This window comes from Curtobacterium sp. ME12 (assembly GCF_903970855.1).
Classification (GTDB): domain Bacteria; phylum Actinomycetota; class Actinomycetes; order Actinomycetales; family Microbacteriaceae; genus Curtobacterium; species Curtobacterium poinsettiae_A.
Genome location: NZ_CAJCKD010000022.1, coordinates 1 through 54,698, shown reverse-complemented (window position 1 = coordinate 54,698; position 54,698 = coordinate 1). Strand labels below are relative to the sequence as shown.

General features: G+C 72.1%; 61 protein-coding genes (1 of these 61 running past the window's edge). 27 read left to right on the top strand and 34 right to left on the bottom strand.

Features of this window, described 5'->3' with window-relative positions; translation table 11 throughout:
* Together nadA and H7A73_RS11775 are read right to left on the bottom strand one after the other, a co-directional pair.
* Positions 1–1,245, bottom strand: partial view of a quinolinate synthase NadA gene (nadA, locus tag H7A73_RS11780; protein WP_182066118.1) — the 5' portion only. Its footprint begins 27 nt before the window's first position; only the first 1,245 of its 1,272 coding nucleotides appear in the window; it begins with the start codon at positions 1,243–1,245; its stop codon lies off the left edge, out of view.
* An 8-nt stretch (positions 1,246–1,253) separates the two neighbouring features.
* Positions 1,254–1,961 (bottom strand): NUDIX hydrolase, encoded by a 708-nt coding sequence (locus H7A73_RS11775; RefSeq protein ID WP_182066117.1) that lies wholly within the window; start codon positions 1,959–1,961, stop codon positions 1,254–1,256.
* A gap of 144 nt (positions 1,962–2,105) precedes the next feature.
* Between H7A73_RS11775 and H7A73_RS11770 the strand changes: the two genes are divergently transcribed.
* The 3 genes from H7A73_RS11770 to H7A73_RS11760 all read left to right on the top strand — a co-directional run bounded on the left by H7A73_RS11770 (position 2,106) and on the right by H7A73_RS11760 (position 5,392).
* A complete protein-coding gene (locus tag H7A73_RS11770) occupies positions 2,106–2,387 on the top strand; it encodes an acylphosphatase (protein ID WP_071247546.1) in 282 nt (93 codons plus the stop codon).
* Between the two features lie 167 nt (positions 2,388–2,554).
* Complete coding sequence (locus tag H7A73_RS11765) at positions 2,555–4,036, top strand: MDR family MFS transporter (RefSeq protein ID WP_182066116.1); 1,482 nt, start codon at positions 2,555–2,557, stop codon at positions 4,034–4,036.
* Between the two features lie 108 nt (positions 4,037–4,144).
* Positions 4,145–5,392 (top strand): D-arabinono-1,4-lactone oxidase, encoded by a 1,248-nt coding sequence (locus H7A73_RS11760; RefSeq protein WP_182066115.1) that lies wholly within the window; start codon positions 4,145–4,147, stop codon positions 5,390–5,392.
* 23 nt (positions 5,393–5,415) lie between these two features.
* On the opposite strand, the gene H7A73_RS11755 is transcribed toward H7A73_RS11760, so the two are convergent.
* A complete protein-coding gene (locus H7A73_RS11755; protein ID WP_182066114.1) occupies positions 5,416–5,925 on the bottom strand; it encodes a 2'-5' RNA ligase family protein in 510 nt (169 codons plus the stop codon).
* Positions 5,926–6,093: 168 nt separating this feature from the next.
* On the opposite strand from H7A73_RS11755, the gene H7A73_RS11750 reads away from it, so the two are divergent.
* The 3 genes from H7A73_RS11750 to H7A73_RS11740 are packed head-to-tail and all read left to right on the top strand — an operon-like array spanning position 6,094 to position 8,824.
* Positions 6,094–7,044 (top strand): MetQ/NlpA family ABC transporter substrate-binding protein, encoded by a 951-nt coding sequence (locus tag H7A73_RS11750; protein WP_182066113.1) that lies wholly within the window; start codon positions 6,094–6,096, stop codon positions 7,042–7,044.
* Positions 7,044–8,153 (top strand): methionine ABC transporter ATP-binding protein, encoded by a 1,110-nt coding sequence (locus H7A73_RS11745; RefSeq protein ID WP_182066112.1) that lies wholly within the window; start codon positions 7,044–7,046, stop codon positions 8,151–8,153. The genes H7A73_RS11750 and H7A73_RS11745 overlap by 1 nt, the downstream gene beginning before the upstream one ends.
* Positions 8,150–8,824: a methionine ABC transporter permease gene (locus tag H7A73_RS11740; RefSeq protein ID WP_017888525.1), complete on the top strand. Its 675-nt coding sequence runs from the start codon at positions 8,150–8,152 to the stop codon at positions 8,822–8,824. The genes H7A73_RS11745 and H7A73_RS11740 overlap by 4 nt, the downstream gene beginning before the upstream one ends.
* A gap of 726 nt (positions 8,825–9,550) precedes the next feature.
* Here H7A73_RS11740 and H7A73_RS11735 read toward each other — a convergent pair.
* Positions 9,551–10,327: an endonuclease/exonuclease/phosphatase family protein gene (locus H7A73_RS11735; RefSeq protein ID WP_182066111.1), complete on the bottom strand. Its 777-nt coding sequence runs from the start codon at positions 10,325–10,327 to the stop codon at positions 9,551–9,553.
* Between the two features lie 133 nt (positions 10,328–10,460).
* Entirely contained in the window at positions 10,461–11,870 is a 1,410-nt protein-coding gene (locus tag H7A73_RS11730) for an MFS transporter (RefSeq protein ID WP_182066110.1), read from the bottom strand.
* Positions 11,871–12,109: 239 nt separating this feature from the next.
* Between H7A73_RS11730 and H7A73_RS11725 the strand changes: the two genes are divergently transcribed.
* Positions 12,110–13,357, top strand: coding sequence for a hypothetical protein (locus tag H7A73_RS11725; protein ID WP_182066109.1), 1,248 nt, complete (start codon positions 12,110–12,112; stop codon positions 13,355–13,357).
* Between the two features lie 174 nt (positions 13,358–13,531).
* On the opposite strand, the gene H7A73_RS11720 is transcribed toward H7A73_RS11725, so the two are convergent.
* From H7A73_RS11720 to H7A73_RS11710, 3 genes are all read right to left on the bottom strand, one after another.
* Complete coding sequence (locus H7A73_RS11720; RefSeq protein ID WP_182066108.1) at positions 13,532–14,023, bottom strand: pyridoxamine 5'-phosphate oxidase family protein; 492 nt, start codon at positions 14,021–14,023, stop codon at positions 13,532–13,534.
* 369 nt (positions 14,024–14,392) lie between these two features.
* The gene (locus tag H7A73_RS11715; protein WP_071405092.1) at positions 14,393–15,055 is read right to left on the bottom strand and encodes a hypothetical protein; all 663 of its coding nucleotides are present in this window, start codon (positions 15,053–15,055) and stop codon (positions 14,393–14,395) included.
* 202 nt (positions 15,056–15,257) lie between these two features.
* The gene (locus tag H7A73_RS11710; RefSeq protein WP_259362861.1) at positions 15,258–16,367 is read right to left on the bottom strand and encodes an LLM class flavin-dependent oxidoreductase; all 1,110 of its coding nucleotides are present in this window, start codon (positions 16,365–16,367) and stop codon (positions 15,258–15,260) included.
* A 113-nt stretch (positions 16,368–16,480) separates the two neighbouring features.
* Here H7A73_RS11710 and H7A73_RS11705 point away from each other — a divergent pair, with 113 nt between their 5' ends.
* On the top strand, positions 16,481–17,419 hold the full coding sequence (locus H7A73_RS11705; RefSeq protein WP_182066107.1) for an SDR family oxidoreductase: 939 nt from the start codon (positions 16,481–16,483) through the stop codon (positions 17,417–17,419).
* A 61-nt stretch (positions 17,420–17,480) separates the two neighbouring features.
* Here the strand turns inward: H7A73_RS11705 and H7A73_RS11700 are convergent, their stop codons facing one another.
* The gene (locus H7A73_RS11700) at positions 17,481–18,272 is read right to left on the bottom strand and encodes an NRDE family protein (protein WP_182066106.1); all 792 of its coding nucleotides are present in this window, start codon (positions 18,270–18,272) and stop codon (positions 17,481–17,483) included.
* Between the two features lie 64 nt (positions 18,273–18,336).
* Between H7A73_RS11700 and coaBC the strand changes: the two genes are divergently transcribed.
* The 7 genes from coaBC to H7A73_RS11665 all read left to right on the top strand — a co-directional run bounded on the left by coaBC (position 18,337) and on the right by H7A73_RS11665 (position 23,935).
* Positions 18,337–19,605: a bifunctional phosphopantothenoylcysteine decarboxylase/phosphopantothenate--cysteine ligase CoaBC gene (gene coaBC, locus H7A73_RS11695; RefSeq protein ID WP_182066130.1), complete on the top strand. Its 1,269-nt coding sequence runs from the start codon at positions 18,337–18,339 to the stop codon at positions 19,603–19,605.
* Positions 19,606–19,651: 46 nt separating this feature from the next.
* Positions 19,652–20,050, top strand: coding sequence for a hypothetical protein (locus H7A73_RS11690; RefSeq protein ID WP_182066105.1), 399 nt, complete (start codon positions 19,652–19,654; stop codon positions 20,048–20,050).
* Positions 20,047–20,838, top strand: coding sequence for a YqjF family protein (locus H7A73_RS11685; RefSeq protein WP_182066104.1), 792 nt, complete (start codon positions 20,047–20,049; stop codon positions 20,836–20,838). Before H7A73_RS11690 ends, H7A73_RS11685 begins: the two co-directional genes overlap by 4 nt.
* Complete coding sequence (locus tag H7A73_RS11680) at positions 20,835–21,302, top strand: DUF1810 domain-containing protein (RefSeq protein ID WP_182066103.1); 468 nt, start codon at positions 20,835–20,837, stop codon at positions 21,300–21,302. Before H7A73_RS11685 ends, H7A73_RS11680 begins: the two co-directional genes overlap by 4 nt.
* Positions 21,303–21,479: 177 nt before the next feature.
* Positions 21,480–22,130, top strand: coding sequence for a GntR family transcriptional regulator (locus H7A73_RS11675; RefSeq protein WP_182066102.1), 651 nt, complete (start codon positions 21,480–21,482; stop codon positions 22,128–22,130).
* 176 nt (positions 22,131–22,306) lie between these two features.
* Entirely contained in the window at positions 22,307–22,762 is a 456-nt protein-coding gene (locus H7A73_RS11670; RefSeq protein WP_138803909.1) for a MarR family winged helix-turn-helix transcriptional regulator, read from the top strand.
* Between the two features lie 297 nt (positions 22,763–23,059).
* Positions 23,060–23,935 carry a phospholipase gene (locus H7A73_RS11665; RefSeq protein WP_182066101.1) on the top strand — a complete coding sequence of 292 codons (876 nt, stop codon included), beginning with the start codon at positions 23,060–23,062 and terminating at the stop codon, positions 23,933–23,935.
* Positions 23,936–24,023: 88 nt separating this feature from the next.
* Here the strand turns inward: H7A73_RS11665 and H7A73_RS11660 are convergent, their stop codons facing one another.
* The 4 genes from H7A73_RS11660 to H7A73_RS11645 are packed head-to-tail and all read right to left on the bottom strand — an operon-like array spanning position 24,024 to position 25,689.
* A complete protein-coding gene (locus H7A73_RS11660) occupies positions 24,024–24,332 on the bottom strand; it encodes a hypothetical protein (protein ID WP_182066100.1) in 309 nt (102 codons plus the stop codon).
* A complete protein-coding gene (locus H7A73_RS11655) occupies positions 24,329–24,979 on the bottom strand; it encodes a hypothetical protein (RefSeq protein ID WP_182066099.1) in 651 nt (216 codons plus the stop codon). Before H7A73_RS11655 ends, H7A73_RS11660 begins: the two co-directional genes overlap by 4 nt.
* Positions 24,976–25,530 carry an RNA polymerase sigma factor gene (locus H7A73_RS11650; protein WP_182066098.1) on the bottom strand — a complete coding sequence of 185 codons (555 nt, stop codon included), beginning with the start codon at positions 25,528–25,530 and terminating at the stop codon, positions 24,976–24,978. The genes H7A73_RS11655 and H7A73_RS11650 overlap by 4 nt, the downstream gene beginning before the upstream one ends.
* Positions 25,531–25,539: 9 nt before the next feature.
* Positions 25,540–25,689: a hypothetical protein gene (locus tag H7A73_RS11645; protein ID WP_182066097.1), complete on the bottom strand. Its 150-nt coding sequence runs from the start codon at positions 25,687–25,689 to the stop codon at positions 25,540–25,542.
* Positions 25,690–25,884: 195 nt separating this feature from the next.
* On the opposite strand from H7A73_RS11645, the gene H7A73_RS11640 reads away from it, so the two are divergent.
* Positions 25,885–26,514 (top strand): MOSC domain-containing protein, encoded by a 630-nt coding sequence (locus tag H7A73_RS11640; protein ID WP_182066096.1) that lies wholly within the window; start codon positions 25,885–25,887, stop codon positions 26,512–26,514.
* Positions 26,515–26,538: 24 nt separating this feature from the next.
* Here the strand turns inward: H7A73_RS11640 and H7A73_RS11635 are convergent, their stop codons facing one another.
* Positions 26,539–26,922, bottom strand: coding sequence for an MmcQ/YjbR family DNA-binding protein (locus tag H7A73_RS11635; RefSeq protein WP_182066095.1), 384 nt, complete (start codon positions 26,920–26,922; stop codon positions 26,539–26,541).
* Between the two features lie 141 nt (positions 26,923–27,063).
* Between H7A73_RS11635 and H7A73_RS11630 the strand changes: the two genes are divergently transcribed.
* Entirely contained in the window at positions 27,064–27,363 is a 300-nt protein-coding gene (locus H7A73_RS11630) for an excalibur calcium-binding domain-containing protein (RefSeq protein WP_209049853.1), read from the top strand.
* Positions 27,364–27,519: 156 nt separating this feature from the next.
* On the opposite strand, the gene epsC is transcribed toward H7A73_RS11630, so the two are convergent.
* From epsC to H7A73_RS11615, 3 genes are all read right to left on the bottom strand, one after another.
* Positions 27,520–28,104, bottom strand: coding sequence for a serine O-acetyltransferase EpsC (gene epsC / locus H7A73_RS11625; protein ID WP_259362860.1), 585 nt, complete (start codon positions 28,102–28,104; stop codon positions 27,520–27,522).
* A complete protein-coding gene (gene cysK, locus H7A73_RS11620; RefSeq protein ID WP_111022171.1) occupies positions 28,101–29,039 on the bottom strand; it encodes a cysteine synthase A in 939 nt (312 codons plus the stop codon). The genes epsC and cysK overlap by 4 nt, the downstream gene beginning before the upstream one ends.
* A 259-nt stretch (positions 29,040–29,298) precedes the next feature.
* Positions 29,299–30,336, bottom strand: coding sequence for a dipeptidase (locus tag H7A73_RS11615; protein WP_182066094.1), 1,038 nt, complete (start codon positions 30,334–30,336; stop codon positions 29,299–29,301).
* Between the two features lie 144 nt (positions 30,337–30,480).
* Here H7A73_RS11615 and H7A73_RS11610 point away from each other — a divergent pair, with 144 nt between their 5' ends.
* The gene (locus H7A73_RS11610; RefSeq protein ID WP_182066093.1) at positions 30,481–30,993 is read left to right on the top strand and encodes an SRPBCC family protein; all 513 of its coding nucleotides are present in this window, start codon (positions 30,481–30,483) and stop codon (positions 30,991–30,993) included.
* Here H7A73_RS11610 and H7A73_RS11605 read toward each other — a convergent pair.
* From H7A73_RS11605 to H7A73_RS11580, 6 genes are all read right to left on the bottom strand, one after another.
* Positions 30,960–31,793: a MurR/RpiR family transcriptional regulator gene (locus H7A73_RS11605; protein WP_071405077.1), complete on the bottom strand. Its 834-nt coding sequence runs from the start codon at positions 31,791–31,793 to the stop codon at positions 30,960–30,962. The two genes, H7A73_RS11610 and H7A73_RS11605, sit on opposite strands and share 34 nt — an antisense overlap.
* Positions 31,790–33,049: an allantoate amidohydrolase gene (locus H7A73_RS11600; protein ID WP_182066092.1), complete on the bottom strand. Its 1,260-nt coding sequence runs from the start codon at positions 33,047–33,049 to the stop codon at positions 31,790–31,792. Before H7A73_RS11600 ends, H7A73_RS11605 begins: the two co-directional genes overlap by 4 nt.
* Positions 33,046–34,299 carry a pyridoxal-phosphate-dependent aminotransferase family protein gene (locus tag H7A73_RS11595; protein WP_110863478.1) on the bottom strand — a complete coding sequence of 418 codons (1,254 nt, stop codon included), beginning with the start codon at positions 34,297–34,299 and terminating at the stop codon, positions 33,046–33,048. Before H7A73_RS11595 ends, H7A73_RS11600 begins: the two co-directional genes overlap by 4 nt.
* A 43-nt stretch (positions 34,300–34,342) precedes the next feature.
* Entirely contained in the window at positions 34,343–35,719 is a 1,377-nt protein-coding gene (allB, locus tag H7A73_RS11590) for an allantoinase AllB (RefSeq protein WP_182066091.1), read from the bottom strand.
* Positions 35,716–36,480: an aspartate/glutamate racemase family protein gene (locus H7A73_RS11585; RefSeq protein WP_182066090.1), complete on the bottom strand. Its 765-nt coding sequence runs from the start codon at positions 36,478–36,480 to the stop codon at positions 35,716–35,718. The genes allB and H7A73_RS11585 overlap by 4 nt, the downstream gene beginning before the upstream one ends.
* A 169-nt stretch (positions 36,481–36,649) precedes the next feature.
* Positions 36,650–38,215, bottom strand: coding sequence for an NCS1 family nucleobase:cation symporter-1 (locus tag H7A73_RS11580; RefSeq protein WP_182066089.1), 1,566 nt, complete (start codon positions 38,213–38,215; stop codon positions 36,650–36,652).
* A gap of 285 nt (positions 38,216–38,500) precedes the next feature.
* Here H7A73_RS11580 and H7A73_RS11575 point away from each other — a divergent pair, with 285 nt between their 5' ends.
* Complete coding sequence (locus H7A73_RS11575) at positions 38,501–39,064, top strand: VOC family protein (protein WP_182066088.1); 564 nt, start codon at positions 38,501–38,503, stop codon at positions 39,062–39,064.
* A gap of 4 nt (positions 39,065–39,068) precedes the next feature.
* Here the strand turns inward: H7A73_RS11575 and H7A73_RS11570 are convergent, their stop codons facing one another.
* Positions 39,069–39,800: a FadR/GntR family transcriptional regulator gene (locus H7A73_RS11570; protein WP_182066087.1), complete on the bottom strand. Its 732-nt coding sequence runs from the start codon at positions 39,798–39,800 to the stop codon at positions 39,069–39,071.
* Between the two features lie 86 nt (positions 39,801–39,886).
* Between H7A73_RS11570 and H7A73_RS11565 the strand changes: the two genes are divergently transcribed.
* From H7A73_RS11565 to H7A73_RS11550, 4 genes are all read left to right on the top strand, one after another.
* Positions 39,887–40,792, top strand: coding sequence for a proline iminopeptidase-family hydrolase (locus H7A73_RS11565; protein ID WP_259362859.1), 906 nt, complete (start codon positions 39,887–39,889; stop codon positions 40,790–40,792).
* A gap of 165 nt (positions 40,793–40,957) precedes the next feature.
* Positions 40,958–42,364, top strand: a complete 1,407-nt coding sequence (locus tag H7A73_RS11560) for an APC family permease (protein ID WP_182066085.1) — start codon at positions 40,958–40,960, stop codon at positions 42,362–42,364.
* Positions 42,361–43,290 carry an acetamidase/formamidase family protein gene (locus tag H7A73_RS11555; RefSeq protein ID WP_182066084.1) on the top strand — a complete coding sequence of 310 codons (930 nt, stop codon included), beginning with the start codon at positions 42,361–42,363 and terminating at the stop codon, positions 43,288–43,290. Before H7A73_RS11560 ends, H7A73_RS11555 begins: the two co-directional genes overlap by 4 nt.
* Before the next feature lie 142 nt (positions 43,291–43,432).
* Positions 43,433–44,188, top strand: a complete 756-nt coding sequence (locus H7A73_RS11550; RefSeq protein WP_259362858.1) for an SGNH/GDSL hydrolase family protein — start codon at positions 43,433–43,435, stop codon at positions 44,186–44,188.
* Here the strand turns inward: H7A73_RS11550 and H7A73_RS11545 are convergent.
* From H7A73_RS11545 to H7A73_RS11535, 3 genes are all read right to left on the bottom strand, one after another.
* Positions 44,161–44,664 carry a GNAT family N-acetyltransferase gene (locus H7A73_RS11545; protein ID WP_182066083.1) on the bottom strand — a complete coding sequence of 168 codons (504 nt, stop codon included), beginning with the start codon at positions 44,662–44,664 and terminating at the stop codon, positions 44,161–44,163. The two genes, H7A73_RS11550 and H7A73_RS11545, sit on opposite strands and share 28 nt — an antisense overlap.
* Before the next feature lie 4 nt (positions 44,665–44,668).
* Positions 44,669–46,072 carry an LLM class flavin-dependent oxidoreductase gene (locus H7A73_RS11540; RefSeq protein WP_071405065.1) on the bottom strand — a complete coding sequence of 468 codons (1,404 nt, stop codon included), beginning with the start codon at positions 46,070–46,072 and terminating at the stop codon, positions 44,669–44,671.
* Positions 46,073–46,210: 138 nt separating this feature from the next.
* Positions 46,211–46,579: a VOC family protein gene (locus H7A73_RS11535; protein ID WP_111087383.1), complete on the bottom strand. Its 369-nt coding sequence runs from the start codon at positions 46,577–46,579 to the stop codon at positions 46,211–46,213.
* Between the two features lie 62 nt (positions 46,580–46,641).
* Here H7A73_RS11535 and H7A73_RS11530 point away from each other — a divergent pair, with 62 nt between their 5' ends.
* On the top strand, positions 46,642–47,094 hold the full coding sequence (locus H7A73_RS11530; protein ID WP_182066082.1) for a MarR family winged helix-turn-helix transcriptional regulator: 453 nt from the start codon (positions 46,642–46,644) through the stop codon (positions 47,092–47,094).
* On the opposite strand, the gene H7A73_RS11525 is transcribed toward H7A73_RS11530, so the two are convergent.
* Positions 47,082–47,651 (bottom strand): uridine kinase, encoded by a 570-nt coding sequence (locus H7A73_RS11525; protein ID WP_182066081.1) that lies wholly within the window; start codon positions 47,649–47,651, stop codon positions 47,082–47,084. The two genes, H7A73_RS11530 and H7A73_RS11525, sit on opposite strands and share 13 nt — an antisense overlap.
* Before the next feature lie 53 nt (positions 47,652–47,704).
* On the opposite strand from H7A73_RS11525, the gene H7A73_RS11520 reads away from it, so the two are divergent.
* Positions 47,705–48,160: a GNAT family N-acetyltransferase gene (locus tag H7A73_RS11520; protein WP_182066080.1), complete on the top strand. Its 456-nt coding sequence runs from the start codon at positions 47,705–47,707 to the stop codon at positions 48,158–48,160.
* Here the strand turns inward: H7A73_RS11520 and H7A73_RS11515 are convergent.
* Positions 48,114–48,689, bottom strand: coding sequence for a TetR/AcrR family transcriptional regulator (locus H7A73_RS11515; RefSeq protein ID WP_182066079.1), 576 nt, complete (start codon positions 48,687–48,689; stop codon positions 48,114–48,116). The genes H7A73_RS11520 and H7A73_RS11515 overlap by 47 nt on opposite strands.
* Positions 48,690–48,783: 94 nt before the next feature.
* Between H7A73_RS11515 and H7A73_RS11510 the strand changes: the two genes are divergently transcribed.
* Together H7A73_RS11510 and H7A73_RS11505 are read left to right on the top strand one after the other, a co-directional pair.
* The gene (locus tag H7A73_RS11510) at positions 48,784–49,836 is read left to right on the top strand and encodes a zinc-binding alcohol dehydrogenase family protein (protein WP_182066078.1); all 1,053 of its coding nucleotides are present in this window, start codon (positions 48,784–48,786) and stop codon (positions 49,834–49,836) included.
* A gap of 18 nt (positions 49,837–49,854) precedes the next feature.
* Entirely contained in the window at positions 49,855–50,667 is an 813-nt protein-coding gene (locus tag H7A73_RS11505) for a hypothetical protein (RefSeq protein ID WP_182066077.1), read from the top strand.
* On the opposite strand, the gene H7A73_RS11500 is transcribed toward H7A73_RS11505, so the two are convergent.
* The 5 genes from H7A73_RS11500 to H7A73_RS11480 form a co-directional block, all read right to left on the bottom strand.
* Positions 50,660–51,130 (bottom strand): GNAT family N-acetyltransferase, encoded by a 471-nt coding sequence (locus H7A73_RS11500; RefSeq protein ID WP_182066076.1) that lies wholly within the window; start codon positions 51,128–51,130, stop codon positions 50,660–50,662. The genes H7A73_RS11505 and H7A73_RS11500 overlap by 8 nt on opposite strands.
* A 27-nt stretch (positions 51,131–51,157) precedes the next feature.
* The gene (gene sufU, locus H7A73_RS11495) at positions 51,158–51,607 is read right to left on the bottom strand and encodes a Fe-S cluster assembly sulfur transfer protein SufU (RefSeq protein WP_071405057.1); all 450 of its coding nucleotides are present in this window, start codon (positions 51,605–51,607) and stop codon (positions 51,158–51,160) included.
* The gene (locus H7A73_RS11490) at positions 51,604–52,896 is read right to left on the bottom strand and encodes an aminotransferase class V-fold PLP-dependent enzyme (RefSeq protein WP_182066126.1); all 1,293 of its coding nucleotides are present in this window, start codon (positions 52,894–52,896) and stop codon (positions 51,604–51,606) included. Before H7A73_RS11490 ends, sufU begins: the two co-directional genes overlap by 4 nt.
* Positions 52,897–53,030: 134 nt before the next feature.
* Entirely contained in the window at positions 53,031–53,243 is a 213-nt protein-coding gene (locus H7A73_RS11485; RefSeq protein ID WP_182066075.1) for an Rv0909 family putative TA system antitoxin, read from the bottom strand.
* 95 nt (positions 53,244–53,338) lie between these two features.
* Entirely contained in the window at positions 53,339–54,622 is a 1,284-nt protein-coding gene (locus H7A73_RS11480) for a chloride channel protein (protein ID WP_182066074.1), read from the bottom strand.
* Positions 54,623–54,698: the final 76 nt, after the last annotated feature.

The window sequence follows — 54,698 nt, the reverse complement described above, 5'->3', positions numbered from 1 at the left end:
GCGCTCGAGCGCGACCTTGGCGTCCGCCTGCACGTCGGCGGGGACGACGATCTCGTTGAGGACCTCGCCCCGGACGAGTGCCTCGAGCACCCAGGCGAGGTAGCCCGGGTGGATCCGGTACATCGTCGAGCAGGGGCAGACGACCGGGTCGAGGCAGAAGATCGTGTGCTGCGGGTACTCGGCGGCGAGCCGGTTCACCATGTTGATCTCGGTGCCGATCGCGAAGGTCGTCGGCTCGGTGGCCGCGGCGACGGTCTTCCGGATCAGGTCGGTGCTGCCGGCGTGGTCGGCGGCGTCGACGACGGCCATCGGGCACTCGGGGTGCACGATGACCTGCACGCCCGGGTGCTCGCGGCGGGCCTGGTCGATCTGGTCGACGGTGAAGCGGCGGTGCACCGAGCAGAAGCCGTGCCAGAGGATGACCTTCGCCTCGAGCAGGTCGGCGGCGGTGTTGCCCCCGCCCGGCAGGCGCGGGTTCCACATGGGCATCAGGTCGGTGCTGATGCCCATCGCCTTCGCGGTGTTGCGGCCGAGGTGCTGGTCGGGGAAGAACAGGACTCGCTGCCCGCGCTCGAAGGCCCACTCGAGCACCGTCGCGGCGTTCGACGAGGTGCAGACGATGCCGCCGTTGCGACCGCAGAAGGCCTTGAGGTCGGCGGCGGAGTTCATGTAGGTGACCGGGATCACGGGGACGCGGCCGTCGGCGTCGGGCTCGGTGCCGTACACGGCCGTCAGCTCCGCCCACGCGGCCTCGACGCTGTCGATGTCGGCCATGTCCGCCATCGAGCAGCCGGCGGCCAGGTTCGGCAGGATCACGCGCTGGTCGTCACGCGCCAGGATGTCGGCGGTCTCGGCCATGAAGTGCACGCCGCAGAACACGATCGCCTCGGCGTCGGGCTTCGTCAGGGCGGCGTTCGCGAGCTGGAACGAGTCGCCGAGGAAGTCCGCGTGCCGGACGACCTCGTCGCGCTGGTAGAAGTGCCCGAGGACGACGACCCGGTCGCCGAGGGTCGCCTTCGCCCGCTCGATGCGCTCGTGGAGCTCGTCGGTCGGGGCCGTCTTGTACTCGTCGGGCAGGACACCCTGGCGCGGGGCACTCGTCGGGATGACGTCGGACATCGACGAACCCGGGCCGTACCCGGGGCGGGAGTCGAAGTCCCAGGTCGGCATCGCGAGGTCGGGCGTGCAGGTGCTGCCGCCGGCCCTGCCGTTGGAGATGAGTTCGATCGTCGTGGCGATGGACACGGGGCTTCCTATCGGTTCCGCTGCTGGTGCTGATCTGCCCCGGTCTGCAGCGGGCCGTTGTCCGCGTAGGCCAGGTCGGGGTTCGAGCGGTACAGCCGGGCCGGACGGTGCCGGCCCCCGCTCGTGGTCTCGTCGGTCGGCAGGACCGCGTCGGTCTTCTCGACCTGCCGACGGAAGTTCGCGGGGTCGAGTGCTCGGCCGAGCACCGCCTCGTACACGCCCCGGAGTTCCGTGAGGGTGAAGCGGTCGCCGAGGAACGCCTGCGCGATCCGCGAGTACGACATCTTGTTGCGCAGTCGCCACAGGGCGTACTCCACGATGCGGTCGTGGTCGAAGGCGAGCGGCGGGTGCTCGTCGGCCAGGAACCACCGGACGTTCCAGTCGTCGGGCACGACGTTCGCCTCGTCCGGGTGCACGAGCGCCCAGTACACGATCGACACGACCCGGTTCGGGGAGCGTCCGACGTCGCCGAACGCGTAGAGCTGCTCGAGGTACCGCGGCTGGACGTTCGTCGTCTCGCGCAGTCGGGCGGCCGCGGAGTCCTCGAGGCCCTCGGCGACGCCGACCCAGCCGCCGGGGAGCGCCCAGGATCCCTCGAACGGTTCGGCGACACGACGGACGAGCGGCATCCACAGCGCCGGGGCCCCGGTGTCGGGGTGCGGGCGCAGGGCGACGATCACGGTGGAGACCGCGACGCGGATGCCTGCTTCGTCCATGGTGGAGATAGTGTCAATCTGACTCGAAGTGTTCGGGTTGAGATGACACTATCACTGCCGTCGCGGTGTGCTCGTCACGAGCCGGAAACAGATCGTCACTTGGCCGAAAACTCCCACGGGGCAGCCGCGGTTAGCGTGGAGGACATGACGACGGTGACGAGGGTGCATGCCGTGGTGTCGGGGACGGTCCAGGGGGTCGGCTTCCGGTACTGGACCGCTCGGAAGGCGGACGGGCTCGACCTCGTCGGCTACGCGAGGAACCTCTGGGACGGCACGGTGGAGGTCGAGGCGGAGGGACCCTCGGTCGCCGTCGACTCGTTGGTCGAGTGCCTGCGCACCGGGCCGCCGTCGGCGACCGTGACCGACGTCAGCCTGCGGTCGGTCGTGCCGCACGGCGACGCCGACGGGTTCGCGATCCTGCACTGAGCGGACGTGCGTGGATCGGTGCCGGCGCGCATCGCGCTCGGCACCGATCGTCCACCTGCGGATGTCACGAGCGAAGCGGAATAATCGCATCCACTCAGGGAGTTGGCCTGTCTGCGCGTCCTGCGCCACACCCGTTCCACCCGTCGTGACCCACCAGGAGCACCCGCATGACCCAGGCCGTCGATTCCGCCCCCCGCACGGGAAGCGTCTCGCAGCCGTCCGCTGCCGAGACCCGACTCGTGATCGGGCTGCTGCTCGTCTCCGCGTTCGTCGTCATCCTCAACGAGACCATCATGGGCGTGGCCCTGCCCCGGCTCATGGACGACCTGGACATCAGCGCCGCGACCGGCCAGTGGCTGACCACCGGCTTCCTGCTCACCATGGCGGTCGTCATCCCGATCACCGGGTTCCTGCTGCAGCGCTTCAACACCCGACCGGTGTTCGTCTGGGCGATGGGCCTGTTCTCGGTCGGCACGCTGATCGCCCTGCTCGCGCCGGGCTTCACCGTCCTGCTCGTCGGCCGCATCGTGCAGGCCAGCGGCACCGCCATCATGATGCCGCTGCTCATGACGACGGTCCTGACCCTCGTCGACCCCGCGCACCGCGGTCGCATCATGGGCAACATCTCGATCGTCATCTCGGTCGCTCCGGCCGTCGGCCCGACGATCTCCGGCCTGATCCTCAACGCGTTCTCGTGGCGGTGGCTGTTCGGCTTCGTGCTGCCCATCGCGATCGCGGCGCTCGTCCTCGGCATGGTCAAGGTGCAGAACGTCTCGACGCCGCGCAAGGCGCCGATCGACGTCGTCTCGGTCGTCCTCTCCGCCTTCGCGTTCGGCGGCATCGTCTACGGCCTGTCCAGCATCGGTGAGGCCGGCGCGACCGGTCCGCTCGTCCCCGTGACCGCCCTGGTCGTCGGCGCCGTCGCCCTCGCGGTGTTCATCGTCCGGCAGACGCGCCTGCAGCGCACCGACAGCGCCCTGCTCGACCTCCGCACCTTCCGCACCCGTGGTTTCACGGTGCCGATCGTCGCGATGGGCCTGAGCTTCATGGCGATGTTCGGCACGCTCATCCTGCTGCCGATCTACCTGGAGCGCGTGCTCGGCCTCGAGGTCCTGCAGGTCGGCCTGCTGCTGCTCCCCGGTGGTCTGCTGATGGGCCTGCTCTCCCCCATCGTCGGTCGCATCTACGACCGCCGTGGGCCGCGCGTGCTGCTCATCCCCGGATCGATCATCGTCAGCGCCGTGCTCTGGGCGCTCTCCACCGTCGGCGTCGACACCAGCGTGTGGTTCGTCCTCGGTGCGCACGTGGTGCTGAGCATCGGCCTGGCCCTGACCTTCACGCCGCTGTTCACCGCGGCGCTCGGCGGGCTGCCCCCGAAGCTGTACTCGCACGGCAGCGCGGTGCTCGGCACGGCGCAGCAGCTCGCCGGTGCGGCGGGCACCGCCCTGTTCGTCACGCTGCTGACGATCGGTGCGGCCACCGCCGTCGAGGGCTCCGGTGCCCGTGGGGCCCAGGTGGCCACCGCATCGGGCGTCGGCACAGCCTTCACGGTCGGCGCGATCATCTCGCTGTTCGGCATCCTGGCGTCGGTGTTCGTCCGCCGGCCTGAGGTCCCCGAAGGCGCGCCGACGCCCCCGCCCGTGCACTGACCGACGGGCCTCGCGCACTGACCGACGAGCCGGGCCGGGCACCGAACCCGTGACGGGAGCGGCGCCCGGCCAGCGCCCGTCTCGCGACCGCGTGGCAGGGTGGGCGCCATGCGGTCGACGACGAGCGAGCTCAACTGGTCCGGCACGGTCACGTACTCGGCCGAACGGGTCGTCCGCCCGTCGTCGATCGACGAGGCCGCCCAGGTCGTGGCCGACGCCGATCGGGTGCACGGCCTCGGAACCCGACACTCGTTCAACGACGTCGCCGACACCGCGGGCACCCTGCTCGACCTGACCGGCATCCCCACCGACCTGGTCGTCGACGCCGAGCACCGCACCGTCACGCTCGGGGCCGGCACCCGCTACGGCGACGTCGCGGCCGACATCGACCGTGCCGGGTTCGCCCTGCACAACACGGGATCCTTGCCGCACATCTCGGTCGGCGGTGCGGTCGCGACGGGTACCCACGGCTCCGGGACGACGCTGGGCTCGCTCGCCACCGCGGTGCGTGCGTTCGAGGTGCTCGGTCCGGACGGCACCGCCCGGACGGTCGACCGGACGGACCCCGCGTTCGACGGTGCCGTGCTGCACCTCGGACTGCTCGGCATCGTGACCAGGGTGACCCTCGACGTCGAACCGGCCTACCGGATGCGTCAGGACGTCTACGGCGCGATCCCCTGGGACACCTTCACGGCGAACGTCGCCGAGGTGCACGCCGCCGCGTACTCGGTGTGCGCCTACACGGTGTTCGGCGACGCGATCACCGAGGTCCTCGTGAAGTCGCGCGTGCCCGACGGCGCCGAGGACGTCCCGGTGCCGGAAGCGCTCGCCGACGCACGCCGTCTGCCCGGCACCCCCGGCGACGACCACCGGACCGCGCGCGACGGGTCGGTCGGCCCGTGGTGGGACCGCCTGCCGCACTTCCCGATCGGTTCCGTCCCGAGCCACGGGTCGGAGGTGCAGAGCGAGCACTTCGTCCCGCTCCGGCACGCGGCGGCGGCCCTCGACGCGCTCCGGGGGCTGGCCGACCGCATCCAGCCGCACCTGCACGTGTGCGAACTCCGGACGATGGCCGCCGACGACCTCTGGCTCAGCCCGACCCAGGGCGAGGACGTCCTCTGCATCGCGTTCACCTGGAAGAAGCACCCGACCGAGGTCGCCGCGCTCCTGCCCGACCTGGAGTCCCGGCTCGCTGCCTTCGACGGCCGACCGCACTGGGGCAAGATGAGCTCGCTCGACCACGCGGCGATCGCCGGGCTGTACCCGCGGCTGGCGGACTTCCGCGACCTCGTCGCCCGGGCCGACCCGGAGCGGACGTTCGCATCCGCGTTCGGCGAGCGGGTGCTCGGGACCTGACCCGGGCCTCCAGGCCGCGCCCGTTAGTCGGTCGTGAACGCGAGCGGCGTGATCGTCCGCGTCTCGCCGTCCCAGTGCCGGACGCCGCCGACCTCGAGCGTCTCCGGCAGCGGCACGGCGCGCAGTGCAGCAACGGCGCGCGGCAGGTCCTCGTCACGCACCCGGCGGGCCAGCGTGACGTGCGGTGACCAGTGCCCGGGCACCGACGTCTCGACGCCGCCGGGCGCGACCGCGTGCACCTCGCCGTGGAAGGTCGTGAGCGCCGCGTCGACGACCACCGCGCGCACGAGGACCGACCGGCCGGCACCCGCGGGGAAGAGCAGCAGCCCGCCGAGCCGGATCGCGGTCGGCACCGACGTGCGGAACCCCGCCGGCACCGGCAGCGTGTCCCCTGCGGCCAGGGTGACGTGCGGGGCGTTCGACGGCGACGGGTGTCGACCGAGGCTCGGCAGGTCCGCGTCGATCAGGGCCTGCCAGGCGGACCGCACGGCGGCGTCCGACTCCGGACCGAGGACGAGTTCGATGCTGCGCACGATCCGAGTCAACCAAGTCGTGTCGGGACGCGTCCCGCGACGCAGGTCGAGTGCTGCGTAACACGACGGAACGGAACTCGCACCGGGGGTGGACCGCACGTCACACTCGTCTCCACGCCGCGGACCACCGCGGCTCCCCCACACGCACGGCCCACGAGGAGCACCAGCATGTCCGCAGCCCCCGCACTGCCCGAGAAGCCGAAGGGCAAGCGCCCGATCGGCTGGATCGTCGCCGCCGCGATCGTCGTCGTGGCGATCGTCGTCGCCGTGATCGTCGGAGCCGTCCGCTCCGGGAGCAACGACGCCGGTGCCGCGGGTGACGCCGCCCCGAAGACCGTCACGATCGGTGTCGCGGACAAGTCGCTCGGCTACTGGAGCACGTACACGAAGCTCGCGAAGGACAAGCTCGACGTCACGGTCAAGCTGACGAACTTCTCGGACTACTCGCTGCCGAACCCCGCCCTCAAGGACGGCCAGCTGGACATCAACCAGTTCCAGCACATCCAGTACCTGGCGGACTACAACGTCACCTCGGACGACGACCTGCAGCCGATCGGCTCGACCGCCGTGTACCCGCTGCCGCTCTACGCGACGAAGTACGACAAGCCGTCCGAGCTGCCCGCGAACGCGAAGGTCGCGATCCCGAACGACTCGATCAACCAGGCCCGTGCGCTCCTGATCCTGCAGGCTGCCGACCTGATCACCCTGAAGGACGGCGGCTCGGCGTTCTCCACCGCGGACGACATCGAGACGAAGAAGGTCGACGTCCAGCCCCTCGACGCCTCGCAGACCGCGAACGCGCTGCAGCAGGGCTCCGTCGCCGCCGCCGTCGTGAACAACAACTTCGCCACCGCCGCCGGCCTGCCGATCTCGGACGCGATCTACCAGGACGACCCCTCGAGCGCGAGCGCCGCCCCGTACGTGAACGTGTTCGCCGTCCGCGACGAGGACAAGGACAACAAGACCTACCTCGAACTGGCGGAGCTGTTCCAGGACGACGCCGTGCAGCAGGCCTTCGCGAAGGACCTGCCCGAGGCCGTCGCCCGCGACGAGAGCGCCGCGGAGCTGCAGGACGAGCTCGCCCAGGTCGAGCAGGACGCGAAGGCGGCCAAGCAGTAGTGCCGGTCCTCGTCGAACTCCGCGGCGTCTCGAAGCACTACCGCCGCGCCGACACCGGCGAGACCGTGGTGGCCGTCGAGGACGTCTCCCTGGACGTGCACCAGGGAGAGGTCCTCGGCGTCATCGGGTACTCCGGTGCCGGCAAGTCCACCCTGGTCCGCCTGGTCAACGCGCTGGAACTGCCGAGCTCCGGCACGGTGACCGTCGCCGGCCGCGAGCTGACGGCGATCCCCGAGCGGGACCGCCGTCTGGCGCGTCGCAACATCGGGATGATCTTCCAGCAGTTCAACCTGTTCCGGTCCCGCACGATCGCCGGCAACGTCGCGTACCCGCTCAAGGTCGCCGGTGTGCCGAAGGCCGAGCGGAACCGTCGCGTCGCCGAGCTGCTCGACTTCGTCGGCCTGCTCGAGCGTGCCCACGCCTACCCGGAGCAGCTGTCCGGCGGGCAGAAGCAGCGCGTCGGCATCGCCCGCGCCCTCGCCGCGTCGCCCGACCTGCTGCTCGCCGACGAGGCGACCAGCGCCCTCGACCCGGAGACCACGTCCGAGGTGCTCGCGCTGCTCCGCCGGGTCAACCGGGAGCTCGGCGTCACCATCATCGTCATCACGCACGAGATGGACGCCGTCCGGCAGATCGCCGACCGGGTCGCCGTGATGGAGCAGGGGCGGGTCGTCGAGGTCGGGGACGTCTACGACGTGTTCTCGACGCCGAAGACCGGCGCCGCGCAGCGCTTCGTCCGCACCGCGCTGCACGACCGGCCCTCCCCCGAGACGCTCCGGCGCCTGCGGGACCGCCACCCCGGTCGACTCGTCACGGTGCAGATCACCGACGAGGCCGGGCTGCAGAACCGCATCGACGCCGCCTTCCGCGCCGCCGGGGTCACCGCCGAGCTCGTCTACGGCGGGGTCGGCGAGATCCGGGAACGTCGGATCGGTTCGCTCACCTACGAACTGAGCGACGCCGGCGGCGGGTCCGGTGCGTCAGGCGGATCCGGTGCGTCGGGCGGATCCGGTGCGTCCGGCGGGTCCGGTGCGTCCTGTGCCATCGACGCCGCGATCGCCGCACTCCGCGCCGACGGCGTCACGACCGACGAGGAGGCCGCCGCGTGAACAACAACTCGTTCCAGAGCGTGATCGACACGTTCGACGTCTTCCTCGCCGCCATCCGCGACACCATCGTGATGTCGCTGATCTCGCTGGTCATCGCCGGGGTCATCGGTCTCGCGCTCGGCCTGCTGCTCTACGCGACGCGGCCGGGCAACGTGCTCGGCAACCGCACCGCGTACACGGTGCTCAACGTGTTCGTGAACCTGATCCGCCCGATCCCGTTCGTGATCTTCCTCGCCGCGATCGCGCCGCTGTCGCGGGTCGTCGTGCAGACCACGATCGGTGTCCCCGCGGTGACCTTCGCGATCTCGTTGGCCGCGGCCTTCGCGGTGTCCCGGATCGTCGAGCAGAACCTGCTGTCGGTCGACCCGGGCGTCGTCGAGGCAGCGCGGGCCTCGGGTGCGCATCCGGTCTCGATCCTGCTGACCGTGCTCATCCCCGAGGGCCTCGGCCCCCTGATCCTCGGGTACACGTTCATCTACATCGGCATCGTCGACATGACGGCACAGGGTGCGCTGATCGGTGGCGGCGGGCTCGGTGAGTACGCGATCACCTACGGCTCGCAGCGCTACGACTGGTGGGTGGTCTACGTCTCGGTGGCGGCGATCGTCGTCATCGTGCAGCTCGGCCAGTTCATCGGCAACCGCTTGGCGCGGGCGACGCTGCGTCGCTGATGCGGGCTCGCGGGCTCTGCGGGCGACCGCCTGGAGGCCCGGTGCCGGTCCCCGAGACCGGCACCGGGCCTCCGGTGCGTCGCCGCTCGGACGGACGCGCCCAGCGTCGTGCGCCGAGCGGTCACGACTCCCCGCTCACCTCCGCCGAAGTGGCACGAACCGTCGCCCGACACCCCCGCAACCGACAGTTCGTGACCACCCGACGCCGCGCACGCGGCATGTCGAGCAACCTCGGCACGAGCTACCGACGCGCCCGACGGCCCGCTGCCGAGCGGTCACGACTCCCCGCTCATCTCCGCCGAGGTCACACGAACCGTCGCAAGGCACCCCTGCAACCGACAGTTCGTGACCACCCGATGCCGCGCACGCGGCATGTCGTGCAACCTCGGCACGAGCCGCCGACGCGCCCAACGGCCCGCTGCCGAGCGGTCACGACTCCCCGCTCATCTCCGCCGAGGTCGCTCGAACCGTCGCCAGGCACCACTGCAACCGACAGTTCGTGACCACTCGATGCCGCGCACGCGGCATGTCGAGCAACCTCGGCACGAGCTACCGACGCGCCCGACGGCCCGCTGCCGAGCGGTCACGACTCCCCGCTCACCTCCGCCGAGGTCGCATGAACCGTCGCCCGACACCCCCGCAACCGACAGTTCGTGACCACTCGATGCCGCGCACGCGGCATGTCGTGCGACCTCGGTGCCGATCAGCCAGCGGCCGATGACGCGGTCAGGCTGCGGGAGCCTCGACGGTGGTGACGGCGCCGGTCTCGCCGGGGTGCTCGTAGTGGGCACGGACCAGGATCGGGCGGTGGTCGGAGATGCCGGCCGGCAGGGTCTCGACGCCGGCGATGTGCAGGCCGACGCTCGTCGCGAAGTCGAAGTGGCCCGTGAACTTGCGGTAGCGCAGGTACGTCGGCTGGTCGGACAGCGACAGGGCGAAGCCGTGCTGCTCGATCTTGCGGCGCAGGTTCGTCTGGAACCACGGGTAGTTGAAGTCACCGACCATGACGGCGGGGACGTCCTTCGCCAGCTCGCGCAGGAACTGGTGCGCCGCCTCGATCTGCTTGCGGCGCAGGGAGTTCGTCGCGGTGAGCGGCGAGGCGTGGAACGAGGCGACGACGACCTCGGCATCGGCCTCGGTGTCGCGCAGGTGCATCGCGATGAGCCGCTCGTGCGCGGGGGCGAGGACCCGGTCGTGCAGCGACTTCTGCAGCGAGTGGATGCTGAAGTCCTGCACCTCGAAGCGGTCGTCGCGCTTGTAGATCGCGAGCCCGAGTCGGTTGGTGCGGGTCGACGCGGCGAGCGAGAGGCCGCCGATCGACGGTGCGAGGTCGTTGCTGTCGCACTCCTGCACGCACAGGACGTCGGCTCCGGACGCCTCGGCCAGTGCGGCGAGCTCGCTGTTCGCGGTGTGCTCGCGGAGGTTGTAACTGACGACACGGAGCTGCGTGGGCTGCACGGTCTGCTCTGGTGCGATCGTGCTCTGCTGCTCTGGCGCGGCCATGCTGCCTTCCTGTCCGGGTGTTCCGGTCACCCTGCCGCGGTCACCGTACTCGGGTACCGCGGACGGTTGCTGAGACTGTAACGCCTGCCGGGTTTCGTCCGTGTGACCGTGACGGAAACGGACAGCGGCGGGATCAGGCGCGGACACGGCGGACCGGGCGGACGGTGTCGCCCGCTGTGCGACTCATCAGGATGCCCTCGACGCAGGCGACCACGAGCAGGGCGGCGATGACCCAGAACGCGGCCGTGTACGGTCCGTCGCCGCCCAGCCCGGAGGCCGCACGGATGACCACGGCGGCGACGGCGACACCGAAACCCGCGGCGGTCTGCTGCAGCGTCGACGACAGCGTGTTCGCGGGCGTCATGTCGGCCTGTTCGACGTCGGCGAAGGCGATCGTGTTGTACGCCGTGAAGCCCACGGATCGGGCCGCACCGCTGACGACGAGCAGCACGGCGAGCAGCCAGAACGGGGTGTCCTCGGTCATGAACGCCATCGCGACCACGGTCAGCGCGGCGACGGCCGACGACACGATGATCACCGGGCGGTACCCGAACCAGCGGAGGAACGGCGTCGTCATCGGCTTGATGCCGAGGTTGCCGACGAACACCCAGAGCACCGCGGAACCGGCGAGCACGGCGCTCCAGCCCCAGGCGTCCTGGAACAGCAGCGGCAGCACGAACGGCACCGCGGACACCGCCAGGCGGAACAGGCTGCCGCCGGCGTGCGACACCCGGAAGGTCTCGAGTCGGAACGCGTCGAGCCCCATGATCGGGTGCGGAGCGCGGCGGAAGTGCCGGATCGCGAGCCAGCAGCACACCGCGCCGAGGACCCCGGAGACGACGACCGCGGTGACCGGCACGATCTCCAGCGCGAGCAGCGAGGCCATCACCACGAGCGAGCCGAGCCCGACGCAGGCGAGCAGCGACCCGAACCAGTCGAAGGGCACGCGCTGTGCGGCGCGCTCCTGCGGCACGAGCACCAGGGCGGCGACGAAGGCGACAACGCCGAGCGGGATGTTGATGAGGAAGATCCAGTGCCACGTCAGCGTCTCGACGAGGACCCCTCCGATGAACGGCGCGATGATCGGTGCGGCGAGGGCCGGCCAGGTCAGGATGGCGATGGCGGTGACGAGTTGTTCGCGCCCGGCGCTCCGGAGCACGACGAGCCGGCCGACGGGCACCATGAGCGCTCCGCCGAGGCCCTGCAGGATGCGCCACAGCGTCAGCTCGACCAGCCCGGTGGACAGCGCGCACAGGGCGGACGCGATCGTGAACAGCGCGATGGCTCCGGCGAACACCGTCCGGGAGCCGATCCGGTCGGTGAGCCAGCCGGAGACCGGGATGAACACCGCGAGGGTCACGAGGTACGCGGTGATCGCGACGCCCACGGCGGCGGAGTCGACCCCGAGGTCACGCCCCATCGCCGGGGCGGCGGTCGCCAGGATCGTGCCGTCCAGGAGCTCCATGAAGAAGGTCCCGGCCACCAGCACGGCGACCGCCGTGCTGCCGGTCCGTCGTCTGGGTGTCGTCGCCGTCGTCGTCATCGCCCATCGAGACTATGCCCGCGGACGTCCGCTCCGTCACGGACGGGCCGCCCACCGGACGGGACACCGGGCGCGGCACCGGCCGCCCACCGGACGCCGCACCGGCCGCCCACCGGGCGCGACGCGGCCAGCACGACGCGGGACGGGCCTCCAGGCGCGGTTCCGTGCGATCCTCATGCTCGGGCCGACTACCCTGGCCGGGTGCCGACCCGACCACCCGAACGCCGAGGAACTCGCGCGTGAGCCGCACCGACAGCGCCGGCGTGGTCGCCGCGGGCACGGCCAGCGGTCGACGACGTGTGCTGGACACCGTTGCCTCGCTGCCGGCGTGGGCGGCGGTCCTGCTCGTCTGGACGGGCGGCCGGGTCCTGTCGACCCTGTGGCTCGCGCTCGCGTACCCGCTCACCGATCGTGCACTGCCGGGCAACGCGATCTGGGGCAACGAGCACGGGTTCGGTGCGTTCCTGGTCGCGTGGGACGGGCAGTACTACGAGCAGATCTCGCTGCACGGCTACCCCGATGCGCTGCCGCTCGACGCCGCCGGCAACGTCGCGCAGAACGCCTGGGCCTTCCTGCCGGCGTTCCCCTTCACGATCCGGGCGCTGACCGCCTCCACCGGGGTGCCGTTCGAACTCGGCGCCCCGCTCGTCGCGATCGTCGCCGGGCTGCTCGCCACCTACCTGCTGCACCGCCTGGTGCTGGACCGCGCCGGGCAAGCCGCCGCGATGTGGGCGGTCTTCTTCTTCAGCTGCGGTCCGCTGTCGTTCCTGCTGCAGGTCGGGTACGCGGAGAGCATGTTCCTCGCGCTGTCGTTCGGACCGCTGCTCGCCCTGGAGCGTCGGCGCTACGGGCTCCTGACGGCGCTCGGTGTCGCCGCGGCCTTCACCCGCCCCGGTGCCCTGGCGATCCCGCTCGTGCTCGGCGTCGTCGCACTCGTGCGGTGGGTGCGTGCGCGGCGGGAGACCGGCCGGGTGCTCGAGGCCTTCCCGCTCCGCGAGCAGCTCCGGGTCGTCGCCGCGGGCCTGACCATGGTCCTCGCCGGGCTCGCCTGGCCGGTGATCGCCTCGCACGCCACCGGGACGCCGAACGCCTACCTGGAGACCGAGATGTCCTGGTGGGTGAACTTCATCGGCCGGGTGGACTTCGTGCCGCTGACGCCGTGGTTCCTGATCGCGGGTCGCTGGCTCGGCGTGGGCGGGATCCTGATCGTGGTGTTCCTGCTCGTCACGTACCCGATCTGGCTGCTCCGCCGGTCGACGCTGCGGCTCGGGCCGACGACGGTGCTGTACTCGGCCGCGTACGCGCTGTACATCTTCGCGGTGTCGCTGCCGATGGCCTCGACCCCGCGGCTGCTCATGCCGCTCGCGCCGCTGTTCGGGTCGCCCGAGCTGGTCGCGAAGCCCTGGATGCGGTGGACCTTCGTGACGGCCGCGTTGGCCGGGCAGCCGGTGCTGGTCGCGGTGCTGTGGCTGCTCGGCCCGCCGTGAGCGACTGACACGCAGCCCTCGCAGGCGGCGGCACCGCGCGCCGCGCACGCGCACCGCGCACGCGCACCGCGCACGCGCACCGCGCACGAGCACCGCGCACGAGCACCGCGCCCCGACACGACGCCGCCGTCCGGACAGGACGACGGCGCCGTGTCGCGCGTCAGGCGTCTCGCCTCAGAGTTCGATCGTGCCGTGGTCGCCGGTGTCCGGCTGGCTCTGCTTGCCGAGCGCCGCCTTGAACATCTGCACCAGACTGCCGACCGGCCCGGTGTCCTGGGTCCAGTACTCGACCGAGACCCCCTCGACCGTCAGCAGCCGGATCGACGGGTCCTGACGGCCCTCGGGGAACCAGGCCTCGGCGAACGGGGACCACAGCTCGTCGACGACCGAGTCGTCCCGGGTCACGGTCGCGGTCCCGGCGATGGACAGGTACCCGCCCTGCGACTCGATCGAGACGTTGACGTGCGGGTTCCGCGCGATGTCCTCGACCTTCTCGCTGCCGTCCTGCACCAGGAACCGCAGGGTCCCGTGGAACGCCTTGTCCTGCACCGCGAGGGGCCTGGCGTGCAGGTTCCCGTCCTCGCTCACCGTGGTGAGCAGTGCCGTGTGGGCGCCGTGGACGATGTCCGAGATGGCGGCGCGCTGGTCCGTCTGTGTGTCGGTCATGGTGCTCCTTTGCGTCATGCGCCCCGCTCCGCCGACGTGCGACCGTCTCTGCACGGGGCCGTACCGTTCCGACCAGTGTGCCCCTCCGGCGCTGGACGCGTCAGCCCGGCGCGTCGATGTGGCCGGGTCACGGTCTGCCTGGAGGCCCGGTGCACGCCCGCCACGCCACCCCCGCCCGGCAGGCGCGCCGGCCTCCGAGCCGTGCATGCGTGTGCAGGGACCGACACCACACGCGTCGATCGACAGGTGGAACGTCGTTGCATGCACACGCACGGGATGCGTGTGCATGGAGCGACCGGACACGAGTCGATCGACGCGCGGATCGTCGGAACATGCGCACGCACGGAACCGACTCCGGGCGGGCGCGGGTCAGGCGGGTTCGCGGATCGTGGTCTCGACGTCGACGACCTGCGGGATCTTCGGCATCGAGGCGAACCCGAACGCCACGGGCGGGTCGAGCGGCGCCAGGTCCCCGAGCGGCTCCCCCGCCCACGTCCCCCGCACCCCGGTGACGTCGTGCGCCCCGGTCACGCCGTAGTACTCGCGGCGACCGTTCCCGGCCGACCCTGCCGTGCCGGACCCCGGCGCGAGCAGCCGTGCCACGGGGTCGATCGCGGCGAGCCAGCGCGGGTCGCGGGCGATCGGCTTCGGGACGATGCGCAGGATCCTGCCGAGCGGCGAGATGCCGCCGACGTCGATCGAGGCCTGCAGTGCCCCGGCGGACAGCTCGAGGCCGCTGGCGGTGCGGCGGGCGCGGACGTCGACGACCGAGACGGTGTCGAAGCGGTAGGTGCCGGAGACGTACGCGGCGACGATCTCGTCGGGCGCGAGCAGCACGCTGGTGCCGTCGGGGAGTTCGAGGAACACGTCCGTGAACGGCCCGAACGGCGAGCGGTCCCACATCCCGACGACGATCCGGACGCCCGAGGTGGTGCCGACGCCCATGATCCGGCCGCGGAACCGGCGTTCGACGACGGAGTCGGAGGCGTGACCAGCAGCGGGACCGGAGGCGTGGTCGGGGCGTGACGACATGCCCTGGACCGTACCCGCGGCCCCCGTGAGCCGATCTCGGCGGCCGCCCCGGGCCTCCCGGCCGCTGCCCGCGCGCCGCACGGACCGGAACCTGGACGCAGAACACCGGTGTCCACGCTCCGAACACCCGCGAAGGGTGGTGTGGAGCGCGAACACCGGTGTTTTGCGGACCGGACCGGACCCGGACCCGGACCCGCGTCCGTCAGGCGACGGGGACGGGCTGCGCCAGCAGCTCGCGCACGCGGGGTGCGACCTCGGTGCCGTAGAGCTCGATCGAGCGCATCATGTCGGCGTGCGGCAGGCGACCCGTGGCGTACCGCATGTCGAAGCGCGAGGCGCCGAGGATCCGCATGTTGCGTGCGACCTTGCGGGCGACGGTCTCCGGCGACCCGACGTAGAGCGACCCACCGGCCGACAGGCTAGCGCGGTACCCGGCGACGTCGAGGGGTGGCCAGCCGCGCTCCCGGCCGAGCTGGTCGGTGACGGCCTTGTGGTAGGGCCAGTAGCGCTCGGCGGCCTCTTCGTCGGTGGCCGCCACGAAGCCGGGCGAGTGCATCGCGATGGGCTGCTGCGGCAGGTCGAGCTGCGCGAGGGCCTGGCGGTACAGGCGGGAGAACGGGGCGAACTGGGCCGGCTGTCCGCCGATGATGGCGAGGAACAGCGGGAGGCCGTACGACGCGGCACGGATGACCGACTGCGGCGAGCCGCCGACGCCGATCCACGTCGGGATGGCGCCGTGCTCGAGCTTCGGGAAGACGTCCTGGTCGACCAGACCCGCGCGCTTCGTGCCGGACCAGGTGACGGCGTCGCCGCCGCGCAGGGCCGCCCAGAGCTGGAGCTTCTCCTCGAACAGGACCTCGTAGTCGCTCAGCTCGTAGCCGAACAGGGGGAACGACTCGGTGAAGGAGCCACGACCCAGGATGACCTCGGCGCGACCGTTCGACAGGGCGTCGACGGTTGCGAAGCGCTCGTAGACACGGACGGGGTCGTCGGAGGACAGCACGGTGACCGCCGAGCCCATCCGGATGCGCTCGGTGCGGGCGGCGATCGCGGCGAGGACGACCTCGGGGGCGCTCACGACGAAGTCGGCGCGGTGGTGTTCCCCGACGCCGATGAAGTCGACGCCGACCTGGTCGGCGAGGACGGCCTGGTCGACGACGTCGCGGATGCTCTGCGCGTCGGACTGCAGGCTGCCGTCGGCGCGCTCGGTGACGTCACCGAAGGTGTCAAGGCCGAGCTGCAGCGGCCCGATCCGCTCGGGTGCGGGCGGCGGGACGTCCGAGGGACGATCGGTGCCGAATGCGTTGCTCATGGTGTCCTCCTGGTCGCACTTCCATGCGTTTGCATAAACATAGCACGACGGCGACGAGCACGCACGGGGTCGGCGGCCAGGGTCGACCAGCCCGGACGAGTACGGTCACCCGCATGCCGAACCTTCCCGACCAGACCGGACGCCGCATCGTCGTCACCGGGTCCAACAGCGGCACCGGACGGGAGGCCGCCCTGCGCCTCGCCGGAGCCGGCGCCAGCGTCGTGCTCGCCGTCCGCAGCACCGAGAAGGGCGAGACCGCAGCCGCCGGCATCCGGGCCGCCCACCCCGCAGCCGACGTGGAGGTCCGCGAACTCGACCTCGCCGACCTGGCGAGCGTCCGACGCTTCGCCAGCGGCATCGTCGACGAGGAACGTCCGATCGACGTCCTCGTCAACAACGCCGGTGTGATGGCCCCGCCGGAGCGCTTCGAGACCGTCGACGGCTTCGAGCTGCAGTTCGGCACGAACTTCCTCGGCCCGTTCGCCCTGACGAACCTGCTGCTGCCGTCGCTGCTGCGCGCCCGAGCGCCCCTCGCCGACGGCCCTGTGGCCCAGGCTCCGCGGGTCGTCACCATGTCGAGCCTCGCCGCGATCCCCGGTCGGATCCGCTTCGCCGACCTGCAGTGGGAGCGCGGCTACAACGGTTGGCGCGCCTACGCGCAGTCGAAGCTCGCCGACCTGCTCCTCGCACTGCACCTGCACCGCCTGACGGTCGAGGCCGACGTGCCCCTGGTCAGCACCGCCGCACACCCCGGCTACACGCGGACCAACCTGCAGGCCGCGGGACGATCGCTCGGTCGGTCGAAGCCGGTACGGTCGAGCAACCGCGCGCTGCCCTTCACCCAGGCCGTCGAGCAGGGCACCGAGCCGCTGCTGTACGCGGCAGTCGGGCCGAACGCCGTCGGCGGCGCGTACTACGGCCCCTCCGGTCCGTTCGGCATGACCGGGCCGACCACCACCGTGTCGATCCCCGGGTCCGCGCGGAGCGCCGACCTCGCCCGCTCCCTCTGGGCCGTCGCGGAGGACCTCACCGGGACGCGCCCGCCGCTCTAGCCGGGACGCGGGCGCGGGGCGCGGCCGGGAGGCCCGGGGCGGCTCCGTCGCGTGGCCAGCGTCAGGCGCGGTGCAGCTCCACCGACCCGTCCAGCCGACCGGGTTCGGTCAGGCGGGCGTGCTGCAGGACGGTGCGGCCCGGCGCGATCGCCGCGGCGACGATCGACAGGGTCGTCATGTGGCCCTCGGCCTCGTGCACGTCGCGGAGGATCGCATCGGGGTGGTCGCTCGGCAGCGCTGCGGACTCCGCCAGCACGCCGAACCAGCCGCCCCAGCCGTCCCCGGCGTCGCCACCGGCGTCCACGGTGCGGAGTTCGTCGAACGGGCCGAGCACCGGCGGGCCGGACGGGGCATCGACGGCACGGAAGGCCTCGAGCCACCGACCGATGCGCGGCGCCGCGGGATCGTCGGCCGCACCGTGCGTGACCATGTGGACGCCGGGGCCCAGGTCGGTGGTACGGACCTGTTCGCCGTCCCAGGTCAGCACCGAGGCGCCCTCGGCCGTGGCGCGCACCAGGTTGAAGGCCCGCGTCGTCGGCAGGGTGCCGTCGTGTCCGGGCAGCAGGTCGTCGGCGACGGCGTCCACCGGCACCACGCCACGGGTCGTCCACGTGCCGTCGACGCTCGTCACGGGTTCGGCGCGGTTGAGCACCACGGCCAGGCCAGCTCGGTCGGACGCGGCGAGCCACGCACCACCGGCGGACCGGTCACGGACACCACGGAGGTCCGGGTCCCGGTCCGGCCACCAGGCAGCGGGCGGGTCCCACGGACGTTCGGGCGACTCGTCCCGCAGGGCGAGCACGGTGACGGGCCACGCGGCCCCGGGGTCGACGCGGACGACGACGGTGCACATGCCGTCGATCCTCGCACGTGGCCCCGGTAGCGTGAGCCAGGTGAACGCAGCAGCAGAGCGCGCCCTGACCGTCATCGTGGGGATCACCGGGGGCATCGCCGCCTACAAGGCCGTCGGGGTCGTCCGCGACCTCGTCAAGCGCGGGCACGACGTGCACGTCGTCCCGACCGAGGGCGCCCTGCGCTTCGTCGGACTGCCGACGCTCGAGGCCCTCAGCCGCAACCCCGTCACCACGAGCGTGTGGGACGACGTCGCCGAGGTGCGCCACGTCGCGCTCGGTCGCCGGGCGGACCTGGTCGTCATCGCACCCGCCACCGCGGACTCGCTGGCCCGGATGGCGCACGGCCTGGCGAGCGACCTGCTCGGCACGACGCTGCTCGCCACCGAGGCACCAGTCGTGGTCGCCCCCGCGATGCACCCGCAGATGTGGGAGCACCCCGCGACCCGTGCGAACGTCGCCACGCTGCGCGACCGCGGCGTCCACATGGTCGGCCCGGTCGTCGGTGCACTCACCGGCGACGACGCGGGTATCGGTCGGATGGCGGAGCCCGAGGACATCGTCGCCGCCGCGCTCGCCGTGCTCGACCAGCACCCCGCACCGGCCGGCCGCCGCAGTGCGGACACCGGCGCCGCGGCCAGCACCGGGGCCCGCGGTGAGCTGGGCGACCTCGCGGGCGTCCGCGTCGTCGTCAGCGCGGGCGGCACCCGCGAGCCCTTCGACCCGGTGCGGTTCGTCGGCAACCGCTCGAGCGGCCGGCAGGGCATCGCGATCGCCGCCGACGCGGTCCGTCGGGGTGCGTCCGTGACCCTCGTCGCCGCGAACGTGGAGGGCTCGTTGACCGCCGGGCTGGACGCGACCCTGGTGCCCGTCGGGTCGGCGCTCGAACTCGCCGAGGCCGTGCACACCGCCGCAGCAGCAGCCGACGTCGTCGTGATGACCGCCGCCGTCGCCGACTACCGTCCGGCCGAGGTGCGCACCGAGAAGCTCAAGAAGGACGCGCAGGGCGAGCGCATGACGCTCGAGCTGGTGCGGAACCCGGACGTGCTCGCCGACCTCGTGGCGGCACGTCGGACGGGGCAGATCATCGTCGGGTTCGCCGCCGAGACCGAACCCGACCGCGACGCGCGGATCGAGCTCGGGCGCGCCAAGATCAGCCGGAAGCCCGCGGACCTGCTCGTCGTGAACCACGTCGGCTGGTCGGCCGGCTTCGAGCGCGAGGAGAACGCGATCGAGGTCCTGGTGCCCGGTGGCGAGGTGGTCCGCGAGACCTCCGGCACGAAGGCCGAGGTGGCGACGGCGGTCCTCGACCTCGTCGCGACCGCCCTCACGTGAACCGGCACTGACCTGGTTCCGAGGACCGGCGAGCACGATGGGGCGCATGCGACGACGTGAACGGGTCCGACGTGCGAACCGCACGGCCACCCTCCTGGCGGTGATCCTCGGCACGGCCGGTGTCACGCACTTCCTGCGCCCCCGCGGGTACGACCGGATCGTGCCCGACGCGCTGCCCCCGCGGCTGACCACGCTGGCCTCCGGCGTGGCCGAGCTCGGCATCGCCGCCGGGCTCGCGTTCCCCGCGACCCGCCGTGCCTCGGGGTGGGCCGCCGCGGCGCTGTTCGCCGCGGTGTTCCCGGCCAACGTGAAGATGGCGAACGACCTGCTCGACCACCCTCGCTCGAGCCGGGCGATGCGGCTGGTCTCGGTGCTGCGGCTCCCGCTGCAGGCCCCGTTGGTGCTGTGGGGCGTGCGCGTCGGTCGGCACGCACCGAAGCCGTGACCCAGCCGTCGTGGACCCGCGCGGCGGTGCCGTTGCTGCACCGACCGGTCACCCAGCACGCCTGGGAGGACATCGTGTTCGCGCACTGGCGGCACGACCCGGCGTCGCTGCAGCGGCTCGTCCCCCGTGGAACCCGTCCGGACGTCGTCGACGGCAGCGCCTGGGTGGGACTGTCGGCGTACGTGTTCCGGGAGACCCGGGTGCCGCCGTTCCCGTCCGCCGGGCGGCTCGGCACCATGACCGAGGTCACGATCGAGGTGCTCACGGTGGACGACCAGGGACGTCGCGGGGTGACCTACCGCACGGTCGACACCGCGAACGTGCCCGCCATCGTGGCCGCGCACGCACTGCTCGGTGTGCCGTACACGTTCGCGCACGCACGTTCCCGTCGCCGCGGCGACGCGGTGGCGCACCGGTCCGTCCGGCACCCGGCCCGCGCGCTGCACCCGGTGCGGTGGGCGCGGTCGCTCCGGCAGGAACGCCCGACCGGTGCGGCGCGGCCGAAGCACGCGGCTTCGGTGCGGGTGACCGCCGGCGAGGTCGTCGACACACCGCTGGCCGCCGAGCTCACCACCCGAGCCGGCATCCACGCGCGGTACCTGGCGCAGACCCTGTTCTGGCAGCGGCAGCACCCGGTGCTCACCACCCGTTCGGCCACGCTCGACCGACTCGAGGGCGACCTTCCCGACGCCGTCGGCATGCCGGGGTTGTTCGACCGGGCCCCGGACTCGCTGCTCGTGGTCGACGGCACGACCGTCCGGTACGGCTGGGGCGGGGTGGTCCGGTGACGGACGCACGGCCCCACGCACCGGCCGACGACCCGTTCGACCTCGACCGCTTCGTCCGGGCCCAGCAGGGCGTGCACGACGTCGCGCTCGACGAACTCCGCCGCGGCCGGAAGTCGTCGCACTGGATGTGGTTCGTGTTCCCGCAGCTCGCCGGCCTGGGGCGGAGCGCCACGGCCGTGCGCTACGCGATCACCGGCGCGGACGAAGCCCGTGCCTACCTGGCACACCCGGTGCTCGGGTCCCGACTGCTCACGGCCACCGAGGTCGTGGCGGCAGCCCCCGCCCGCTCCGCCGACGCCCTGCTCGGGGGCGTCGACGCGGTGAAGCTCCGGTCGTCGATGACGCTCTTCGCCCGGATCGCAGCCGACCGGCGACCGTTCGTCGCCGTGCTCGACCGCTGGTACGAGGGCACCGAGGACCCGGCCACGCTCCGCCTGCTCGGCGAGCGCTCGGGACGCGAGTGACGCACGCGACGCACGCAACGCGCGGCGCGTGTCACCGGCATCTGAACGTCGACACTGACACGCGCTGAGCCGATCGGAACGCCGTTGTCATATCAGGTACGGTGATGCGAGCACGAGCGATGCCGACCGTGCCCGTTCGCCCGGCGTCCCGACGCCACCGCCCCCGAAGGAGAACGCATGCCGGTCCCCCGCAGCGCCCCGACCGAGCACCAGCTGCTCCGTGACACCGTCCGCCACAAGATCCACGACGCGATCATGGACGGCACGCTCCTGCCCGGCGAACGACTGAACGACGACGAGCTCATCGCCTGGCTCGGCGTCTCCCGGACACCCATCCGCGAGGCCCTGAGCCAGCTGTCGCGCGCCGGCCTGATCGAGATGGCACCGAACCGGTACACCCGCGTCACCACGCCGGACCCCGCCGAGGTCATCGAGGCGATGCAGACCCTCGGCGTGCTGTTCGGTGGCGTGGTCCGACTCGCGGTCCCGCGCCTCGGTTCGGCGGCCCGGAAGAAGATCCTCGCGCAGCTCGACAAGACGATCACCGAGCTCGAGGCGCACGAGGTCGCCGCCGTCAACCACGACGCCCTCGACGTCTTCGCCCTGTACGTCGCCGAGTGCGGCAACGAGAACCTGCAGCGTGTCTGCCGCGACACCATGGACGGCCTGGCGTTCCGGTTGCGCCTGCCGAACCTCGACGAGCTGGTCGACTGGGACCGGATGACCGAGGACTTCCGGCGCCTCCGGGCGGCGACCGAGTCCGGCGACAACGTCGCGGCCGAGCTCGCGACCGAGGCGATCCACCAGCTGCCCGGCGAGAAGCACTGAGTCCACCTGTACCCGCGTACAGGAACCGCCCGTCTCGCTGACGCGAGGCGGGCGGGCGACGTCTGACGGGCCTTCCGGGCGGTGACCCGACCACGCGCGTGACGCTCCCAGTCCCGGGGCCGCGCGGACCGATAGCATCGCTGGCGACCACCTGAACCAGGCACCCGGAGCAGCACATGAACCCCCGCCCGACGGACCGTACCGAGGTCGCCGCACGCCTGGCCGCCGCCGTCGGTCGGATCAACCGACGGGCCCGCACCGACTCGGCCTCGCTCGGGTACGGCATCGTGTCGGCGCTCGCGTCGATCCAGCGGCACGGACCCCTGCGCCCCGGCGACCTGTCGCGGATCGAGGTGGTGACGAAGCCCACGATGACGCGCATCCTGACCGAGCTCGAGCAGCGCGGCTTCATCCAGCGCGAGGCAGACCCGCGCGACGGCCGGGCGTTCATGGTGACGGCCACGCCGGAGGGCATCGAGGCGGTCGAGCAGGCCCGCGCGAACCGCACCGGGATCGTCGCCGGTCTCATCGCCGAGCTCGACGAGTCGGACGTCCAGGCGATCGCCGGGGCCCTGGCGGCGCTCGAGCGTGTCGCGCAGGGCGAGCACGCCCAGGAACCTCACACCTTCTAGTCGCCGATCGACCGTTACCGAACCGTTACCAACCGGTGGACGGACCGTTCTGCCAGCGTTCCTGGATGCGCTGCCCAGTCTGACCGGTCATGGTGTCGGCTCCGCCTGACCGCGGCCACCCCACGGCTGCCCCGGCGGACGGACGGGCCCCACACCACCGTCCGGTCCTCACCGGCTCGAGGACTCCTCGTCGTCGCCGACGGTGTCACCGACACCGTCAGCCTCCGACGTGCCAGCACGGCCTCGGTCGCGCGAGCACGAGTCCTTCCCCCACCGAGCCGCCGACCCGCGGAACCGATGCGACACACCCCTGAGCTCCCCACCACCACCACCGCCCCGACCCGACGTGAGGCCCTGAACACCCCCACCCGCCGGATGCGCCGGGCCCTGCGGCACCGCGCGACGCTGATCGCCGGCGGAGCGGCGGTCCTCGCCGTCGCCGGAGGCGCCCTGACCGTCGGCACGCAGCCCGCCATCGGCGAAGCCCTCGGCATGCCGACCGGCACCGCGAGCGCCTCGGCGACCGCGGAGCCCGCCCTGCGCGGCACCGCGCTCGACCGTGCCCAGGCCGCCGCCACGATCACCACGGCGAAGACCGTCATGCAGACCGCGAACGACAAGGTCGACACCTCGGCACTCGAACAGCGCGTCGACGCCCTGAGCGACTACCCGGACCTGTCCGGCGCTGCGCTGACGAACCGGATCTCGACGACGGTCGCGTCGGCCACCGACGTCGCGCAGGCCAGCGCCACGCAGGACAAGCGGGACGTCGACGCGAAGGCCGCGGCCGCAGCGAAGGCCGCAGCCGAGCGGCAGGCGGCCGCCGAGGCCGCCGAGGCGGCTCGGAAGCTCGCCGCCGGCAACACCGTCGCCGGTGCCAAGGCCACGGCGAGCTCGCTCGCGTCGTCGGAGTACGGCTGGGGTGCCGACCAGTTCCAGTGCCTCGACAACCTGTGGACCAAGGAGTCGGGCTGGAACTACCAGGCCGTCAACGCGAACGGCGGCGCGACCGGCATCCCGCAGGCGCTCCCCGGCTCGAAGATGGCCACGATCGCCGCGGACTGGCGCACCAACGCCACCACGCAGATCACCTGGGGCCTGCAGTACATCAGCTCGGCGTACGGCACCCCGTGCGCGGCGTGGGCGCACTCGCAGGCGAACAACTTCTACTGATCGGCGCGGGTCGCGACGGCGACCGGCAGACGGACGGGAGGCCCGTGGCGGATCCGCCACGGGCCTCCCGTCCGTTTCGTGGTCGCGGTCAGCCCACCCGCGCGACGCGCACGTCGACGCGGCTGAGCGCCAGGCCGCGTGCCGCGGCGGTCGCCAGGGCGACGTCGTGGACGGCGCGCGCGACCTCGGGGGCCGGGCGGAAGCCGTCCGTGCCGATGACGACGCGCAGGGCGTCGTCGTCGACGACGATCCGGAGCGGTCCGGTGCTCGTGGCGATGCTGCGGACCGCCTGCACGGCGCTCGCGACCGTCGGTCGGGAGCGGTACAGGTCAGTGACCCCGGGGACCTCGAGGACGGCGGCCTCGATCTCGGCGAGGGTCTCCTCGGTGGTGCTCATCGGGCCCCCTCGGGGTCGGTGCCGGGCTCGGGGTCCGGCAACAGGTCGCGGACGACGACGTCGATCGCCTCGACGAGCAGGTCGGTCTGCTCGGCCAGGGTGCCGGCCACGGCGGCGCGGACCAACTCGGCGGTCGCGGGGATCGACGGGCCGGACGCGATCGCGATCTCGACGACGACCCGGATCGGGGACGCGAGTTCGGTGACGTCACCGTCGAGGTGGCAGCGGGCCACGAGCACGCCGGGGACCTCGTCACCGGTGCGCCGGATGAGGGAACGGATAGCGCCCTCGGTCATCACGGGGCGCTCGGTCTCGGACTGGGGGCGGAGGGGGACGTCGCGCCCGGAGCGGGACTCGATCGAGATGTTCGCCAGGACGCCGCTGATCCAGGACTCGTCGGCCGGGGCCTCGTCGCGTGCGGCCGCCTCGAGCGAGCGCAGCGACGCGTGCCGGACGCGGATGATCGCGGCCAGGGCGTTCTGGCAAGCGGGCGAGTCGTCGATGCTCGGGTCCGCCGGCTGCATGCCGGCGTCGAGGTAGTCGGTGAGCTCGTCGATCGAGTGGCCGTCCAGGTCACCGGGTTCGAGGGCGTCGAGTGCTTCGGGGCTGTCGGGCAGGTCCGGCCGGATGCCGTCGTGGTCGGTCATCGCCATCCCTCCATGAGTCGGATCATGTTCTTCCTCGCTCGGGACAGCAGTCCCCGGACCGTCGAGGGCGGCAGGTCGAGTTCGGCGGCGATCTCGTCGTACCGGTACTCGAGCACCTCCTTCATGATCCAGCACCGTCGTTGGGCTTCGGGCAGTTCGGCCAGCGCACGCTCGGCCGCGTCCTCGCGCGAGCGCGCCTCGGCGACCCGGTCGGGTGCGTCATCTGCCGGCGCGGCGACCTCGAGCTCGGTGACGTCGTCGTGGACGCGCCGCGCGCGGATCCGGTCGAGGCACTTCCGGCTCAGGATGCGCATCAACCACGACTTCACGCGCGCGAGGTCCTCGAGGGAGTCGAGGCGGTCCCACGCGGTGATGAAGGTCTCCTGTACGACGTCGTCGAGTTCGTCGGTGGAACCGAGGGTCCGACGGGCGTAGGCGCGGAGCAGCGGGGTGTGGCGACGGATCAGGACCTCGAAGGCCCGGACGTCGCCGTCGGACGACCGGCCGGCGAGGACCGCGTCGTCGAGCTCGGCGAGGGACTGGTGGTGCACGCGTTCCTTCTACTGGTGGTGGATGGAGAACGGCTGGGTGCGCCGGTGATCCGGAACGACCTTGAGCGGTCCGACCGGCCGGGCGGTGAGCGACCGGACCCGCGCCAGGGCGAGCACGTGCGCGGGGGCGTTCCTGGGGACTGCGACGGTGCGGGTCATGTCGACTCCTCGTGGTGTGGTCGACGATGGGACGTGGGTCGCACCGGTTTCGTCACACAGGACGTCGAGAGGCGACCCGGACGGTCCCGGTGCGCTCCGGGTCCGATCACCGTGGTCGCGAGGGTGGCCCCGCCGTCAGCACCAGCTACCGGTCGGGGTCCGGCGCACCGACCCCGGTGCGCCAGACTTGCCTCCATGTCGCTCGTCACCGCCGTCTGCCGCGTCGACCGCCTGCTGCCGGACTCCGGCATCATCGGCGTCACCGCCATCGACAAGCGCCCGGTCACCGGGAGCGTCCGGGTCCGGCCGCTCGGCCTGCGCGCCGACGTGCAGGCGAACCGCAAGTACCACGGTGGTGTGGACCAGGCCGTGTACGCCTACGCCGACGAGGACGCCGCGTACTTCGCCGACCTGCTCGACCGCGAGGTCCCGCCCGGCCTGTTCGGCGAGAACCTCCGCACCAGCGGCATCGACGTCACCGGGGCCATCACCGGGGAACGCTGGCGGATCGGCGACACCCTCGTGCTCGAGGTGACCGTCCCCCGGACACCCTGCGGCACCTTCGCCCGGCGCATGGGCATCGACGGGTGGGTGAAGCGGTTCGCCGACGAAGGGCGGCCCGGGGCGTACCTGCGGGTGGTCAAGTCCGGTTCGGTCGCCGCGGGTGACCCCGTCGAGGTGACGCACCGGCCGGAACACGGGGTGACGATCGGCGAGATCTTCGGCGACCTGGCGCCCGATCGTGCGCGGGCCGTGCTCGAGTCGGGGGAACGGCTGGCACCGAAGGTCGTCCAGGACCTGTCGAAGGTCGCCGCGCGAGTCTGATGCCGACGAGCCTGCCGAGCCCGATCAGCCCGGCAGCACGCCCCTCGACGGGTCGAGCGGACGCTTCGCCGCGGGCAGCCCTGCGACCACCAGGTCGTAGGCGTTCACCACGAGGTCCTCGACCAGGGTCTCGTCGATGCCGACACCCGGCGTCAGCGTGATCCAGTGCCGCTTGTTCATGTGCCACCCGGGCGTGATCTCGTCGTGGTCGCGCACCAGCGCTGCCCCGTGCGGCGGCGCGCACTTGAGGTTCACGATCGGGGTCCCACGCACCTCGGTCACCATCACGAACATCTTGCCGACGACCTTGTAGACCACCGAGCCCTCGCCGAACGGCTGGGTCTCGACGGCCGCCGGCAGCGCGAGCGCCGTGCGGCTCGCGATCTCGTGCAGCTGCTCGCCGTCCATGCGACCAGGATGCCGCAGGCCGCCGACAGCGCACCCCGTTCGGGGGCAGGTCGTGCGTGACGATCACGTCGTAGGATCACCACGCCGCGCACCCGACGCGGCGGTCGCTCGTGCGATCACCACCAGTTCCAGGGGGAACCCGTGCGCATCATCCGTACCCTCGGCATCGCCGCCGCCACCGCCGTCCTCGCGACCACCGTCGTCGTCGGCGGGACCTCGACCGCGCAGGCCGCGCCGAAGTCCTACGCCAACTGCACCGCGGTGCACAAGGTGTACTCCGGTGGCATCGCCAAGAAGTCCGTCACGAAGAACAAGGTCGTCTCCGGCGGCAAGACCACCTACCGTGCGCTCAAGGGCACGGTGAAGAAGGACGACGCCCTGTACAAGGCGAACACCAAGCTCGACCGCGACAAGGACGGCATCGCCTGCGAGAAGAGCTGACGCTCCCACTCGCTCGGTGACACCGGCACGACACCGGTGTTCGCGTCCTGCACACCCGCACGCCGGGGTGCGATGCGCGAACACCGGTGTTTTGCGTGCCCAGCGTGCCCCGGCACGCCCCGGCGTGCGCCCGCGGCGCGGAGCGGCGCGGGATGCTCAGAGCGTCGGGACGCCCTCGTGCCCGGAACGGGGACGCGGAGTCCCGGCGACGCCCGTGACGACCGACCCCGCCGGCACGTCCTTCGTGACGACCGTGTTGGCGCCGACGACGGAGTCCGGACCGATCGTGATCGCCCCGATCAAGGACGACCCGGCGCCGAGCACCACGCGGTCCCCCACCACCGGGTGCCGTCGGGCTCCAGGGCCGTGGTCTCCGCCGCGTCCGCCCAGGGTGACGCCGTGGAACACGAGCACGTCGTCGCCGATGACCGCGGTCTCCCCGATGACGACACCCATGCCGTGGTCGATGAAGAACCGACGGCCGATGCGCGCGCCGGGGTGGATCTCGATGCCGGTGACGGACCGTGCGATCTGCCCGAGCAGGCGGGCCGCGAACCGGGACCCGGGCAGCCCCTGCGCGTTCCAGAGGCGATGGGTCAGGCGGTAGGTCCAGATGGCGTGCAGACCCGAGTAGACGATCGCGTTCTCCAGGTCGCCCCGGGCAGCGGGGTCACCGCGGCGTGCTGCGGACAGGTCCTCCCGGATGGTCCGCAGCACGCCTCGTCGGAGGGGACGACTCACGCAGTGAGCCCCTCGAAGAGCACCGTCGACAGGTAGCGCTCTCCCGTGTCGCACACGATGGCGACGATCCGCTTGCCGGCGTTCTCGGGGCGAGCGGCGATCTCGAGGGCCGCGTGGATGATCGCGCCGGACGAGATGCCCGACAGGATGCCCTCCTGCGTCGCCAGGGCACGGGCAACGCGCAGCGCGTCGTCGAGCTCGACGTCGAACACCTCGTCGATGACGCTCTGGTCGAGGACCTCGGGCACGAAGTTCGCGCCGATGCCCTGGATCTTGTGCGGACCGGCCTTGCCCTCGGTGAGCAGGGGCGAGTCCTTCGGCTCGACGGCGACGATCTGCACGCCGGGCACGCGCTCCTTGAGCACCTGCCCGACACCGGTGATCGTGCCGCCGGTGCCGACGCCCGCGACGAACACGTCGACGTGCTCCTCGGTGTCGCGGAGGATCTCCTCCGCCGTGGTCTTCCGGTGGATCTCGGCGTTCGCGGCCGTCTCGAACTGGTGGGCGAGGATCGCGCCGGGGGTCTCCGCGACGATCGACTCGGCCTTCGCGACCGCACCCTTCATGCCCTCGGGCCCGGGGGTCAGGACGATCTCGGCCCCGTACGCGCGGATGACCGCGCGGCGCTCGACGCTCATGGTCTCGGGCATGGTGATGACGACCCGGTACCCACGGGCGGCACCGACCAGCGCGAGGGCGATGCCGGTGTTCCCGGACGAGCCCTCGACGATGGTGCCACCGGGCTGCAGCGCGCCGGAGGCCTCGGCCGCGTCGATGATCGCGACGCCGAGACGGTCCTTGACGCTGGCGCCCGGGTTGTAGAACTCGAGCTTCGCGAGCACCTCGGCCCCGCCTGCCTTCGGCAGCCGGTTCAGCTTGACGAGGGGGGTGTTGCCGAACGCCTGGGAGATGTTCTCGTAGATGGTGCCGCTCATCCGGTCCGTCCTTCGCAGCTCAGGTCGCGCATCGCTCTTCCTGGAGGCGCGGTGTGCGCCCGATCCTAGCGACCGGACCCCGGTCGGTCCTGTCCGTGACGGCGCATGCGCTCGGACGCGAGTCGCGCCTCCAGACCCGGTTCCCGGACTGCGAGAGCGACAGACACCCGCGGAAGATCGACGGGATTCTGTCGCTGTCGCGGGGGTGAGGACGACCGGCGCCGAGGAGAGTCGCCTCCGAGGCGTTCGCCCCACCGCGTCAGCGCACGAACGCCGTCCGGGCGAACCGCTCGTCGGTCGCCTCCAGAACCCGCAGCACGTTGCCTCCGGCCAACGCCCGCAGGTCCGACTCACCCCAGCCGCGCCGGACGAGCTCCGCCGCGAGCACCGGGTACCGCGACACGTCCCGCAGGTCCGGCGGCAGCACCGGGGTGCCGTCGTAGTCACCGCCGAGGCCGAGGTGCGCGACACCGGCGACGTCACGGGCGTGCTCGACGTGGTCGGCGACGTCCGACACCGTGACCAGGGGCGGTTCGCCGGACATCCCCGACTCCTCCCAGTCCGCCCACGCGCGCGACACGAACTTCGGCACGAAGGTGATCATCACGACGCCGCCGTTGTCGGCCAACCGGGCGAGGACGTCGTCAGGCACGTTCCGCGGGTGGTCGTCGATCGTGACGGTCGACGAGTGGCTGAACACGACGGGCCGGGTCGCCACGTCGAGCGTGTCCCGCATGGTGGCCGGTGCGGTGTGGGAGAGGTCGACGAGCATGCCGATCCGCTCCATCTCGGCGACGACCTGCCGCCCGCGGTCGGTCAGGCCGCCGTGTGCCCGTTCTCCGGTCGCGGAGTCGGCCCAGGGGGTGTCGTCGTTGTGGGTGAGCGTCATGTAGCGGACGCCGAGCCGCGCGAGGGTGCGGAGGACCGCGAGGTCGTCACCGATCGAGTGCCCGCCCTCGGCGCCGAGCAGCGACGCGATCCGGCCGGAGTCGACGGCGGTACGGACCTCGGCGGCGGTGCGGGCGAGCGCGAGGTCGTCGGGGTAGCGCTCGATGATCCGGTGTGCGAGGTCGACCTGCTGCAGCGTCGTCGTCACGGGGTCCGGGTCGTCCGCGGGCACGAACACCGACCAGAACTGCCCGACGACGCCGCCGGCACGGAGCTTCGGGATGTCGGTGTGCAGTGAGTCGGTCTCGGTGTCGATGCCCTCGACGCCGGAGTCGTGGCTGTCACGGCGCTCCCAGGGCAGGTCGTTGTGGCCGTCGATGACCGGGAACGGGAGCGCGTCGAACGTCATCCCCCGACGCTACCGCCCGCGCCCTCGTGGCTAGGCTCGAACCGTGCAACCCGTCACCCTCCGCACCGAGCGACTGGTGCTCTCGATCCCCGACCTCGGGGATGCCGGCGACGACCGTTCGACCCCGACGGTCTGGCCGACGTCGTGACCGTCTCGTTCCGGGTCGTGACGGACCTGCCGGTCCCGCCGGAGCGCGCCTTCGCGCTGTCGCTCGACATTGGCGCGCACGAGCGGTCGATGGCCGCGACCGACGAACGCGCCGTCGCCGGCACGACGGCCGGCACGATCGGCCTGGGCGAGACCGTCACCTGGCGTGCGCGGCACTTCGGGATCGTCTGGCGGATGACGAGCAGGATCACCGCCCTGGAGGCGCCTCACCTATTCGTCGACGAACAGGTGCGTGGGCGGCCGTTCGCCCGGTTCCACCACGAGCACCGCTTCGAGCCGTCGGCCGGCGGCACGCGCATGGTCGACACCATCACGTTCCGCGCGCCGCTCGGCCCACTGGGTCGCCTGGCCGAGGTGCTCGCGCTGGCCCGGTACATGCCGCGGCTCATCGCCGACCGCAATGCCTCGCTCGCCGCCGAACTGCGTGCCGAGCTGCGCGCCGGATCCGACGGCGATCAGGGCGCAGCGAGCTCCCCCAGCGTGTCGTAGGCGGCGGCGACGGCGTCGACCCGCACCCGGCCACCGGGGCCGGAGGCGTCGTAGACGTCGTTCGTGATCGCGGCGACGACGGCGAACAGCGCGGCCATCGAGTCGAACGCCGACGGTGAGTCGACCGGGCAGAGGATCGCGGTGGCCGCGGGGGCGGCGATGACCGCGGCCGTCGGGTCGCCGAGGACGATGACGTCGGCCCCGGAGTCGACGCAGTGCCGGACGATCCGCTCGACCCCGGCGGTGTGCCGACGCACGGTCACCAGGACCACGAGGTCGTGCCGGTCGAGGTCGGCGACCTCTTCCCCGAGCCGCTGCCCGGGCGACGGGCCGACCCGGACGTCGGACCGCACCTGCGCCAGCTGGGACCGCAGTTGCAGCGCGATCGGGTACGCGCCGCGCTCACCGAGGACGAGCACGCGGCGGGCACGGACGATCCGACGGGCCAGCCGCGGGCGATCCGCTCGGCCGAGCGACGCGAAGGCCGCGTCGAGGTTGCGCGCCTCGACCGCGCGCTGGTCGACGTGGGCGGCGTCCTCGGCGACCCACGGCAGGCCCGAGCCCCGTGCGGACATCAGGTTCTGCCGGACCTCGGCGGCGTCCTGGAACCCCAGCGACCGGACGAGTCGCGAGACGGTGGCCTTCGAGGTGCCCGACTCGGCCGCGAGTTCGGCGGAGGTGCCGACGAGCAGGAGTTCGGGGTCGTGGCGGACCATGGCGGCGACCCGTCGTTCGGCGGGCGAGAGCTGTTCCCACACGGAGTCGATCCGGGCGCGGACGTCGGGGCCGGCGGTGCTCATGCGCGGGCCACCCGGTCGACGGCGACGGCCAGGGCATCGAGGCCGAGGGCGATGTCCGGCGTCGACACGAACTCGTCCGGGTGGTGGCTGATGCCGTCGGGGTTGCGGAGGAACAGCATCGCCACGTCGGTCACGAGCCCGAGTGACATCGCGTCGTGGCCGGCTCGCGAGAACAGCTCCATCGGCGCGATCTCACCCGTCGAGACGATCCCGGCGCGGACGGCGTCCATCAGCCGGGGCGAGCAGAACACCGCGGGCGCCCGGTGCACCTCGGTCGGGGTGACGCTCACCCCGCGCCGTTCACCGATGAGCGTGAAGGCCTTGGTGAGTTCGTCCCAGACCTCGTCCCGCTCGTCGTCGAACTCGCCGCGCAGGTCGACGGAGAACCGTGCGAGCCCGGGGACGACGTTGACGGCTCCGGGTTCGACGGTCATCGTGCCGACCGTCCCGACCTGGTGCGAAGCCCGGCAGATCCGTTCCACCGCGAGCGCGGCCTCGGCGGCCGCGAGCAGGGCGTCGTGCCGGCGCTCGTAGGGGGTGCCGCCGGCGTGCCGGGCCTCTCCCACGGCCTCGACCGAGAACCGGCGGGCGCTCGCGATGCTCGTGACGACCCCGAGGGCCTGCCCGGCCTGCTCGAGGTGCGGCCCCTGCTCGATGTGCGCCTCGAGGTAGCCGATCACCGACGCAGGGTCGACCGCGGCGTCGCCGACGCGCTCCGGGTCGAGGCCGAAGTCGGTGAAGGCCTGCCGGAGCGTGACGCCGTCACCGTCGGCCAGGTCCCACCAGGCGTCGTCCCAGACCCCGGCCACCGCGGACGACCCGAGCAGGGCCTTGCCGAAGCGCGTGCCCTCTTCGTCGGAGAACGCGATGACCTCGAGCGCGACGGGCAGCGGACCGTCGGCGGTGAGCCGGGCGACCGTGCGGATCGCCATGAGCACCCCGACGACGCCGTCGTACCGTCCGGCGTCCACCACGGTGTCCAGGTGCGAGCCGAGCAGCAGCACGGGGGCGTCGGGCGTCGCGCCCGCGGCCCGGCCGTGCAGGTTGCCGGCGGCGTCCTGCCAGGTGGACAGTCCGGCGTCCTGCATCCAGCCCGCGACGAGGGCGTTCGCCCGGGCGTGCTCGGGCGACAGGTAGACGCGGGTGATCCGGCCCGGTTCGGCGCTGAGGGCGGCGAGCTCGTCGCACCAGCGGGCGACGAGTTCGGCGTCGGCGGTGCCCACGGCGGTCGCGTTCAGGACGGGCACGGCGCTCACGCGAGCACCTCCGCCCCGGCGGGAGCGACCGCTGCGGTGTCGTCGCGGAAGACGTCGAGGGCGGCGTCGACACCACCGCCGTGCGGGACCGCGTGCCCGGCCCGACGCAGGGTGTGCTCGAGCGCGGCCAGGGTCGTGACGACGGTGTCCTTCCGGGCGTTGTAGCCCATGGTGCCGATGCGCCAGACGCGTCCGTGCAGCGGCCCGAACGAGGTGCCGATCTCGATCCCGTGGTCGTCGAGCATCGCGCCGCGGACCTGGTCCCCGACGACGTCGGACGGGATCTCGACGGCGACGACGTTGTGCATCTTGTGGGCGACGTCACCGAAGACCGGGAGCCCGAGGGCCTGCACCCCGGCGAGCATCGCCCGCCCGGCGGTCTCGTGGCGGGCGACGACGGCGTCGCGGCCCTCCTCGAGCAGGATGCGGGCGCACTCGTGCGCGGCGTAGAGCATCGAAGCGGCCTCGGTGTGGTGGTTCAGCCGGCGGGGGCCCCAGTAGTCCAGGATCATCGCGAGGTCGAGGTAGTTCGAGCGGATCGGTTCGTCAGCGACGTCGTCACCGGGTTCGCGGATGCCGGCCTCGACGCTCCGCCGCTCGTCGAGCACGGCCACGGCCTTGGGCGACAGCGTGACGGGTGCGCTGCCGGACGGGCCGCCGAGGCACTTCTGCAGCCCGGCGCTCACGGCGTCGATCCCCCAGGCGTCGACCTCGAGCGGGTTGCCGCCGACCGTCGCGGTGGCGTCGGTGTAGAGCAGGACGCCGTACCGCTCGCAGATCGCACCGAGTTCGTCGAGCGGCTGGTTCATCGTGGTCGAGGTGTCGCCCTGCACGACCGCCAGCACCTTCGGACGGACGCGGGCGATCGCCGACTCGATGGCGGACGGTGTGAAGACCTGGCCCCAGTCGGTCTCGATGGTGTGGACCTCGGCCCCGGCACGGCCTGCGATCTCGGCGAGCAGGTGCCCGAACCGACCGAACACCGGCACGAGCACGCGGTCCCCCGGGGCGAGCAGCGACACCAGCACCGCTTCGATCCCCGCGCGCGAGGTGCCGTCCACGAGCAGCGTCGCATCGTTGCGGGTGCCGAACACGCGGCGGTAGAGCGCCTGCGTCTCGTTCATCGTCGAGGTCATCCACGGGTCGTACTGGCCGACGAGCGGCGTCGACAGTGCGCGGAGCACGCGCGGGTCGGCGTCGATCGGACCGGGCCCCATGAGGAGACGGGCGGGTGGGTTCACTGGGAGCATGGTGGTTCCTTCCGTTCCTGATCCGACGATACCGGAACGATCGTTACAGGGATGTTCCCGCCGCGAGCACGGGCCGTCCGGCCAGCTGCCCCTCGACGCCGACCACGCCCCCGTCCGCCGTGGCGATGCGACGGCCGCGGAGCCAGGTCTCGGTGACGCTGCCGCGCACGCGGAGCCCGTCGAACGCGGACACCGGGTTGCGGTGCTCGAGCCCGGCGACGTCGACGACGGACTCGGCGGACGGGTCGAACACGGCGAAGTGCGCCAGGGCACCGCGAGCGATCACCCCACGGTCCCGCAGCCCGACCAGGGCGGCCGGACCGGTCGTGAACAGCGGCAGCAGCGCCTCGAGCGGGACCCCGCGACGCTCGGCCTCGGTCCACACCGCGCGGAACCCGACCTGCAGGCCGGCGACCCCGCCCCAGGCGAGGCCCCAGTCGTCGGTCTTCAGGTCCACAGTCGAGGGCGAGTGGTCCGACACGACGAGGTCGATCGTGCCGTCGAGCACACCGGCCCACAGCGCGTCGCGGTTGGCGTCGTCGCGGATCGGTGGGCAGCACTTGTAGGCGGTCGCGCCGTCCGGGATCGTGCCCGCATCGAACGACAGGTAGTGCGGGCACGTCTCGACCGTGATCCGGACGCCGTCGTCCTTCGCCGCGCGGAGCATCGGCAGTGCGCCCGCGTCGGACAGGTGCAGCACGTGCACCCGCGCACCGGTCGCCCGCGCGCCGTCGATGACCTGCGCGATCGCGGACCGTTCGGCGGCGACGGGCCGGGTGGCCAGGAAGTCGGCGTACCGGCCGCCGAGCGCCCGGTGCGGCACGAGGTGCTCCGGGTCTTCGGCGTGCACGATCAGCAGGGCGTCGATACCGGCGACCTCGGCGATCGCGGCGCGGAGCTGTTCGGGGTCGAGGTGCGGGAACTCGTCGATACCGCTCGGCGCCGTGAAGCACTTGAACCCGAAGACGCCGGCGTCGTGCAGTGCGTCGAGCGCCCCGAGGCTCGCGGGGACCGCTCCGCCCCAGAACCCGACGTCGACCGCCACCCGGCCCTCGGCACTCGCACGCTTGACGGCGAGCGCCTCGACCGTGGTGGTCGCGGGGATCGAGTTGAGCGGCATGTCCACGATCGTGGTGACGCCGCCCATCGCAGCGGCCCGGGTCGCGGACGCGAAGCCCTCCCACTCGGTGCGGCCGGGCTCGTTGACGTGCACGTGCGTGTCGACGAGTCCGGGGAGCAGCATCTGCCCGCCCGGCACGGTGTGGTCCTGCACGGCGTCGACGACCGCGTCGACGGGCAGGACGCCGGTGACCCGGCCGTCGTGGACGACGACCGCGGCAGGACGGAACGCCCCGTCGACCCAGGCTCGCTGCGCGCGGACGACCAGGTCTGCCGTGTCGCCCGCCGGGAGGCCCGTCATGCGCCCGCCCCGGCCGTCGCGACCGCCGCCGGGTGGCGTTCGAAGCCCGCCAGCAGCCCCGACATGGCCTTCACCGGCGGCAGGGCGTACTCGCCGCGCTTGCCCGTGGACAACCCGAGCCGGACGAGCGACTCCGCCAGGACCGTGGCCGCCGCGACGCCGTCGACGACCGGTGCCCCGATCGCCAGCGAGACCTCGGCGCAGAAGTCCGCCATGCCGGCGCACCCGAGCACGACGGCGTCGGCTCCCCCGTCGATGACCGCTCGGCACTCCTCGATCACGAGCGCACGGGCACCGGACTCAGGGTCGTCGAGCTCGAGCACCGGGACCTCGCACGCCCGGATCTCCGTGACGAGCGGGGCGAAGCCGTAGCGCTCGGCGAGCTCGTGGGCGCGGCCGGTCGTGCGCGCCAGGGTGGTGACGACGCCGAACCGACGGCCGAGCATCGCGGCGGCGTGGAACCCGGCCTCCGCGATCCCGATCACCGGCACCGTCGCGAGCTCCCGCGCGGCGTCGAGCCCCGGGTCCCCGAAGCAGGCGACGACGAACGCGTCCACCCCGTCCTGCTCGCCGCGGCCGATCTGCTCGAGCAGCCCGGGCACGGCCAGGGCCTCTTCGTAGTGGCTCTCGATCGAGGCCGGCCCCATCGAGGGTTCGACCGCTTCGACCAGCGTGCCGGGAGCGGCGGCGGCCTGGGCCGCGATGCCGATCGCCCGCGTCATCGACGCGGTGGTGTTGGGGTTGACGACGCGGATGCGCATCGGGGTCCTTCCGGTGGAGCGAGTGGAGCGGTGGAACCGGTGGTGCTGGGTGGTGCTGGGTGGTGACCATCGTGGCGGGGGCGGGGCGGGCCTCCCGGCCGTGGTGTGGATCTGTGGACGACCGAGCGCCGCGACCCGCCCTGTGGAGGACGGGCCGCGACGCCGGCGGTCAGGCGCGACCGACGGCCGCGCCGTCGTCGACCGAGGGGTCCTCCGCGTCGAGCACGGGCATGCTCGGCCGGACACGCTCGAACGCCCAGAAGACGACGAGGCCCAGGCCGCACCCGATGAACCAGCTGTAGCTCGCCAGCCACGGCAGCACGCCGAGTGCCGGGGGCAGGACCGCGCTCGCCACCGAGATCGCGCCGGTGACCACGAGGGTCCAGATGGCGTTCGGGTTGAACCCGCCGCGGTACCAGTACCGGGCGGTGCGGCTCGTCGAGTACATGTCGTCGATCGCGATGCGCTGCTTGCCGACGATGTAGTAGCCCGCGATGAGGATGCCGAACAACGGGCCGATCAGCGCACCGAGCACCCCGAGCGTGTACAGGATCGCCTGGTCGTTGCCGTACCAGTTCCACGGGGTGAGGAGCACGGAGCCGACTGCGGCGATCATGCCGCCGGCCCGCCACGAGATCTTCCGGGGTGCCACGTTCGAGAAGTCGAACGCGGGGCTGATGAAGTTCGCCACGATGTTGATGCCGACGGTCGCGGTGACGAAGGTCAGGCCACCGAGCAGGATCGCGAAGGGTGCTCCGATGGCCTGCACGGTCTCGATCGGGTCGGTGATGAGCTTGCCGAACACCGGCACCGTCGCACTGGCGCAGAGCACCGTCAGGACCGAGAAGAACAGGAAGTTGATCGGCAGTCCCCAGAAGTTGCCGCGCTTGACCGCGCGGAACGACCGGCCGTAGCGCGAGAAGTCCCCGAAGTTCAGCATCGGGCCGGAGAAGTAGCTGACCACCAGGGCGACCGCGGACAGCATCACCGGGATCGACGCCCCGAACGACAGCGGCTCGCCAGCCGACAGGGTGAACGAGATGTTGCCGATGCCCGCCTGGCTGACCAGGTAGACCGCGAGCACGATCATCACCACGTAGACCGCCGGTCCGGCCCAGTCGATGAACCGCTTGATGGCCTCCATGCCCATCCAGAACAGCGCGCCCTGTGCCACCCACAGGATCGCGTACGAGATCCACCCCAGGGCCGACAGCCCGAGGAACGAGTGGTCGAGCAGCCCCGCCGACGCCGGGATGAACTTGAGGAAGACGATGTTCAGCGACTGGGCGGCGAGGAAGGTCTGCACGCCGTACCAGGCCATCGCGATGAGGCCACGGATGATGGCGGGGACGTTCGCGCCGAGCACCCCGAACACCGCGCGGTTGATCACCGGGTACGGCACGCCGGTGCGCTGCGACGGCTTCGCGACCAGGTTGGCGAAGACCTGCACGATGAGGATGCCGACCACCAGGGCGATGAGCACCTGCCAGCTCGCGATGCCGAGGGCGAAGAGCGACCCGGCGGTGACGTAGCCGCCGACGGAGTGCACGTCGGACATCCAGAAGGCGAAGAAGTTGTAGCTCGTCCAGCGTTGCTCGCGCAGCGGGGCGAGGTCCTCGTTCGTGAGCGCCGGGTCGTACCCGGGCTTGACGACGCCGGCACCCGCTGGGGCGGGGGCGGCGGTCGTGGTGGGGGCGTGGGGCGCGGCGACTGGTGTCGCGATGTCGGTAGCCATGGCGTCCTCCGAGGGAGTGGGAAGCGGGGCGGTGCGTGCTTGAGCACGAAGCTACGGAGCGACTTCGCCCCCGCCGTTTCCCTCGTGTAACGGTCGTGTGTCCCGGACCCCGTCCTGGAACGAGCGTTCCGGGACGGTGGCCGAGACCGGCGCCGACCGCTACCGGTGCCGCGCGCGGAGCCGCACCCGGAGCCGCGCTGCGGCTTGCCGCATCGATCGGCACCGACCCCGCACGGACCCCGCCACGACCCGAGCCGCGGGGACCGCCGGTGGTACGAATCGACCATGAGCAGGGGAATCAGGATCGACCACGTGGGCGTCACGGTGCCGGACATCGACGCAGCCACGCAGTTCTTCGAGGCGGCGTTCGACGCCGTCGTCCTGTACGACATGCGGCGTCGTGACGAGACGCCGAACAGCAGTTCCGAGGCGCACGGCTACCTCGGCATCCCGAGCACCATGGCGCAGGGGGCCATGCGGATGCTCGCGTTGCCGGAGGGGCCGGGGCTCGAGCTGTTCGAGTACCTGGGGCCCGAGCAGCGGAACGCCGCACACCCGTCCGACCTGGGGTGGCAGCACCTGGCGATGTACGCCGACGACCTGGACGAGACACTCGCCCGGGTCGAGGCAGCCGGCGGGACCCGGAACTCCGATCCGCGCGACCTGCGTGGTGACGAGGCGGGGGCCGGCAACCGGTTCGTGTACACCCGCACGCCGTGGGGGTCGACGCTCGAGATCGTCAGCTACCCGACGCCGCAGCCGTACCTGGTGTACGCGCCGCGGCCGAAGTGGGCGCCGTGGCCGATGCCGGACGACGTCTACCCGGTGCCGGCACCCGCCGTGCACTGACGACTCAGTGGCGGGGCACCTGCCCCGTCCGCCGCACGGCCCGTTCGAGCAGTTCGACGTCGATCCCGACGTGCTGCCGGGCGATCACGCCCGCCTCGGGCGCCCGCCCCGAACACACCGCGTCCACCAGCAGTTCGTGCTCGCGGAGCGCGCGGGTCTCCATCTCCGCCATGCCCTCGGCCGTGCCCCACAGGTGCGCCGGAGCGGCGATGGAGATCTGCGCCTCCAACCCGGCGAGCGCGGTCCGCAGGGCGTCGTTCCGCGCGGCGTCGATGATCGTCCGGTGCAGCACGGCGTCGGCTCGCTGCTTCTCGAGACCCGAGGTGGCGTCGCGGAACACCTCGAGCCGTGCACGGATCAGGGCGGCGTCCTCCGGGGTGACCCGTTCCGCGGCGGCCGTCGCGAGCGCCCCGTGCAACAGCGCGATGGCGTCAGCGGTGTCCTGGATCGCCTCCCACCGGGCGAGCAGCACCCGTCCGACGGCGTCCGATGAGCTGTCCGGCCACTCGGTGCGGACGAACGTGCCACCGCCCCGGCCTCGACGGGTCTCGAGCAGCCCCCGTTCGACGAGTCGCGCGATCGCGCCCCGCACGGTGACCCGGGCCACGCCGAGCAGGCCGGCGAGTTCGCGTTCCGGCGGCAGGTTCGCGCCGGGCAGGTACTCGCCCACGGCGACGGCGGTCACGAGGCGGTCCTCGACCTCGTCGACGCGCGTCTCGGTCGCACGATCGGACACACGGACCCCCTTCGCGGTGTTACGACCACGTTAAGGCAGCAGAAAAGGTATTGCGTGGGACCTTTTTCCGCTCCATGCTGACCCCCATGTCCAGCATCACCGCATCCACGATGCCGTTCCGCGACGGCGAGACCTGGTATCGGGCCACCACGCCCGACAGCCCGGTCGCCGGCGCGCTGCCCCTCGTCGTCCTGCACGGCGGGCCCGGCATGGCCCACGACTACCTGCGGAACCTCGCGGCCCTGGCCGACGAGACCGGCCGGACCGTCGTCCACCACGACCAGTTCGGCTGCGGCCGGAGCAGCCACCGCCCCGACGCACCGGTCGACACCTGGCAGCCGCAGCTGTTCGTCGACGAGTACGCCGCCCTGGTCGAGCACCTCGGGCTCGGCGACCACCACGTGCTCGGACAGTCGTGGGGCGGCATGCTCGGCGCCGAGATCGCGGTGCAGCAGCCCGCGGGGCTCCGGTCACTGGCGATCTGCAACTCCCCCGCGTCGATGCAGCTCTGGGTCGACGGCGCCGCCGAGCTGCGCGCGCAGCTGCCCGCCGACGTGCAGGACGCCCTGACCCGGCACGAGACGGCCGGTACCGTCGACGACCCCGAGTACCTGGCGGCGACGCAGGTCTTCTACGAGCGGCACGTCTGCCGCGTGGTCCCGAGCCATCCGGACTTCGTCGACTCCGAGGAGCAGATGGAGCGCGAGCCGACGGTGTACCACACGATGAACGGCCCGAACGAGTTCCACGTCATCGGCACGATGCGTGACTGGACCATCGTCGACCGGCTCGACCGTGTCGCCGTGCCGACGCTCGTCGTCGCCGGCGAGCACGACGAGGCCACGCCCGCCACGTGGGCGCCGTTCGTCGAGCGGATCGCCGACGTGCGGCAGCACGTCTTCCCCGGCGCGAGCCACTGCTCGCACCTGGAGCAGCCGGCGGAGTTCCGCCGGGTCGTCGCGACCTTCCTGGCCGCGCACGACGACGCCTGACCCGGCCACCTCCGGTCTGGAGGCGCTGGACGGGCCCGCCCCGCGCCTCCGGTCCGGAAGTCCCCACCCCCACGGCCGCACCCGCCTTCCCCGACGACACCACCCGCTCCCCTTCCCCGGCACCGCCCCCTCTGCACCGTCCCTCCACCCGAAACGGAACCCGACATGTCGCAGCAGCACAGCGAACTCTCCGCACAGCAGCAGCTCGAGGCCTACGGCTACAAGCAGGAGCTCAAGCGCTCCGTCTCCACCACCGACCTGCTCATCTACGGCCTGGTCTTCATGGTCCCGATCGCCCCCTGGGCGATCTTCGGGACCGTCTACAACGCCTCCAGCGGCATGGTGCCGCTGGTGTACCTCGTCGGCCTCGTCGCGATGATCTTCACCGCCCTGGCCTACGCGCAGATGGCGAAGTCGATCCCCCTCGCCGGCAGCGTGTTCTCGTACGTCGGCCGCGGCATCCACCCCACCGCCGGGTTCTTCGCCGGCTGGGCGATCCTGCTCGACTACCTGCTCGTCCCGACGCTGCTCTACGTGTTCGCCGCCGAGAGCATGGTCGGGATCTTCCCGGGCACGCCCCGCTGGCTGTGGGCACTCGTGTTCGTCGCGATCAACACCGTCATCAACCTGGCCGGGGTGTCCTCGCTCAAGCTCGCGAACCGCGTCTTCCTGCTCATCGAGCTCGTCTTCGTCGCGATCTTCGTCGTCATCGCCATCGTCGCGCTGACCGGTGGGACGATCCCCGACGCGTCCTTCGGCACCGAGCAGATCTGGGACCCGGCCAAGGTGTCGGCGCCGCTCATCGCCTCGGCCCTGTCGATCGCGGTGCTGAGCTTCCTGGGCTTCGACGGCATCTCGACGCTGTCCGAGGAGTCCACCGGCCGTCGTGGCGGGGCCGGCACGGCGATGATCCTGGCGCTCGTCATCGTGGCGTTCCTGTTCATCCTGCAGACCTGGCTCGCGTCCGCCCTGGCCGCGGGACGGGACTCGTTCTCGGACAACGAGGCCGGCAACGCCTTCTTCACCATCGTCGAGCAGGCCTCGTCGAGCGGGTGGGCCACCGCGTTCTTCGCCGTCAACGTGCTCGCCGTCGGCATCGCGAACGCCATGGCCGCACAGGCCGCGACGAGCCGCCTGCTCTTCTCGATGAGCCGCGATCGTCAGCTGCCCGCGTTCCTGCACAAGCTCAACGGGCGCCAGGTGCCGCAGAACGCGATCATCGTCGTCTCGGTGCTCTCCGCGATCCTGGTGCTGTTCTTCGTCGGGCAGATCGACACGATCTCGTCGCTCGTGAACTTCGGCGCGCTGTTCGGCTTCATGCTCCTGCACGTCTCCGTCTTCGTGCACCACGTCGTCAAGGGGAAGTCGCGCAACTGGCTGCTGCACCTGGTCGTCCCGCTGGTCGGGTTCCTGATCATCGGGTACGTCCTGCTCAACGCCGCGGTCGAGGCGAAGGTCGGCGGGATCGTCTGGCTGATCGTCGGCGCGGCCGTGTTCCTGTACTACCGACGCACCGGCCGTTCCACCGAGGTCGGCTCCGAAGCAGAACCGACGACGGAGGACGCACGATGACCCCGGACCACTTCCTGCCGAACACCCTCGGCCGCCCCGGGTTCTCCGCGGACCGGGAGCCCGTGCTGCGGGTCCGCCCCGGTACCGGCGAGACCATCGGCTTCGAGACCACCGACGCCGTCTACGCCGAACTCGACCAGCACCACGACATGGCGCAGCTGCAGGCCCCGATCAACCCGGTGACCGGTCCGGTGTTCGTCGAGGGGGCAGAACCCGGCGACACCCTCGTGGTGACCATCCACGCCATCGAGCTGACCACGCACGGGTGGTCGGTGTCCCTGCCCGGCTCCGGAGCCCTGCAGCACGTGATGGGCGACCGGGTCTTCGCCCGCCGCTGCCCGATCTCGGACGGCACGGTGCAGGTGTCCGACCGGCACCGGTTCCCCGTCCGGCCGATGATCGGGTGCATCGGGACGGCCCCGGCCGAGGGTGAGAACTCGACGATCATGCCGGCCTACCCGGAGGGCGGCAACATGGACGTCACCGAGGCCCGCCCCGGCTCGACCGTTTCCCTGCCCGTCCGGGTCCCCGGTGCGCTGCTGTCGATCGGCGACATCCACGCGCTCATGGCCGAGGGCGAGTCGTCGTTCGTCGCCATCGAGGCCCAGGGCACCGCGATCGTCTCCGTCGACCTGGTCAAGGGCGGCCCGGTGCTCCGCGCACCCCGCATCGAGACCGCCGACGACTGGCTGTTCGTCGGCCTCGGCGACCCCGTGCAGGAGAGCGTCCGGCGCGGGTACGAGGACGCCTTCGCGTTCCTCGTCGACGAGCACGGCTGGAGTGCCGAGGACGCCTACGCGGTGCTGAGCGCGGTCGGTGACTCGAAGCTCGGCGGGCCGACCGGCTCCACCGCCCCGGACCCGTTGCACCCCTTCGCGGCCGTCGGCGCGGTCACCCTGCACCGGGTGCCGAAGTCAGTGCTGTGAGGGTTCGCCGATGCTGACGAGCCCTTCGTGAGCAGGGATGGTCGGGTGCCGAACGGTGACCCGACCATCCCTGCGCACGAAGCGCACGACGCTCGCTCCGCCCGCCGGGAACCTGCACAGGAGTGTGCACGATGATGGGCGCATGCACGAGACCATCCGCTACGTCGCGATCGGCGACAGCTTCTCGGAGGGGATCGGCGACGCCGGTCCCGCTCCGCTCCCCGGCTGGACCGGACGACTCGCGAGCGCGATGGCGGCTGCGTCGGACGCCGACGTCTCGTACGCCAACCTCGCGGTGCGCGGACGGCTGCTCGCCGGGGTCCTCGACGGGCAGCTCGACGCGGCGCTCGACCTCGACCCGGCCCCGACGCTCATCACGTTCTGCGCCGGCGGGAACGACCTGCTCCGCCCCCGCTTCGACGTCGACGCCCTCGTCCGCCTGGTCGAGTCCGCCGTCGACCGGGTCGAGGCGCGCGGCGCGCGGATGGCACTGCTCAGCCCTGCCGACCCGAGCGCGCGGCTGCCCCTCGGGTCGCTCATCAACCGTCGCGGTGACGCCTGGGCCGGAGCGCTCGGCGAGTTGGCCCAGCGCCGCGGCCTGCCGTTCGTCGACGTGTCCCGCGACCCGCACCTGCGCCGTGCGGAGTTCTGGTCCGAGGACCGCCTGCACATGAACGCGACCGGGCACCAGCGTGTCGCCGACCTGGCGCTGCACGCCATCCTGGACGGCCCGGCGGCCGCCGACCCCGCGTCCGTGCACGCCGGTCGCACCGGCTTCCGGGCCGAGGCCCGCTACTACCGCGAGTACGTCCTGCCGTGGGTCGGGCGGCGGGTCACCCGGCGCTCGTCCGGCGACGGCCGGTCAGCGACCTACCCGGCGTGGACGCCGGTCGCGTAGACCCGCGTCGTCCCACCGGTCAGGGCGTGGGCGAACTCGTCGCCCGTCGCCACGAAGCCGCCCGCCTCGTACAGCCGCACCGCCCGGTCGTTGTCGCCGAGCACGTGCAGCACCACGCGGGGGTGCCCGGCGGCCCGGGCGTCGTGCACCGCCTCGGACAGCAGCGACCGTCCGACGCCGCGGGCCTGCACGCCGGGGCGCACCGCGAGCAACGACAGGTAGGCGGCGTCCGCCGGGTCCGTCGACCGACCGGTGCCCGGTGCCGTGACGAGCACGAAGCCGTCCACCGCGCCGTCCGGGCCTGCAGCCACCAGCCAGGCGACGTGCTCCGCCGAGAACTTCTGCCGCGCGCGCTCCCGCACAGCCGGGTCCTCGGCGGCACCGTCACGGGCAGCCACTGCCGCAGCCCACAGGTCGATGCAGGTGTCGGTCTCGTCCGGGGTCGCAGGACGCACGACCACGGACGACTCGATCACCCGATCAGCCTACGACCGCCCGGCTCCCGATCCTGAACGACGCCCCACGGTGCTCGTCGGGCAGCCGGTCCCCGCGGCCGTGCAGCTTCTGGCGGAGCGACCCCGGCTCGTACTCCTCGGGGTAGGCCCCTCGGGCACGGAGCTCCGGGATCACGAACTCGATGACGTCCTCCCACGTGCCCGGGGTCACCGCGTACGCCAGGTTGAAGCCGTCGACGTCGGTCAGCTCCTGGATCTCCTGCAGCCGGTCGGCGATGGTCGCTCCCCCGCCGACCGCCACCGGGCCGAGGCCGCCGATCGCGGTCTGCCGCGCCAGGTCACGGATCGTCCACTTCGACCCGTCCTCCCCGGTCGCCGCCGCGATGTTCGCCGCCGCCGACTGGATCGCGTTCGACTCGACGTCGCCGAGGGGCTGGTCCGGGTCCCACTGCGACAGGTCGACGCCCATCCAGCCGGAGTTGAGCACCAGCGCACCGAGCTCCGACGCGTACGACAGGTAGTCCTCGTACTTCGCCTGGGCCAGCTCGTCGGTGGCGTCCGTGATCACGGTGAGCAACGTGTACACGCGAGCGGCGTACCGGTCGCGACCAGCTGCCTCCAGGGCGTCGCGGACCTTCGCGACGGTCGACGCGAGCTGCTCCACGGTCGGCGCGCCCACGAAGACCGCTTCCGCGTTCTCCGCCGCGAAGCGGATGCCGCGCGGCGACGCGCCCGCCTGGTAGATGACGGGCGTGCGCTGCACCGACGGCTCGGACAGGTGGATGCCCGGCACGTCGAAGTGCGTGCCGTGGTGCTCGATCGGGTGCACCTTCGCCGGGTCCGTGAAGACCCCGGCTTCCCGGTCAGCGACGACGGCGTCGTCCTCCCACGAGCCCTCCCACAGCTTGTAGAGGACCTCGAGGTACTCGTCCGCCACGTCGTACCGATCGTCGTGCGACAGCTGGTCGGTCTGGCCCATGTTCCGCGCGGCACTCGGCAGGTACCCGGTGACGACGTTCCAGCCGACCCGGCCCTTGGTCAGGTGGTCGAGCGTCGACATGCGTCGGGCGAACGGGTACGGGTGCTCGTAGGCGGTGCCCGCCGTGATGCCGAAGCCCAGGTGCTCGGTCACCGACGCCATGGCCGACACGAGCAGGATCGGGTCGTTCACGGGCACCTGCGACCCGGTGCGGAGCGCGGCCTCGTTCGAGCCGCCGTACACGTCGTAGGTGCCCAGGACGTCGGCGATGAAGATGCCGTCGAACGCCCCGCGCTCGAGCGTCTTCGCCAGGTCCGTCCAGTAGGTCAGGTCGCGGTAGTCCCGCGACCGGTCGCGGGGGTGCCGCCACAGTCCGGAGGACTGGTGCGCGACGCAGTTCATGTCGAACGCGTTGAAGCGGATCTGCCGGTGCTCGCTGCTGGTGGTCACGGATCGTGACGCTACGTCGGACACCTGCGACCGTCACGCATCGTGACGAAGCGTGACGGTCGGCTCCGGCACCGGCCTGGAGGCTCGCCCCGCGTCCGCCACGCCACCCCGCGCCGGGCGCGTGGCCGGTTCCCGGGCTCAGGCGCGGTCGTGGAGCGTGACGTGGTACCCGTCGGGGTCGGCGAACGTGAACGTCCGGCCGAAGGGACCGTCGATCGGCGCCGAGACGATGCGGTGCCCGTCGGCGACCAGCGCGTCGTGGATCGCCTGCACGTCCGTCGCGTGCAGCCAGATCGCGGCGCCGATGCCGGGCTGCGCCACCGCGTCGAGGTCCGTGCCGGGCACCAGGTCGCGCAGGGCGAAGGCGATCGGGGTGGTCTCGAACACGACGGCGTGCGGCGGACCGGCCTGCGAGCGGACGAGGCCGAGGTACCGCTCGTAGAACGCCTGCGAGGCATCGAGGTCGCGGGTCTGCAGGGAGATGAAGTCGGGGCCGGTGACGGGCATGTGGTGCTCCTTCGGTTTGTGTCAGTCTTCTGACACCGAGCAATCTATGTCAGACTACTGACATGCGTCAAGACGACACCGGCATCCACCTCGAGACGTCGATCGGCTACCTGCTCAAGGAGACCGCGAGCGCCCTCCGCACGTCGATGGAGGCCGTGCTGCGTCCGCTCGGCATGACGGTGACGCACTACTCCTGCCTGGAGTTGCTCGCACAGCGCCCCGGCCTGTCGAACTCCGAACTCGCGCGGGGCACCTTCGTCACCCGGCAGTCGATGAACGTCCTGCTGCAGACCCTGGAGCGGGACGGCTTCGTCACCCGCGCCACCGAGCCGTCGGTCGGCAAGGCGCTCCCCACGCAGCTGACCGACAGCGGGCGGCAGAGCCTGGCGCAGGCGAGCGCGGCGATCCGCGGAGTCGAGCAGCGGATGCTCGCCGATCTGACCGAGGACCAGCAGACCGCGGCCCGTCAGATCCTGCGGAGCATGGTGACGTCGCTCCGCAGTCAGGCCACGTAGCGCACCGACGCGGCACCCTTCGGCGCGTACCGTTCGTCGAAGTCTCGCTCGTTGGGGATCCACACGTCCCGCCAGAGCGCATCATGCCTGCGCCCGAGCGCGCGGTCGCGCGCCATGCCCCGACGTGCCGCCGTGTCGAGGTCGACGTCACACCAGATGCTGAGGTCGAGGTGAGGAGATGTGTCGGGATGGAAGAGCCCGATCAGGTCGACGATCAGCACATCCGTCCGCGGCAGCGGCTCAGCGGGGCCGAGGGCTCGAACCGACCAATCGAACCGCTGGAACGTGCTCGCCCGACCGGCCCGGTGCGGTTCGAGCACCGACGAGACCAGACGGGGACGATCGACGCCGTCCCAGTCGACGGAGCGCTGATGGGACCGAACGGGGTCGAGGAAGTCGTCGCCTCGGACACGGGCCGCGCCGGGGATCTCCCCGACGAGCGTGCGCGTCAGCGTGGACTTGCCGGATCCGCAGTACCCGGAGACACCGACGACGATCGGTGCACGAGCCGAGGCACGGCGGGACGCGACGAGCTCGATGACGCCGCTGCGGTCCATCGGGCAAGCGTACGAGGTCGATGACGGTGCGCCGGTGTTCGTAGGCTGAGCGGATGGACGTCGCGCTGCGGGACAGCACCACCGAGGACCTCGAGTGGCTCGTCGAGCTCCGGGCCGTGGTGCTGCGCGACGACCTGACCCGGCTCGGGGTGTTCGACGAGATGCGCGTCCGGCAGCGCCTCCGCGACGCGTTCCGACCACAGCTGACCCGCATCGTCGTGGTCGACGGCCGCGACGTCGGATCGATCACCGTGCGGGTCGAGGACGACGTCCGCTGGGTCGAGCACTTCTACCTCGCGCCCGACGTCCAAGGCCGTGGAGTCGGTTCGACCGTGCTGCGCGCCGTCCTCGACGAGCCCCACGACGGTCCGACGCGGCTCAACGTGCTGGTGGGCAGCCCTGCTCGCCGACTCTACGAACGCCACGGGTTCGTGCTCGACACCGATGACGGCGTCGACGTGTTCATGACGCTGCGGGCCGCCGATCGAGCACCCCACGGAGCGCACTGAGCTGCTCGTCGACGATGTCGGCCATCCGGCGCTCGGCCGGTCCGGTGACCCAGGCCTCGAGGGCCAGGTGGAACAGCATCACGGTCGTCTCGGCGATCACCGCCGCCTCGGACGGATCGAGCCCGCGGTGGACGAAGGCGTCGCGTACCGCGTCCGTCAGGTCGGCCCGCTTCCGGGCGTCGCGCTCCCGGAGCGAGGACTCGGACAGCACCAGCCGCCGCACCGCGCCGACCTGGCCGTGACGCCCCTCGAATCGCTCGTCGGCGACGGTGCGGAGGCCGTGCACGACGATGTCGAGCGGGTCGATCCCGGCCGGCGCGACCTCGATGGCGGCACGGGCGAGGTCGGGGATCTCGTCACCGGCGAAGATCACCTCGCGCTTGTCGGCGAAGTACCGGAAGAAGGTGCGGGTCGTCAGGCCGGCCCGTGCGGTGATCTGCGGCACGGTCGTCGCCTGGTAGCCCCGCTCGGCGAAGAGCTCGAACGCCGCTCGCTCGAGTCGCCCTCGGGCATCCGGAGACCAACGCATGTGTCCACAGTAGTGGTGATGACACGTCGTGTCATGGTTGTATGGCGATGACACTTCGTGTCATGACCCACTTCGAGCAAGAGATCGGGACACCATGCCGTCATCGGGCAACGCAGCACTCTGGACCACGTCCGCCGGGCGGTTCGCCGTCGGGCCCGCACCGGTCCCCGAGCCCGGCCCCGGCGAGCTCGTCGTCCGCGCCGAGGCGGCCGCCGTCAACCCGGTCGACGCCGTCGGCGGGCTCTTCCGGCACCTGGTGTTCCCGAAGCTGCGGTTCCCCGCGATCCTCGGGTCCGACGTCGCCGGCACCGTCGTCGCGATCGGCCCGGACGTCGAGCGGTTCCGCGTGGGCGACCGGGTCGTCGGGCACGCCGCGGGGCAGGAGCAGCACCGGAACAGTGCCGCCGAGGGCGCCTTCCAGCACCAGGTCCTGCTGCTCGGCCGTGTGACGACCCCGGTTCCCGACGACCTGTCCGCCGAGCAGGCGGCGGTCCTGCCGCTCGCCGTCTCGACCGCAGCGGCCGGTCTCTTCGAACCGGACCAGCTGGCGCTGTCGTTCCCGACCGCCGACACGTCCGAGCGCCCCGGCGTCGTCCTGGTGTGGGGCGCGTCCACGAGCGTCGGCGCCAACGCCGTCCAGCTCGCCCGGGCCGCCGGGTACGCCGTGATCGGTACCGCATCGCCGAAGAACCACGCGTTCGTGCAGGACCTCGGGGCCGAGGCCGTGTTCGACTACCGCGACAACGGTGCCGCCCGCCGCATCCTCGAGGCACTCGCCGACCGCGAGCTCGCCGGCACCCTCGCCTTCGGGCAGGGCTCGCTGACCCGCACGCTCCCGATCGTCCGGGCAGCCACCGGCTCCGGCCGACTCGCATCGGCGTACCCGACGCCGGTGACGACGATCCGTGCACGCCTCGAGCGCCGACACGGGGTCCACGTCACCGCGATCTGGGGCGGCCGCCCGACGGAGTCCGAGGTCGGCCCCGCGATCTACCGCGACTTCCTGCCCGAGGCGCTCCGCACCGGTCGGTACCGCGCCACCCCGACCGCATCCGTCGTCGGATCGGGACTCGCCGCGATCCCGGACGCCCTCGCCGAGCTCCGCGCGGGTGTCTCTGCCCGGAAGCTCGTCGTCACGCTCCCCTGAGCCGGTAGCGTCAGCGACGTGACCGATGCCCACGAGCAAGACGACGAGACGTTCGAGATCACGATGTCGGGCGGTGGCACGCCGCGGGGGCACCTGCAGGACCCGAGCGCCGTCACGTTGCACCTGGACCCGCGGCTCATCGGCGACACCGCCAGGGGCAAGGAGATGTTCGCACTGGCGATCGACCAGCAGCACACCGCTCTGTCCGACTACACCACCGCCATCGAGGCCGCCGACGGTGACGTGACCGCTCCGGCGGTGCAGGACGCCGCCACCGCGCTGCACCAGGCGCTCCAGTTCCTGCCGATCGCCCACACCGTCTACACGGGTGTCGGCTTCCCCACGGGCCGCGTCGGGGACGGCTCCCGCCCGACCTCGCTGCGACCGGAGCGCGGCGAGCGCGGCCTCGGCGTCCACCCCGACATGCTCACGGCGATCCACGGGGATGCATCGCAGCGCTGGGAGCTCGCCTGCGAAGAGGACCTCCCCCTCGCCGTCGAGATCACCCTGGCGACCGATCCGGACGAGAACGTGCGGTCCGCATTCCTCATGGGGACGAGGTCACGAACCGTCGTCCTGCTCATGGAACAGCGAGAGACCGACCCGGAGATGCTCGAACAGCTCGCGCAGCAGGGCTACGCGAGCCCCGAACGGAAGTTCCCCGTGCCGCTCGCCGACCTCGTTCTCCGAGAGCTGGACGGCCTCTACGAGCTCCTCGGTCTCGACGACGACGCCGTCGCGCTCGCGAAGTCCCGCTGGGCACGGGCGCAGGATCGGAACGAGCGCATCAGCGTCGCTGACGCGCTGCGCGAGATCGGAGTCATCAGCTGATCCGCTTGGCGTACCAGCGGTCCGAGTACGGATCATCGTTGAACGGTGCCACCCGAACGAAGCCGAGCCGTTCGTAGAGCGCACAGGCCTCGGCGAGCTCGGCCCGCGTGTCCAGCCGCAGCGACGTGAGCCCGCGAGCTCGGCAGACCTCCTCGACGTGGCGCAGGAGCGCCGAACCGACGCCTCGGCCGCGGTGCTCCGGCAGCGTGAACACCTTGGTCAGCTCGCCGACGGCACCGACGAAGCGCACGCCGGCGCAGGCGACAGCGGCTTCCGCGTCACTCGCGACGACGAACACCCCGGAGTCACCCTGCAGGTCGTCGTACGGCTCCTCGTCGAGCGCGCGGTCGACCTCGGCCGGCGTCGCCGCCCGCCCGTACCACCGCGACGCGACCTCCGTCAGGTAGGCCCGCACGATCGCGTCGGCCCGGCCTGCGCCAGGTTGCTCCGTCTCGATGGTCATCGCTTCCCTTGCGTGGCCGCAGCCGGGTCAGCGGGAAGCGGTCGCCTCGCGCGCGGCGGCTTCCGCCGCGACCCAGGCGAGCATGCCGCACTTGACGCGCATGACGAACTTGGAGACGCCGTGGAAGGCGACGAGGTCCTCGAGGACGTCCTCGTCGGGCTCACCGACACCGCGCGAGCGCATCATGGTGCGGAACTCCTCGGTCAGTGCGAGGAACTCGGGCACCGTGCGGCCGACGGCCATGTCGGTGAGGACGGATGCCGAGGCCATCGAGATCGAGCAGCCGTCGCCCTGCCACGCGAGCCCGGCGATGCGGTCGGTGCCGGGTTCGAGCCGCAGGCTGACCGTGATCTCGTCGCCGCACGTGGGGTTCCGCTCGAAGTGCGAGGCATCCGCGTCGGGCATCGCGCCGTCGCCGTGCCGCGCTTTCGCGTGGTCGAGGATGACCTGCTGGTACAGGCTGTCGAGGGCGTTCACGCGGACGCTCCGAAGTAGTCGCGGACCTCGGCGACGGCTGCGAGGAACCGGTCGACGTCGTGGTCGGTCGTGTACACGTAGGTGCTCGCCCGGCTCGTGGCGACGAGTCCGAGGCGGCGGTGCAGGGGCTGGGCGCAGTGGTGACCGGAACGCACGGCGATGCCCTGCGCGTCGAGGTACTGCGAGACGTCGTGCGCGTGCACGCCGTCGACGTCGAACGCGACCAGGCCGGAGCGCGGGACGCCGGCGGGCGGGCCGACCACGCGGATGCCGGGCACAGCGGCGAGACCGTCGAGCATCCGGCGGGCGAGGTGCTCCTCGTGGGCGCGGACGCGTTCCATGCCGATGCCCCGCAGGTAGCGGACGGCCTCGGCGAGGGCGACCGCCTGGGAGACGGGCTGCGTGCCGGCCTCGAACCGCTCGGGTGCCGGCATGAACTCGGAGCCCTCCATCGTCACGGTGGTGATCATCGAGCCACCGGTGCGGAACGGCGGCAGGGCGTCGAGCAGCTCGGCACGGCCCCAGAGCACGCCGATGCCGTTCGGACCGAGCATCTTGTGCCCGGAGAACGCGGCGAAGTCGACCCCGAGCTGCTGCACGTCGAGGGGACGGTGCGGTGCGGACTGGCAGGCGTCGAGCACGACGAGGGCGCCGCGGGCGTGGGCGAGACCGACGACCTGCTCGACGGGGGCGATCATCCCGGTGACGTTCGAGACGTGCGAGAACGCGACGACCTTCGTGCGGTCGGTGATCAGGGCCGCGGCGTCGTCGGCGGTCCAGGTGCCGTCGTCGGCGACCGGGATCCAGCGCAGGGTGGCACCGGTCAGCGCGGCGAGCTCCTGCCACGGCACGAGGTTGGCGTGGTGTTCGGCCTCGGTCACGAGGATCTCGTCACCGGCGCCCAGGCGGAAGCGCTCGGCATCGGCACCGCCGCGGCCACGGCTGGCGTTGGCCATGCCGTAGGCGACGAGGTTGAGGGCATCGGTGGCGTTCGCGGTCCACACCACCTCGGTCGGGGCGGCGGCTCCGATGAAGCCGGCGACGGTGGCGCGGGCGTCCTCGTAGGCGTCGGTGCTGAGCGCCGCGAGCGTGTGGGCCCCGCGGTGGACGGCGGCGTTGTCGTGTTCGAGGAACCGGCGCTCGGCATCGAGGACCTGGCGGGGGCGTTCAGCCGTCGCCCCGGAGTCCAGGTACGCCAACGGCTGCCCGTTCACGTCCTGCGCGAGGATCGGGAAGTCCCGCTTGATCGCCTCGACCTCGGCCTCGGTGAGCGGCTGGTTCGGCGCCACGACTGTCACGTCTCGTCCTCCTGGTGCTGCTGTCCGGAGCAACCCGTCCATGGTGTCCGTTGTTCCCGACCACGTCCAGTCGGCACGGCGACGGCCCAGGACCACGCCGGGTCCTGGGCCGTGCACGTTGCTCGCTACTCGTTGCCGATCTTCTTGTCCGCAGCGTCGCGGGCACCGTCGATCTTGTCGTCGTACTTGCCGCCCGTGGCCTTCTTGACCGCGTCGGCCACGCCGCCGAGCACCTTGTCGCTGACGCCCTCGGCCTTCTCGCTCTTCAGGGCGTCCTGGACCTTGCCGTCCTGCAGGAACTCCTGGGCCTTCTTCGTGATGTCGTCGAACCCCGCCATCGGCTGCTCCTCGTCTCGGTGCGGAGCCCGTCGCTCCGTCCTGGCGCCGACAGTAGGCCGCCGGGCAGCCGTCCGTACCGGAACGCTCGGGGTCTTCACACCATCTGGGCGCTGCGACGGCGGGCGAGCACGTACCCGACGGCGACCGCGCCGGACACCGCGAGCAACGAGGGCACGAGGATGTCGGTGCCCTGCTGGGTGAACTCGACGACGAGCACGAGGGCGGTGAACGGCGCCCGCATGGTCGTGGCGAGGAAGGCCGCCGCACCGACGAAGGCGAAGGCCGCCAGGCTCGGACCGTCGGCCGGCCACAGCAGCAGCCACGCACCGCCCAGGCCACCGCCGATCGCCGAACCGATGGCGATCGACGGGGTCAGCGTGCCACCGACCGCACCGGCCCCGATGGTGGCCGAGGTGGTCACGGTCCGCAGGACACCGAGCAGCAGCAGGAGCACGATCGGCGAGAGGCCGGCGAACGAGGCGTCGTCCAGCGTGGTGTTCATCGCGACGAGGCCGAGCGCCCGACCGTTGCCGAGGATCTCCGGGAACGGGATCGCGATGAGCCCGACCATCGCGAAGACCACCGGCAGCACGACGAGCAGGTGCCAGCCCTTCGGGGCGATGCCCTGCAGCCGGTTGGTCAGCTTGACGAACCCGACCCCGGCGAGCCCCAGCACGGGTCCCACCACGACCGCCCAGACGAGCAGCGACGGCGAGAGGTGCATCGCGGGCACGTGGTACAGCACCTCGTCCGGGATCACGAGCCGGGCGGTGATGGCGGCGACCGCACTCGTGGCGAAGGCGGGCAGGGCGGTCGCGAAGCTGATCTCCCCGAGCAGGACCTCGACCGCGAACAGCGCGCCGCCGAGGGGCACGTCGTACACGGCGGCGAGGCCGGCCGCGGCACCGCAGGCGACGAGGATCTTCGTCTCGCGTGCGGTCAGCCCCGCACGACGGGTGACGAGTTGGGCGAGCCAGGCCCCGACCTCACGCGGCGCGACCTCCTTGCCGATGGACGCGCCGAGCCCCACGGCCAGGATCTGGATGCCGGCGTTCGCGAGCGTCGCCAGGGCCGGCATCCGCTTGCCGTCGACGGCCGCGGTGACCGAGACGATCGAGCGCCCCCACCGACGGAGCGCCCACCAGGCGAACCCCGTCAGGACGCCGGCCGCGGTGAGCGCGAGGAACCGGTTCAGCCCGGACGGTGCGTCGGCGGCCTCGAGGTGCCCGCCGAACCCGTACCCGAAGGCGACGAACTGGATGAGCTGGAGCGCGAGCCAGACCGCGATGCCGGCGACGCCGCCGGAGACGCCCACCAGGGCGGTGACGACGGCGAGCTTGAGGGCCCAGACCGGGGTCGCGTGTCCGGAGTGCGGCATGACCGGAAGCCTAACGGGCTGGACGCACCCGATGACGGACGGGGACGGGCCCGCCGGACGCGGGACGGGCCTCCAG

Coding starts and splice junctions, on each gene's coding strand:
- H7A73_RS11770 (WP_071247546.1), top strand. CDS start 2,106: ATGACGACGGTGACGAGGGTGCATGCCGTGGTGTCGGGGACGGTCCAG.
- H7A73_RS11765 (WP_182066116.1), top strand. CDS start 2,555: ATGACCCAGGCCGTCGATTCCGCCCCCCGCACGGGAAGCGTCTCGCAG.
- H7A73_RS11615 (WP_182066094.1), bottom strand. CDS start 30,336: ATGACGTTCGACGCGCTCCCGTTCCCGGTCATCGACGGCCACAACGAC.
- H7A73_RS11605 (WP_071405077.1), bottom strand. CDS start 31,793: ATGAGCACCGCCGGCCCCGACGTCCGCGCCCGGATCGACTCCGTGTGG.
- H7A73_RS11485 (WP_182066075.1), bottom strand. CDS start 53,243: ATGGCGGGGTTCGACGACATCACGAAGAAGGCCCAGGAGTTCCTGCAG.
- H7A73_RS11710 (WP_259362861.1), bottom strand. CDS start 16,367: ATGAGCAACGCATTCGGCACCGATCGTCCCTCGGACGTCCCGCCGCCC.
- H7A73_RS11575 (WP_182066088.1), top strand. CDS start 38,501: ATGAGCAGGGGAATCAGGATCGACCACGTGGGCGTCACGGTGCCGGAC.
- H7A73_RS11635 (WP_182066095.1), bottom strand. CDS start 26,922: ATGGACGGCGAGCAGCTGCACGAGATCGCGAGCCGCACGGCGCTCGCG.
- H7A73_RS11640 (WP_182066096.1), top strand. CDS start 25,885: ATGTCGCTCGTCACCGCCGTCTGCCGCGTCGACCGCCTGCTGCCGGAC.
- H7A73_RS11565 (WP_259362859.1), top strand. CDS start 39,887: ATGTCCAGCATCACCGCATCCACGATGCCGTTCCGCGACGGCGAGACC.
- H7A73_RS11550 (WP_259362858.1), top strand. CDS start 43,433: ATGCACGAGACCATCCGCTACGTCGCGATCGGCGACAGCTTCTCGGAG.
- H7A73_RS11535 (WP_111087383.1), bottom strand. CDS start 46,579: ATGCCCGTCACCGGCCCCGACTTCATCTCCCTGCAGACCCGCGACCTC.
- H7A73_RS11525 (WP_182066081.1), bottom strand. CDS start 47,651: ATGGACCGCAGCGGCGTCATCGAGCTCGTCGCGTCCCGCCGTGCCTCG.
- H7A73_RS11715 (WP_071405092.1), bottom strand. CDS start 15,055: ATGTCGTCACGCCCCGACCACGCCTCCGGTCCCGCTGCTGGTCACGCC.
- cysK (WP_111022171.1), bottom strand. CDS start 29,039: ATGAGCGGCACCATCTACGAGAACATCTCCCAGGCGTTCGGCAACACC.
- H7A73_RS11520 (WP_182066080.1), top strand. CDS start 47,705: ATGGACGTCGCGCTGCGGGACAGCACCACCGAGGACCTCGAGTGGCTC.
- H7A73_RS11480 (WP_182066074.1), bottom strand. CDS start 54,622: ATGCCGCACTCCGGACACGCGACCCCGGTCTGGGCCCTCAAGCTCGCC.
- H7A73_RS11585 (WP_182066090.1), bottom strand. CDS start 36,480: ATGCGCATCCGCGTCGTCAACCCCAACACCACCGCGTCGATGACGCGG.
- H7A73_RS11500 (WP_182066076.1), bottom strand. CDS start 51,130: ATGACCATCGAGACGGAGCAACCTGGCGCAGGCCGGGCCGACGCGATC.
- H7A73_RS11660 (WP_182066100.1), bottom strand. CDS start 24,332: ATGAGCACCACCGAGGAGACCCTCGCCGAGATCGAGGCCGCCGTCCTC.
- H7A73_RS11775 (WP_182066117.1), bottom strand. CDS start 1,961: ATGGACGAAGCAGGCATCCGCGTCGCGGTCTCCACCGTGATCGTCGCC.
- H7A73_RS11655 (WP_182066099.1), bottom strand. CDS start 24,979: ATGACCGACCACGACGGCATCCGGCCGGACCTGCCCGACAGCCCCGAA.
- H7A73_RS11735 (WP_182066111.1), bottom strand. CDS start 10,327: ATGGCCGCGCCAGAGCAGCAGAGCACGATCGCACCAGAGCAGACCGTG.
- H7A73_RS11510 (WP_182066078.1), top strand. CDS start 48,784: ATGCCGTCATCGGGCAACGCAGCACTCTGGACCACGTCCGCCGGGCGG.
- H7A73_RS11675 (WP_182066102.1), top strand. CDS start 21,480: ATGCCGGTCCCCCGCAGCGCCCCGACCGAGCACCAGCTGCTCCGTGAC.
- H7A73_RS11760 (WP_182066115.1), top strand. CDS start 4,145: ATGCGGTCGACGACGAGCGAGCTCAACTGGTCCGGCACGGTCACGTAC.
- H7A73_RS11580 (WP_182066089.1), bottom strand. CDS start 38,215: ATGGCTACCGACATCGCGACACCAGTCGCCGCGCCCCACGCCCCCACC.
- H7A73_RS11705 (WP_182066107.1), top strand. CDS start 16,481: ATGCCGAACCTTCCCGACCAGACCGGACGCCGCATCGTCGTCACCGGG.
- H7A73_RS11645 (WP_182066097.1), bottom strand. CDS start 25,689: ATGACCCGCACCGTCGCAGTCCCCAGGAACGCCCCCGCGCACGTGCTC.
- H7A73_RS11530 (WP_182066082.1), top strand. CDS start 46,642: ATGCGTCAAGACGACACCGGCATCCACCTCGAGACGTCGATCGGCTAC.
- H7A73_RS11665 (WP_182066101.1), top strand. CDS start 23,060: ATGCGACACACCCCTGAGCTCCCCACCACCACCACCGCCCCGACCCGA.
- H7A73_RS11690 (WP_182066105.1), top strand. CDS start 19,652: ATGCGACGACGTGAACGGGTCCGACGTGCGAACCGCACGGCCACCCTC.
- H7A73_RS11670 (WP_138803909.1), top strand. CDS start 22,307: ATGAACCCCCGCCCGACGGACCGTACCGAGGTCGCCGCACGCCTGGCC.
- H7A73_RS11720 (WP_182066108.1), bottom strand. CDS start 14,023: ATGACCGACACACAGACGGACCAGCGCGCCGCCATCTCGGACATCGTC.
- H7A73_RS11730 (WP_182066110.1), bottom strand. CDS start 11,870: ATGACGACGACGGCGACGACACCCAGACGACGGACCGGCAGCACGGCG.
- H7A73_RS11700 (WP_182066106.1), bottom strand. CDS start 18,272: ATGTGCACCGTCGTCGTCCGCGTCGACCCCGGGGCCGCGTGGCCCGTC.
- H7A73_RS11750 (WP_182066113.1), top strand. CDS start 6,094: ATGTCCGCAGCCCCCGCACTGCCCGAGAAGCCGAAGGGCAAGCGCCCG.
- H7A73_RS11595 (WP_110863478.1), bottom strand. CDS start 34,299: ATGCTCCCAGTGAACCCACCCGCCCGTCTCCTCATGGGGCCCGGTCCG.
- H7A73_RS11555 (WP_182066084.1), top strand. CDS start 42,361: ATGACCCCGGACCACTTCCTGCCGAACACCCTCGGCCGCCCCGGGTTC.
- H7A73_RS11515 (WP_182066079.1), bottom strand. CDS start 48,689: ATGCGTTGGTCTCCGGATGCCCGAGGGCGACTCGAGCGAGCGGCGTTC.
- allB (WP_182066091.1), bottom strand. CDS start 35,719: ATGACGGGCCTCCCGGCGGGCGACACGGCAGACCTGGTCGTCCGCGCG.
- H7A73_RS11560 (WP_182066085.1), top strand. CDS start 40,958: ATGTCGCAGCAGCACAGCGAACTCTCCGCACAGCAGCAGCTCGAGGCC.